A 55,518-nucleotide genomic window follows, 5' to 3' on the forward strand; every position below is an offset into this window, starting at 1 on the left:
CGGAGATCGTCGAGCTTCTCCTTGAGCTCGCCGACGCGGTTGAGGGACTGCTTCTCCTTCTCCCAGCGCGCCGTCAGCCCGCGCAGCTCCTCCTCCTTGTCGGCGAGGTCGCGGCGGAGCTTCTCCAGCCGCTGGACGCTCGCCTCGTCGGTCTCCTTGGAGAGCGCGAGTTCCTCCATGCGCAGCCGGTCGACGGAGCGCTGCAGCTCGTCGATCTCGACCGGGGACGAGTCGATCTCCATCCGCAGCCGGGAGGCGGACTCGTCGACGAGGTCGATGGCCTTGTCGGGCAGGAAGCGGGAGGTGATGTAGCGGTCGGAGAGCGTCGCGGCGGCCACCAGGGCACTGTCCGCGATCTGCACCTTGTGGTGGGCCTCGTAGCGGCCCTTGAGGCCGCGGAGGATGGCGATGGTGTCCTCGACCGTGGGCTCGGCGACCAGCACCTGCTGGAAGCGGCGCTCCAGCGCCGGGTCCTTCTCGATCCGCTCGCGGTACTCGTCGAGGGTCGTGGCACCGACCATGCGCAGCTCGCCGCGGGCGAGCATCGGCTTCAGCATGTTGCCGGCGTCCATGGCGGAGTCGCCGCCGGCACCCGCGCCCACGACGGTGTGCAGCTCGTCGATGAAGGTGATGATCTGGCCCTCGCTCTCCTTGATCTCGGAGAGGACGGTCTTGAGCCGCTCCTCGAACTCGCCGCGGTACTTGGCGCCGGCGACCATGGCGCCGAGGTCGAGGGCGACCAGCCGCTTGTCGCGGAGGGACTCCGGTACGTCGCCCTTCACGATGCGCTGGGCGAGTCCCTCGACGACGGCGGTCTTGCCGACGCCGGGCTCGCCGATCAGCACGGGGTTGTTCTTGGTGCGGCGGGAGAGCACCTGGACGACCCGGCGGATCTCCTGGTCGCGGCCGATGACGGGGTCGAGCTTGCCCTCCCTGGCCGCGGCCGTGAAGTCGGTGCCGAACTTCTCCAGGGCCTTGTACTGACCCTCGGGGTCGGGCGTGGTCACCCGGCGCCCTCCTCGTGCCTTCTCGAACGCTTCCTGCAGCTTCCTCGCGGTGGCGCCCTCCCCGGAGAGCACCTCGGCGGCCCGTCCGCCCTTGGCCGCGACGCCGATGAGGAGGTGCTCGGTGGAGAGGTACTCGTCCCCGAGCTCCTTGGCCCTCCGGTCGGCGTCGGCGATGACCGCGAGCAGCTCGCGGTTGGGCTGCGGCGGCGCGACGGTCGATCCCGTCACGCTGGGCAGGTCCGCGAGGACCCGCTCCGCTCCCGACCGTACCGCGGCCTGGTCGGCGTCGGCGGCCGCCAGCAGGTCGGTGATGTTCTCGTTGTCCTGGCCCGCGAGCAGCGCCAGCAGCAGATGCGCGGGGGTCAGGTCCGCGTGTCCCTCGGACACGGCCCGGGTGGTCGCGGCACTCAGCGCGTCCCGGCTCCTGTTGGTCAGCTCGGCGTCCACGTGCGGCTTCTCCTCCTCGCCTCGACTGCGTATCGCCCTGACTCATCTACGGTACACAAAGTTGAGTCGGTTCCGCTCAAGTATCTCCAGGTCTCCCCTCCTCCCCCGATTCGTCGACGCGCAGTCCCCCGGGTAGGTTCCGGGGCATGGCCATCGACCCCAGCCACCCCCACGAGTCCTTTCTCGGCTTCTGGCGCGAGTACCACATGTGCACGCTCACCACTCCCCGCCCCGACGGCACTCCGCACGTCGTGGCGGTGGGTGTCACGTACGACCCGGGGGGCGGGGGGAAGGGCGTCGCCCGGGTGATCACCAACAAGAACAGCCGCAAGGTCGCCAATGTGCTGGCCGCCGGACCCGAGGGGGCCGCCGTCGCGGTCTGTCAGGTGGACAAGGGCCGCTGGGCCACGCTCGAGGGCCGCGCCACCGTCCGCACGGACCCGGAGGCCGTCGCCGACGCGGTCGCCCGCTACGCGGAGCGCTACGGCCGCACGCCGTCACCGAACCCGGACCGCGTGGTCATCGAGATCGCCCTGACCCGCGCGATGGGCCGGGCCTAGCGGGCGCGCGTCCGCCGCACGCGCACGGCACGGCGGCGCCGCCGCGTTTCCGCGCACAGCACAGCGGCGCCATCGTGTTTCAGGTCCACGATGGCGCCGCTGTGTGGGGGAAGCGCCTGAGCGATCTTGAACGACGGGGGAATCGCTCAGGCACTGCGGGGGGTGGCGGTGGTGGTCTCGCGCTCGACCAGCTGGTGGTCACGCTGGTCGAGATTGACGAAGATCATGCCGTACCGGATGGCACAGCGGACGGGGCGTGGGGCCCCGCGGGGCCGGCGAAGGCACCGGTAGGCGCGGACGTCCTCGTCGTCCTCGCGGGCGACGACGATCGGTTCCCCGAAGAGGGTGACCATCAGCGAGTCGCCACGGTGGGGGATTGCCGTGACGAGATCGATGAAGTGCCACCCGGATCGGTAAGCGGTCGCCATCTCCCGCCGGAAGACACGATCGTCCGGGGGCATGCTCATGCGTCCGCGTCCGCCGGCGCGCTCTCCCAAGTGGGTTCGCCCGGAGACGCGGTCACCGTCGTCGGCGCCGACTCCCACGTCGGCTCACCGCTCGCCGCGAGACCGCCGAGAGCAGCCGCAACGGCTATAGCGCACAGTGCACGAACCATCCTGGTCATGGCCGATCTCCACCTCTATTAATCACTACCTCCCCCCGCGTCTAGAACGATGGCTCACTCCGAACGCCTTCACCAGCGCGGCCAGGCATCATGTTCCTGTAATTCAGGACCCTGAGGGGGGTGCATATGGAGACAAAACAGGGCGATGGGGGAGATAAGCACAGTCACGACGAGCTGTGCGAGGCCGGGAAAAACCTGTATGCGTCCGCTCTGCGCAGTGGCCGCATAGCCCGGTCGGAGGTGACCGACGCCCCGTGCCTCATGGATCTGGGCATGTTGCGCCCCGACCCCGACGACACCGAGTGGCTTCGTCCGGTTCCGCCGTCCGTCGCCCTGCACCAGCTGATGCACCCCATAGAGCGGGAGATCCAGGAGCGGAGACGACTCACCATCTCACTGGCGGAGACGTTCGAGCCATTCATGACGCTGAACGCACACGATCCGTCCACGACACATGCGATCACCGTCCTCGAGGGACTCCACCTCATCAACGCGACGCTGGACCGGGTCATCGCGGAGTGCCGGGAGGAACTGCTGACGGTGCAGCCGGGCAGCGGCCGCCGGCCGGCCACCCTCCAGGAGGGGCTGCGGCGCGTGGGGATGCTCGTCGACCGGGGCGTCTCGATGCGCACGCTGTACCAGCACACGGCCCGTCACCACCCGGCCACCATGGCCTACGTGGAGCGGGTCGCCCCCTACGGCGCTGAGTTCCGCACCCTCGAGGAGATCATCGACCGGCTCATCATCGTCGACCGCAAGGTGGCCTTCATCCCGGCTCGCAGCGACCGCAGGGTCGCCCTGGAGCTGCGCCACGAGGGTCTCGTGCAGTACCTCGTCGGGGTCTTCGAGCAGTTCTGGCTCCACGGCGTCGCCTGGGACGACCAGGTCGTCGCGTACGCCCCCGAGCCGGACGGCGTCAGCGGCGTCCAGCGCTCCATCGCGAAACTCCTCGTCGAGGGCCACGTGGACGAGGCCATCGCCCGCCGTCTCGGGATGAACGTCCGCACGTGCCGCACCCACATCGCCAAGCTCGCCTCCGCCCTCGGCAGCGGCTCGCGGGCCCAACTCGGCTATCTCATCGCCCAGTCCGGCATCCTGGAGCAGGATCACTGAGCACGGACCGGACCGACTCCGGCCCCGCCGTCCGGCTCGACCGCACCGCGGGCGTCGTCGAAGTGGCCGGATCCGGCCTTCCGTCGGTGCGCATCGTCCGCTCCCTCGGCAAGGAAACCGCGGCCGCACATCACGGTGGGCACCCGTGACCCGGCCCTCCCGACGCTCGCCGTGGAGCTCAGCCTGTTGCCGGTGCACGTTGCATCGCGGTCCGGGAACGCCGGTAAGGCGGGGGAACGACCACGGCGGGCCGGCACGGATCGCGCCCGGCGGGGGCCGCTGCCGCGCGGCCCCTCCCGCGTACACGCCTTCGTCGGGGCCACCGCCTGGCGGCCCGCTCACGGGAGTCCGGCTCGACCCGACGGGCGAGCCGACACCTGGACCGGCCCACAGCGGTCCCGGGATCCGGGAGGGCGTACGAGCCTCCGTGCTCCGCCCCCGCCGGGTCCGCGGCCCGGAGCGGACGTGAGGAGGGACCGGGAGGTCCACACCTCCCGGTCCCTCCGCCGACTCCCGTGCGCCACGGCCCGGCGGGAACGCTCAGCCGTCCCGCTTCGGCCGCCACACCACCAACGCGCTCGTGTGCTGCACGTCCTGGTAGGGCACCAGATCGCGCCGGTACGACGCGTGCACCTGGGCCTCCCGCTGCTGCATGGCCAGCGCGGCGCCCTCGACCGCCGCGGACAGCTCCGCGACCTTGGCCTGCAGCGCCGCCACCTGGTTCTCCAGCTCGATGATGCGTTTGATTCCGGCCAGGTTGATGCCCTCGTCCTGGGACAGGGACTGGACCTGGCGGAGCAGTTCGATGTCCCGCGCCGAATAGCGCCTGCCGCGCCCCGCCGTGCGGTCCGGGGAGACCAGACCGAGGCGGTCGTACTGTCGAAGGGTCTGCGGGTGCAGCCCGGACAGCTGAGCCGCCACCGAGATGACGTACACCGGCGTCTCTTCGGTCAGTTCATAGGCCCTGCCACCGAATCCGGGCTGTCGACGTCGGCCGTCCATCGCGTCATGCTCCCTTCGCAGCCTGGAACAGTTCTGCCCGCGGGTCGTGACCCTCAGTCGCCTTGCGGTACGCCTCCAGTGCCTCACGCGCCTCGTCGCCGAGTTCCGTGGGCACCGAGACCTCAACCGTGACCAGCAGATCGCCCCGGGTGCCGTCCTTGCGGACGGCGCCCTTGCCGCGGGCCCGCATCGTACGGCCGTTCGGCGTACCCGCGGGCAGTTTCAGGGTGACCGGAGGCCCGCCGAGGGTCGGGACCTTCACCTCGCCGCCGAGCGCGGCCTCCGTGAAGGAGACCGGCACCGTGACGGTGAGGTTGTCGCCCCTGCGCCCGAAGACCGGGTGCTCCCCGACGTGGACCACCACGTACAGATCGCCGGCCGGTCCGCCGCGCTCGCCCGGTGCGCCCTTGCCTCGCAGCCGGATCCGCTGGCCGTCGCTCACCCCGGCGGGGATGCGGACCTGCATGGTCCGGGACGACTTGGCGCGACCGCTGCCGTGGCAGACCTCGCAGGGGTTCTCGGCGATCAGCCCGCGGCCCTTGCAGTCCACGCACGGGTCGGTCAGCGAGAAGGACCCGCTGCCGCCGCGCGAGACCTGGCCGGTGCCGACGCAGGTCGGGCACACCCGGGGCGTGCCGTTCTTGTCGCCGGTGCCCGAACAGGCCTTGCAGGGCTGCTGGCTGGACATCCGCAACGGGACCGTGGCCCCGTCCACCGCCTCGGTGAAGCTGAGCGTCACCTCGGACTCGATGTCCTGGCCGCGGCGCGGCTGGGTACGGGGCCCCGTACCGGCCCCGCGGTTGAACAGGCCGCCGAAGACGTCCCCGAGTCCACCGCCGAAGCCGCCGGCGCCGGCGCCCCCGGCCTGGGCGCCCCCGAAGAGGTCGCCCAGGTCGAAGTTGAACGTTCCTCCGGCTCCGGGACCGGCCCGGAAACCACCGTTGCCGAAGAGCGCCCGCGCCTCGTCGTACTCCTTGCGCCGCTTGGGGTCGCCGAGCACGTCGTTGGCCTCGGAGATCTCCTTGAAGCGCTCCTCGGCCTTCGCGTCGCCCTTGTTGGCGTCCGGGTGGTTCTCGCGCGCGAGCTTCCGGTACGCCTTCTTGATCTCCGCGTCGGTGGCGTCCTTGGGGACGCCGAGGACCTTGTAGTAGTCCTTCTCGACGAAGTCCTTCGTGCTCATCGACGTCCCTCCTTCCGGTGCCTGCCGTCTGCGTCAGCCCTCGTCCGGGCCACCGCTCTCCTCGTCCGTCGCCTGCTCGGCCGCCTGCTCCTTGGGCTGGGCCCCCGGCTGCGGCTCGGCCACCGCGACCCGCGCCGGCCGGATGGTCCGCTCGCCGATCCGGTAGCCCGGCTGCAGGATCGCCACGCAGGTCGTCTCGGTGACGTCCGGCGCGTAGCTGTGCATCAGGGCCTCGTGGACCGTCGGGTCGAAGGGCTCGCCCTCCTTGCCGAACTGCTGCAGCCCCATCTTGGCGGCGACGGTCTCCAGCGATTCCGCCACCGACTTGAAGCCGCCGACCAGTTCGCCGTGCTCACGGGCCCGGCCGATGTCGTCGAGCACCGGCAGGAGCTCGGTCAGGAGCTGCGCGACCGCGATCTCCTTGACCGTGATCCGGTCCCGCTCCACCCGACGGCGGTAGTTCTGGTACTCGGCCTGCAGCCGCTGCAGGTCCAGCGTGCGCTCGTTGAGCGCGGTCCGGACCTGGTCCAGTTGGGCCGTCAGGCCCGCGTCGGCGGCCGTGCGGGCCGTCTGTGCTGCGTCCCCGGCCTGGGCCGCCCCCTCGTCCGCGGAGGGGGCGGCGGCCTGCGCCGCGTCATCGGGAGTGGCGCCGGAGGGGACGTCGGGCTTCTCCTCGAAACCCGGGGTCTCCTCCGTCATCAGGCAGCGCCACCCTTCTGGTCCTTCTCGTCGTCCACGATCTCGGCGTCGACGACGTCGTCGTCGGCCTTCGCCTGGGAGGCACCGGCATCCGCGCCGCCCGCGGCCTGCTGGCCCTGGGCGTCGGCGTACATGGCCTGGCCGAGCTTCTGGGAGACCGCCGCGACCTTCTCGGTGGCGGTGCGGATCTCCGCCGTGTTGTCGCCCTCGGCGGACTCGCCCTTCAGCTTCTCCTTGAGCTCGTTCACCGCCGTCTCGACCTCGGTCTTGATCTCACCGGGGACCTTGTCCTCGTTGTCCTTGAGGAACTTCTCGGTCTGGTAGACGAGCTGCTCGGCCTGGTTCCGGGTCTCGGCGGCCTCGCGGCGGCGGTGGTCCTCCTCCGCGTACTGCTCGGCCTCCTGGCGCATCCGGTCGACCTCGTCCTTCGGCAGCGAGGAACCGCCGGTGACGGTCATCTTCTGCTCCTTGCCCGTGCCCAGGTCCTTGGCGGTCACGTGCATGATGCCGTTGGCGTCGATGTCGAAGGAGACCTCGATCTGCGGGACGCCGCGCGGGGCCGGCGGGAGGCCGGTCAGCTCGAACATGCCGAGCTTCTTGTTGTACGCCGCGATCTCGCGCTCGCCCTGGTAGACCTGGATCTGCACGGACGGCTGGTTGTCCTCGGCCGTCGTGAAGATCTCCGAGCGCTTCGTCGGAATCGTCGTGTTGCGCTCGATGAGCTTGGTCATGATGCCGCCCTTGGTCTCGATGCCGAGGGACAGCGGGGTCACGTCGAGGAGCAGGACGTCCTTGACCTCACCCTTGAGGACACCGGCCTGGAGGGTGGCGCCGATGGCCACGACCTCGTCCGGGTTCACGCCCTTGTTGGCCTCCTTGCCGCCGGTCAGCTCCTTGACGAGCTCGGCGACGGCCGGCATGCGGGTGGAGCCGCCGACGAGGACCACGTGGTCGATCTCGGACAGCTGGATGCCCGCGTCCTTGATCACGTTGTGGAACGGTGTCTTGCAGCGCTCCAGCAGGTCCGAGGTCAGCTGCTGGAACTGGGCGCGCGTGAGCTTCTCGTCCAGGTGCAGCGGGCCCTCGGCGGACGCCGTGATGTAGGGCAGGTTGATCGTCGTCTCGGTGGAGGACGACAGCTCGATCTTCGCCTTCTCCGCGGCCTCGCGGAGACGCTGGAGAGCCATCTTGTCCTTGGACAGGTCGACGCCGTGACCGCCCGCGAACTGCTTCACCAGGTAGTCGACGACGCGCTGGTCCCAGTCGTCGCCACCGAGGTGGTTGTCGCCGTTGGTGGCCTTCACCTCGACGACGCCGTCGCCGATCTCCAGCAGCGAGACGTCGAAGGTACCGCCACCGAGGTCGAAGACGAGGATCGTCTGGTCGTCCTTGTCGAGGCCGTACGCCAGCGCGGCGGCGGTCGGCTCGTTGACGATGCGCAGGACGTTCAGACCCGCGATCTCACCGGCCTCCTTGGTGGCCTGGCGCTCGGAGTCGTTGAAGTACGCCGGGACGGTGATGACGGCGTCCGTGACCTTCTCGCCCAGGTACGACTCGGCGTCCCGCTTCAGCTTCTGCAGGATGAACGCGGAGATCTGCTGCGGGTTGAAGTTCTTCCCGTCCAGCTCGATCGCCCAGTCGGTGCCCATGTGGCGCTTCACCGAGCGGATCGTCCGGTCCACGTTGGTCACTGCCTGACGCTTCGCGACCTCGCCGACGAGCACCTCACCGTTCTTGGCGAAGGCGACGACGGACGGCGTGGTCCTGGCGCCCTCGGCGTTGGTGATGACGGTGGGCTCACCGCCCTCCAGAACGCTGACGACGGAGTTAGTCGTGCCCAGGTCGATGCCGACCGCACGTGCCATTTCGATTCCTCCAGTGGACTTGAGTGGAACTGGCTCAAGGATGCATCACCCACCCCACGACGTCAACAGACCTGAGTCGAGTCGACTCAACTATGATGCCACCCCCCTTCCCCTGCCCGCCCGGCGCGGCCTGCACACCCCGTCACACCCACCGTGCCATCGTTCTGCAAAGCACGCGAAAGGTTCATAGACGCGTCTGACTGGACAGAAACCACCAGGTATCGACCGAGAAAAGACAGAACGGTCAGGTGAGTGCCTTGCGCCCCGTGCAGTCGGTGCGATCGGCGGGACCGGCGGAACCGGCCGGAGCAACAGGCCCCACGCGTCCGGCCCCATGGGCGCCGACCGTGCGCCCCCCCGACCCCAAACGCCTTCTCGATCTGGCCCTCGGCACACTGCTGCTCGTCCTCGCCGCACCACTGCTGGCCGCCGCGGCCTGCTCCCTCGCCCTGCGCCGCCGGCCCGGCGGCATCGTCGCGCGGGAGCTCAGGACGGGGCTCCACGGGTACCCCTTCACCGTCCGCTCGCTGCGCACCCGCCGCTGGCGGCTGGATCTGCTCTCCCGGCTGCCCCATGTCGTCACCGGCGAGATGTCCCTGGTCGGCCCGGCGGCCCTGGCTCCCGAGGATCCCCGCGCCGCCGCCCCCTGGAGGCAGACCGTCCGCCCCGGCCTCACCGGCCCCGCCCAGTTGCACAGGCGCTCGACGCTACCCTGGGACGAACCGGAGCTGCTCGACCAGCACTACGTGGAGCACCATTGGATCGGGCTGGATCTGGCCGTCCTGGCGCGCACGCCGCGGGCCCTGCTCCCGCCTCGCACTCAGGGTGCCCTGAGCGACGCAGATCACCGCCCACCTGGCTACAGTGCGACGGAATAAGTGGGTACGCTCGGCACGGACTGAATAAGTTACCGCTTAGTAAGTGCCGATCCCCCACCCTCGCAGGCCCGAGGAGCCCCGAAATGCAACTCGCCGCGATCATCGTGTCGCTGGTCCTGACCGTGGTCGGCGTTGCGCTCATCGCCCGAGCCGTCGCGCAGATCTACCGGTTCGTGAGACTCGGTCAGCCCGTGCCTGCGGGCAGCCGCACCGACGATCCCAAGGCCCGCACGGTCACCCTGGTCAAGGAGTTCCTCGGCCATACCCGGATGAACCGCTGGGGGATCGTGGGCTTCGCCCACTGGTTCGTCGCGATCGGCTTCCTGACGCTGCCGCCGACGCTCGCACAGGCGTACGGCCAGCTGTTCGAGGCCGACTGGACCCTGCCGGTCCTGGGCGGATTCCTGCCCTTCGAGATGTACATCGAGTTCATCGGCCTGATGACCGTCGTCGGCATCCTCGTGCTCATCGTGATCCGGCTGCTGAACCTGCCGTCCCGCGCGGGCCGCAAGTCGCGCTTCGCCGGTTCCAAGGCCTGGCAGGCGTACTTCGTCGAGTACGTCATCCTGACCATCGGCCTCGCGATCCTCGCCCTCCGCGGACTGGAGGGCGCGATCCACCACGTGGACCACTACGAGGCCGCGTACTTCGTCTCGTACCCGCTGGTCCTGGCCTTCGACGGGCTGAGCGTCCCCACCCTGCAGGCGCTGATCTACTTCACCGCCATGATCAAGATCGGCACGTCGCTGATCTGGATGATCACGGTGTCGCTGAACACCAACATGGGTGTGGCCTGGCACCGCTTCCTGGGCTTCCCGAACATCTGGTTCAAGCGCAACGCCACCGGCGAGAGCGCGCTGGGCGCCCTGCAGCCGATGGCCTCGGGCGGCAAGCCGATCGACTTCGAGGACCCGGGCGAGGACGACGTCTTCGGCGTCTCCCAGGTCGAGCAGTTCTCCTGGAAGGGCATCCTCGACTTCTCCACCTGCACCGAGTGCGGCCGCTGCCAGTCGCAGTGCCCCGCCTGGAACACGGGCAAGCCGCTCTCCCCGAAGCTGCTGATCATGTCGCTGCGCGACCACGCGCACGCCAAGGCCCCGTACCTGCTGGCCGGCGGCGGCAAGACCATGGAGGGCGAGGAGAAGGCCTCCGAGGAGCAGCTGAAGGACGTCCCGGCCGCCGCGCTGGCCGAGGCCGAGCGTCCCCTGGTCGGCACGCTGGAGGACAACGGCGTCATCGACCCGGACGTGCTGTGGTCCTGCACCACCTGCGGCGCCTGCGTCGAGCAGTGCCCGGTCGACATCGAGCACATCGACCACATCGTCGACATGCGCCGCTACCAGGTGATGATCGAGTCCTCGTTCCCGTCCGAGGCGGGCACGATGCTCAAGAACCTGGAGAAGAAGGGCAACCCCTGGGGCCTGGCCAAGAAGCAGCGCGTCGAGTGGACCAAGGAGGTCGACTTCGAGATCCCGATCGTCGGCAAGGACATCGAGGACCTCACCGAGGTCGACTACCTGTACTGGGTCGGCTGCGCCGGCGCCCTGGAGGACCGCGCCAAGAAGACCACCAAGGCCTTCGCCGAGCTGCTCCACATCGCGGGCGTCAAGTTCGCGATCATGGGCGGGGACGAGAAGTGCACCGGTGACTCCGCCCGGCGCCTGGGCAACGAGCCCCTGTTCCAGCAGCTCGGCCAGGAGAACGTGGCCATGCTGAACATGGCCTTCGGGGAGTCCCTCGACGACGACGGGGAGGTGGACGAGTCCACCAAGAAGCCGAAGGCCGCCAAGAAGATCGTCGCCACCTGCCCGCACTGCTTCAACACCATCGCGAACGAGTACCCGCAGCTCGGCGGCGAGTTCGAGGTCATCCACCACACCCAGCTGCTCCAGCACCTGGTGGACGAGGGCAAGCTGATCCCGGTGACCCCGGTCGAGGGCCTGATCACGTACCACGACCCCTGCTACCTGGGCCGCCACAACAAGGTCTACACGCCCCCGCGCGAGATCATGGACAAGGTGCCCGGCCTGCGCCAGCAGGAGATGCACCGCCACAAGGAGCGCGGCTTCTGCTGCGGCGCCGGCGGCGCCCGCATGTGGATGGAGGAGCGGATCGGCAAGCGCATCAACACCGAGCGCGTCGACGAGGCCCTGTCCCTCAACCCGGACATCGTCTCCACCGCCTGCCCGTTCTGCCTGGTCATGCTCTCCGACTCGGTCAACGGCAAGAAGGGCGAGGGCAAGGCCAAGGAGTCCCTCCAGGTCGTCGACGTGGCCCAGCTGCTGCTCGACTCGGTGAAGACCCCGGCCGACCCGGGCGACGACGGCGACGGCGACGCGGACGACACCGCACCGGCGGACTCGCCGGACCCGGAACCGGAACCCGTGAAGTAGTCGTCTGCAAGGACGAGCGGCAAGCGGCCGGATCTGCCTCGGGGGCAGGACCGGCCGCTTCTGCCTTTTCCGGCACCGCGGCACCGCGCCGCTCCCGGGCCCCGGACAACCGGGCCACCCGACGCCGAGTCCGTGACCTCCCTTGTGCGGACCGCCGTCGGCCCTCGCGGTCCCCTAGGGGATGTCACAGCTCGGCCGCAAAGGTCCCCCGGATACCCGGCCCCGGACACCGGACGCAGCGGGACCGGGTACGTTCGAATGCGTGGCTGGATTCAGGATCGGACGCGGCCGGGACAACAACCGCACCCCGCAACAACAACCGCAGCAGGCGCCCCCGTCGCCGTACGGACAGCAGTACGGCCCCGGAGGAGGCCAGGCGGCGCCCTCGTACCCCCCGCAGCAGCAGTGGCCCCGCAGAGGCGGCGGACACGGCGGACAGGGCTACGCACACGGGCACGGGAACGGGAACGGGCAGCCGTACGGCGAGCCCGAGTACTTCGGCGACCCCTACCAGCAGCACCGGCAGCAGGGCGGTCACCAGGGCGGCGGCCACGGCGCCGACCCGTACGCCGACAACCCCGGCCACACCCGGGCCTTCAGCGTCGGCGAGGACCCGTACGGCGACGGCTCGACGTACCACGCCGGCGCCGCACCCGTCCCGTCCGGCCCGCGCCTGCACTGGAAGGAACTGCTGAGCGGGATCGTGCTGCGCCCCGGCCCGACCTTCCTGCAGATGCGGGACTACCCGGTCTGGGGCCCGGCGCTGAGCGTCACGTTCCTCTACGGCCTGCTCGCGATCTTCGGATTCGACCAGACGCGCGACGAGGCGATCAACGCACCGTTCGCGAGTGCGCTGACCTCCGTGATCATCACGGGTGTGGGCTTCGTGCTCGGCGGTCTGATCCTCGGCGCGGTCACCCACACCCTGGCCCGCCAGCTCGGCGGCGACGGGGCATGGCAGCCGACGGTCGGCCTCTCGATGCTGATCATGTCCCTCACGGACGCCCCGAGGCTTCTCGTCGCCCTCTTCCTCGGCGGTGAGAACTCGCTGGTGCAGGTGGTGGGCTGGGCGACCTGGCTGGCGGCGGCCGCGCTGTTCACCTCCATGGTCAGCAAGTCGCACGACCTGCCGTGGCCGAAGGCGCTCGGCGCCTCGGCACTCCAGCTGATCGCGCTGCTCGCGATCATCAAGCTCGGCACGATCTGACCGGCGTCCCGGTCACGGGACGGACCACGACCGTGGCCCCTGCCTTACGAGGTCGCTGTTGCACCAACAGCGACCTCGTAAGGCAGGGGCCACGTGCGCGACAGGGGCCACGTCGGCGCGCTCGGGGCGCGCTCGGCGGCGGGTGCGCGGCCGCGAGGGCGGTCAGGCGTCCAGGACCTGGCCGCCACGCCGCACGAGGGGCCTCTCGACACTCCACGGGAAGTTGATCCAGTCGTCCGTGCGCTTCCAGACGTACTCGCACTTCACCAGCGACTGCGGCTTCTCGTAGATGACCGCCGACCGCACCTCGGCCACATGGTCGACGCAGAAGTCGTGGACGAGCTTCAGCGTCTTGCCGGTGTCCGCGACGTCGTCGGCGATCAGGACCTTCTTGTCGGAGAAGTCGATCGCGTTCGGGACGGGCGCGAGCATGACCGGCATCTCCAGCGTCGTGCCGACGCCGGTGTAGAACTCCACGTTGACCAGGTGGATGTTCTTGCAGTCCAATGCGTACGCCAGCCCGCCGGCGACGAAGACACCGCCGCGCGCGATCGACAGGACCAGGTCCGGCTCGAAGCCGTCGTCCGCGATCGTCTGCGCGAGCTCACGGACCGCGACACCGAACTTCTCGTACGTCAGGTTCTCGCGTACCCCACTCATTGCGTACCGGCCCTCACACCTGCGTCCGATGGAAGTTCATGAACGACCGCGAGGCCGTCGGCCCCCGCTGCCCCTGGTAGCGGGACCCGTACTTCTCGGAACCGTACGAGTGCTCCGCCGGCGTGCTCAGCCGGAACATGCACAGCTGCCCGATCTTCATCCCCGGCCAGAGCTTGATGGGCAGGGTGGCCAGGTTCGACAGTTCCAGGGTGACGTGCCCGGAGAACCCGGGGTCGATGAAGCCGGCCGTGGAGTGCGTGACCAGACCGAGCCGGCCGAGCGAGCTCTTGCCCTCCAGCCGGGAGGCGATGTCGTCGGGCAGGGTGATGACCTCGTACGTCGACGCCAGCACGAACTCGCCGGGGTGCAGGATGAACGCCTCGTCGCCCTCCGGCTCCACCAGCCGCGTCAGGTCCGCCTGCTCGACGGCGGGGTCGATGTGCGGGTAGCGGTGGTTCTCGAACACCCGGAAGTAGCGGTCGAGCCGCACATCGATGCTCGAGGGCTGCACCATCGAATCGTCGAACGGGTCGATGCGCACCCGTCCCGCGTCGATCTCGGCCCGGATGTCCTTGTCTGAGAGAAGCACGCCCCGAGGATACGCAGAGCGCGCGGGCCCGCCCCAATCGGGCGGAGCCCGCGCGCCCCCACTCGCTCTCGCGCCGCTCCACGCCGGCCGAGTCGGCGTCCCGTCCGGCGGGACCGCCCGGGCGTGCACACCGTCGGCACCACCTCCGGCGTTCCGCCGCTGCGCGCGGGTGGACGCCGCCCCTGACACCGGCCGGGCCCGCACGGGCCCGCCGCGCGCCCGTCAGCGGCTCTGCAGCACCACGGGGACGGCCTGCCGCAACCGTGCGCACCGGGGGCAGCGGATGAGCCGCCCGGGTCCGATCCGGCCGGTACCGAGCTGCTGCATCGGGAACGACGAGGTGGTGAAGACATGCCCCTCGGCACAGCGGACGACGGTGCGCGAGAGTGAATCGCCTCGATCCATCGAGTCCTTCGAGTCCATCGGCTGCATCAAGTCCCTTCCCCGACAAGCTGGATGAGACAGCCACATTAGGGGATCAACAGGACAGCGCTCCACGCGGCACTCCGCCGCCAAAGGTACGCCCCAACGCCTCCACGTCCCAGCCGCATCGGGCACCGCACGAAGGGCCGCGGCCCCCGCGGGCGGACGGCCGTCGACGACCGCCGACCGGCGGTCCGCGGTCGTCGACGGGCACCACGGGCACGACCGGAACGGGACCCGCGGGGGCCGCAGCGGAAGACAGGTGGGCGCGCCCGCCGGCAGTCCGGTCGCCTGCCGAACTGCCGGAAATGCACGGAAGCCCCTCGGGGCAATACACCGAGGGCCTTCGATGGGGTACAGTGTGCAACGCTGCGGCATTGATCAATCAAGCCGCTTCGCGGGTGTAGTTTAATGGTAGAACATGAGCTTCCCAAGCTCAGAGCGCGGGTTCGATTCCCGTCACCCGCTCCAGACAGAAGCCCCAGGCCATCGGCCCGGGGCTTTGTTGTTGTCTAGACCGGATCAGGCGTCGCGTGCCCGTTCCGTGCCCGATGCCTGCTCGTCGGGCACGTCAGCGGCCTTCTCCCGCTCGGCGTGCACACGGGCGTCGATACCGCCGGCTACTTCCCTCTGCCGCTCCAGGTTGGAGTGCTGGTAGATCAGTGCCGCCCGCTCGGAGGACTGCCCGGCGCGGACCATCGTGTCCTTCAGCGTGGCCCCGGACTGGGTCGAGAGCGTATGCCCGGTGTGACGAAGATCGTAGAAGCGGAAGTTCTCCGACAGCCCGACCTTGGCCCGGGCCCTGCGCCACTTCCGCCCGAAGGTCGAGCGCCGGAACGGCTTGCCCTTCTCCCCCACGAACAGCAACCCGTCCTGCGTCTTCTCGGCGTACCAGGCGAGATGCCGCTTGAGGTCCTTCTCCAGAAAGGCCGGCAGGACGAGGAACCTCTTGCCCGCATCGGACTTGGTGTCCCCCGGAGCCCGCCGACCGGTGGTGAGTTCGGGCTCCGCGGTCCGCACCCAGATGCCGACGTTCTCCAGGTCGACGTCCCGACGGCGCATCGCGGCCTGTTCCTCCGGCCGGGCAGGTCCGTAGGTTCCTCTGCGACGAAGCTCCGTTCCTATCTGAAGAAGTCCGCTGTCGAGACCTGGGAGTACGTCAACTGGCTGACTCATGCCAAGAGCGCGATGCGGATGGATGCGGAGATCGGCCTAAAGGCTGTAGAGCACCTGCTGGGCATGTTCACGGCAGCAAGGATGCGGCTCGCGACGGAGGTCAGCCGCTGTGAAGAGTGCGAGTCCTACAGCATCGTCGGGGGAACTTGTTCCCACTGCGGGTGGACGGACGAGTCCTACGAGCCGCCGGTGTACGTTGCCCTGTCAGAGGAGGAAAGAGAGAGGCGTCTTTCGACACCGTGCACACCGAGCTCCGACATCTCTACCTTCATGACTCCTGAGGACCTTCAGCGCTCCGGCAGGAGGGATGCCCGGGCCGTCCCTGGGCCGCCCGAGGGCGCTCAGCAGCGACTAACAGTGACCAACGAGGACCAGTCAGGCACCGAGAATCAGGCCGTTGATCTGTAGAAACCCAGGTCGCCAAGATCCCCGGCAAGACCCAGGGCAAGAAGACAGGTCTTGAGTCATCCATTGAGACGGTCAGCGCGGCAGGCATCGTCAGTGGTGCTGTCTAGAGTGCGCAGCATCAGCGCCGGACCGAACACCCAGGGGTGGGACATGAAGGAGCCTGAGCGGTTCGCACTGCTGCGGATCACCGGGAAGTACGGCGGCAGTGTTGTGGTCGAGTTGAACGACTCCTATGCCCCGGGCATCCCGGACGTGAAGGGGCAACTCCTGGTCCACAACGAGTTCGTGGCCGGTGTCCTCGACACCTATGTGGATCCAAGAGACCTGGCCGGCTGGGCACACGTATTGGACGAGGTCGCCGCGGGGCACGACGCCGTCTGGCGTGAGGCTTCGCGAGTCGCCGAGATCGGCATCCGCCTGAATTGGCGGGAGGACGACCACGATGGGATCACGGTCACCATCGCAGACCAACAGACCACCAGGCTGGCCCTCTCCCTCGAAGTGGACCGCGGCTGGATCGACGAGCAGCGTGCCCTGCTCAAGAGGCTCGGCACCGTCTGGGCGCACCTGATCCCGACGGACTGAGGAGCTTCAGGGGGCAGCCCCAGCCACAGGCGTGGCAGATACAAGGGTCAGCCACAGTCAACGGGCGTGTGTCTTCTTGCGTCAACCCTCACGATGTCAGGAGGCAAGACGCAATCGTCTATCGGGCAATCCAGGCACTGAGCGGGGCAAGCGCCTCAGCCGGGGAAGTCAGCGGACTCGCAGGCGGGGATTTCGCCCTCACCCCGAGCATCCCGTAGCGCGTGCCACAACGTGCCGGTAGCGGCGGTGAACGGCGGTCAACAGGGGCTCCCCGGCGACCCGCCGAACGATTCCCCGCAAGGACGTTCCCACAGGTCAGCGGGTATACAGGCACCCAAGTTCGGAGCGATTCCCAAGCTCAGAGCGCGGGTTCGATTCCCGTCACCCGCTCCAGACAGAAGCCCCAGGCCGAAGGCCCGGGGCTTTTTTGTTGTCTGGACCGCGTCAGGCGTCGCGTGCCCGTTCGGTGCCGATGCCCGATCGTCGGGCACGTCGGCTGCCTTCTCCCGTCGGCGCGAACGCGGGCGTCGACACCGCCGGCACCCTTGTCGTCCTCCCAGAAGGCGGGCCGCACGCTGGGGCGGGCGTCGTGAATCGGATGGCCCGGATTGGCGTCACCGTCAGCCACGCCGATGAACAGCCGGAGGCGCGACAGTCGACCGCCGAGGAGGCATCTCTCCTCGGGTCCGGAAAGCCGCGCTCGTCACGCACATCCGGCGGAGGTACTACAGCGACGAGGGGCGCCCCGTGGCCGGCGGACATCGTCGCACCCGCCGCCCTGGGCGAGATCGTCCAGGAGATTCCCATCAAGCGGTAGAGCCCAGGGCCGGTTTCCTTCACAGGAAACCGGCCCTGATGCGTTGTGCGCCCTCCTCAGCCGGGGAGCTTCGCCAGCTGCGCCTCCAGCAGGGGCCGCGGAAGCGTGTCCGTGATCACCATCATCGTGGTGAGGATGTGGTCGGTGCGGACGACGACGTAGGTCGCGGGACTGCTCACGCCGGAGAGGCTGGTGGTGAACCGGAAGCCGACGGATTCGTCCCCGAGATCCGGGGCCTGGGCCGGTTCGAGGTTCCGGTAGATCATGGGGGCACCGGGAACCTTGAAGCTGCCCGAGCACTCCGTCAGCGCCTTGCGGACATCGTCGAGCGCCGAGCGGGCGTCGTCGCCCTGATGGACAGTCACCCACATCGCCCCGACGGTGGAGCTCAGCTCGCCAGGGCCGCCCGAGAACTCGCGGACGGCCCTGGCGGTCGCGGGGCGCGGCGTATCGGTGAACGCCAGCCGCGCAATGGGGAGGCACTCGTCCTTGTCGGCCCGGTACGCCCCGTCCGGAAGCGAGTCCTCGGTCGGCTCGGTCACCCGGAGGCCGGCAACGGTCCCCATCATGGTGAGCTTCTCAAGGGTGGCATCGGACGGGGAGGGCCTGTCAGCGGGCCTGTCCGCCGTGCCGCTGTACTCGGAGCTGCTGCAGGCAGTAAGGAACAGAGCGGTCGAAAGGGCAGCAGCGATACGGCGAAGGTGCATGAAGAGTGCTCGGTTCTCTGAACGTCGCCTCCGGCGAGAGGCAAGGCAAAGGTGGGCAGGATGTGTTGAGCCTCCGGCGGTGGGGCGCCAGGACGTTCGACAAGCGAAGATCCAAGGCCATAAGTCCCCAGGCGTCAAAGCCCTTGGGGGTGCGGGCCGTCCCCGAGACCTCCGGGACACCGCATTCCTCCGCATCCAGCACCGCCCCGGCCGGTAGCGTCCCTCGGGGGCCTCGAAACGACCGGCATGGCCGTCGCTGACTCCCGATCCGGTTGGAGCTACGGACCGGAAGGTTCGAACCGCCAAGGCCCCGTGCCCGTGGCGCTCGACCGGCTCGGACTCACTCGGCACCATGTCACCAGGCTTCAGGGCCCCGGATCTGCCGATCGATCTCGTCGGCGATCCGGACGTACCGAGACAAGACCCTGCCACGTCCTACGGCGGTTCCCACCGTCCTTCTCTTCCTCCTATGCTCCTGCACATGAGCACGGGTTCCCCGCGGCACAAGTCAACGCCACTGCACTCCGTGTCCGTGGCGGGCGCGGTCATGCGCGAGGACGGCCGGCTCCTCGCGATCCGCCGGGCAGACAACGGGACTTGGGAGCTGCCGGGCGGAGTCCTGGAGCTCTCCGAAACGCCGGAAGACGGTGTGGCCCGCGAGGTCCGGGAAGAGACCGGCATCCGCGTCGAGGTGGACCAGCTCAGCGGCGTCTACAAGAACACGACGCGCGGCATCGTCGCCCTGGTCTTCCGCTGCAAGCCCTCCGGGGGCACCGAGCGCACCTCCGACGAGTCGATGGCGGTCGCATGGCTCACGCCGGAAGAAGTCGCCGGGCGGATGTCCGCGGTCTACGCGATCCGACTGCTCGACGCCCTGGACGACGCACGACCTCACGTCAGGAGCCACGACGGCCGGCAGCTGCTGGAGGCATCGGCATGACCAGCAATACCGGACTCCCCAGGCCCAGACCACTGCGCGAACTGAAAGACGTGCACGACTACCTCGACGATGTTCGCCTCCGGCCAGGGATCTACGTGCGAGGCCGTTCCCTCCTGCACCTCCAGTCGATCCTCTACGGGTACAGCGTCGCCTGCGAGATCCACGGGGTTCCTGTGGTGAACGACTTCGGTCACTGCGGGCCGTTCAGCGAGTGGCTCTGGCCCCGGCTCGGCATGGAGTACTCCAGCGCGCTCGGCTGGGCCGTCGAGATCGAACGGGCGAGTGAAGCAGCGGGCGTTGAGCCCCTGGACATGTTCTTCGGCCTCTTGGACGAGTTCCGCGCTGCCCGAGCCACAACCGCCAACCACACCGCGCGGTAGGAGTTTCCCCACTCGATCACGGCCCGCGCACGGCGCGGGCGCCCGCCGCCTCTGCGGCGCGCTTCCAGCTGCGGGGATGACCAAGCCCTGCGCCACCGCTGTACCGACCGGATGCTGACCCGCAGGTCGTGAGCAATGAGCGCAGTCTCCGTCGCACAGGACGAACCGCCCGGCCGCCTCCATCGGCAACTTCTCGCGGAAGTCCCGCCGTTCGTCGGTCACCCCGCGCCCTTGCGCATACCTCATGCAGTCGGCACAGCGCAGGGATCATGAGGCGTCAGCCTCTACGACACCACGCTTTGAAGGTCGGTAAGCGGCTGTGACCTGCTCCACGACCGCATCGAAGTACGGCCATCCGTCCACTTCGATCACATCCCTGGATTCGAAGAGGTCCAAGGTCGGCGCAGCCGCATCCAGCAGGCGCCGGACTGTTCCGGGTTCATAGAGATTGAGGTGGCTGCGATCCGGGAGACGCACCAGGGCCCCGGAGTCGAAGTAACAGTTCGAGATGATCCGGGCTGAGTCCGGACGAAAGACCAGAGCCAGTCGGCGCCGCGTGCCCTCGGGGTAGAGGGACAGCGTAAGGCGGCAGTCCTCGTAGGCAGACTTCACCCGCTGCTGCACCGTCCAGCGCCAGGTGGTGTCGTCCACGACAAGGCGGCGGAGGCGGCGGTCGTTCTTCATCAGAACAACTTAAGGGAGCGACCCGGTATGGGTATCAGTGTTTACACCTCGCCCCCGGTCAAAGCGAAGTACAGCAATCACCGCACCCCCAACTGACCGCCAGTGGTCCTCAATACCGAATCGGACGCCCCCAGTGCTGAAGCGTCAGCGTCTGCATCCATTCCGCTGCCCGCAACACATCGCCGAGCAGCGCGAGTCCGGCCACTGCGGCGATCACGCTCCACACCATCGCGGCGACCTCCTCCCGCGTCGGCCGCCGACCCCTCCGAGGGCATCGGCCAGCCGCTCCCTGGCCCGGGGCGACAGGCCGGCGACCCCGCACACGAGGGAAACGGCACCGACCACCCCCGTGATCCCCGAAATCATCACGACCTCACCGAAACCGTGCTGCTGGTACCCGCCGAGGACGACCGTACGGACTTCCGTCTCACGGCCGGCCCGCCCACCGGGCCAGGACAGGCGGGCGTCCAGATCCGTCAACGACCCGTCGTGCGCGAGGAACACACCCGAGCAGGAGGTGCTCTCGCCTCCCCTGCCGCTCGGTTCCAGGTGACACTCGCGGGCCGTGAACACACCTGAGACACCGGTCAGGCCCGCGGCGGAGGCCCCGACCACGCCCATCACCCCGACGACCATCAGCAAGAAGACCGCCGCACAGCACGACAGGAAGCGCACGAACGGATGGAGGCGGGTTCCCCTCCCGCGGATCGCCTCCCTCAGCCACGCCCCCCGCCGATCGGGACTGCGCTCCCGTGACGCTCCCCGGACAGGCGCTCTGTACGAGGAACTCCCACCACGAGCGGCCTCCCTGCGCCGCCGGGCCTCACGCCTGCGGACCGCCTTGCTCCGCGACCTCGCCACAGCCGATCCCCTCCGCCCCCATGGTCCGTACCGGAGCAACCATGGCATCCACGTTCCGTAGGAACATTGCCCGCCTCCGGCAAACCTGAAGTCCGAAAGCCGACTCCAGGGCCCCGGCTCCCGTCGGGCGGCCCGGCCGGCCTCGTGCCGAGTTCGGGGTGTCGTAGCCGGGCAGGACGAGACCATGCGTCGCGCACGCCGAGCGCGGCGGCTCGGTGTGCTGCACTGTGGTGGCGGCAACCCGCCTCATAGCAGATGCGGCGGCGGTACGAACAGGACCGCGGCCAGGAGACGTGGCCTCATCCGCGGAAGCGCCCAGGTCAACCGGCCGCCGAAGGGGAGCATCTGACGGCGAGCCGTACCGGGGGCGGCGTGCCACCCTGCACCACCCGGTCCCGAACCCGGCCGAGCGAAGCGCTTCCCATCATCGGTCCCGGAGCGCCGGGGCGGCATGTCGGCCCCGGCCCCGAAGCTCGCGTCGGCGCACGAACCACCAGACCACGGGCAGCAGAACGAGCCAGACGGCCGTCTGAAGCGGGACGCCGGTGAGGCCCCCCACGATCATGGCCGGTACAGCGCAGAGCATCGCGCCGAACGCCGCCTTGCCGTGCACCACCAGGAGCCGGGGCAGCCCTCGTTCCCCGTAGCGGCGCGCCCGGGTGAGCACCCGGCCTCCGGCGTAGGCGGTGAAGACGCCGGCCGACAGCAGGGCCGACCCCACCGCGGTGGCGAGTTGCGGCTCGCCCACCGGGGTGTCGGCCGTCTGCTGGGACCGGCCGTCCTTGGCCACCGCGACCGAGTAGTCCCGCCACCGCGTGACGGTCACGACATCACCCGGCCGCAGGTCCTCGAGGAGGGGACCAGGGGCGCCCATGTCGACGTCGCCCGAGACCTCGCGCGGGCCCCTGAGGGTCACCGAGAACTCGTCGTACCTGGCTGCTTCCTTGATCACTGTGCTCACGACCGTCGCCGTCACGTCACGGAGACAGCCCTCGACCACGCCTGCGGCAGCGGGACACGGAGACGCGGCGGCAAACGCCCGCTCGTCGTCGAGCAGCTCGGGCACCACTCCCAGGAGGACCGCTCCCGCCAGCAGGGTCACCCCGAAGCCGAGAAGAGCCGTGCACGCACCCCATGCCCGGTGCCAGACCGTACGCCGACGTACGGAGGCCGGAGCCGTCGGCGGCTCGAGGCGCGGCGGACCGTCACACATTCCGCCTCCCCGCTCGAACCGCCCTGGTCCCTGTGATCGCCGTGAAGACGACGGCCACCGAAGCCCCCAGCCCGATGGCGAGCGGGTCCGCCACGCCTCGGCCCACCACCGGCCGCGGGAGCGCCACAGCGCCGAGGACGACGACGGTACCGGCGAAGACACCAGCGACCCGGTCCTGACGCCGCCGGAACCAGTGCACGAGCACCGTCATCACCGCGACGGCGACAGGCGGCGAGGGCTCGCCGCCGATGGACAGCAGTACCCCACCCAGGCCGCACACCGCCCAACAGCCCGCGAGCGCCCACACCGCCTCAGGCGAGGTGACCCTTCGACGCCCCGTCATCGTCCCGGCCCCCTTCCGTCGCCCCGCCGGCCGCGCCGGAAACCGTCGGCCGCCTCTCACCACGCCGTCGCGTCCCATGGACGGAGGGGCGCCAGAAGAGGAGGAGGCAGAGCATCGGGCCGGCGACGCGGCAGAAGCCGGCTGCCCAGGGCTCCGGCGTTCCGGTCAGGCCGTACACACCGCTGCTTCCCATGCCGATTCCCAGGAGAACGAAACAGGCTGTCCTGCAGCGCACCGCCCACCGCGGGCCACGAGCCACCCACGCGGGAGCCCGATCGGGGTGACGCCACCACTCCCGGGCGGCCCACGCCACCAGCGGCCCGAAGAGCAGCATGAGGACATCGCCGAACATGTCCCACAGCCGGTCCATGTCCCCCTCCTTCGGTCACGCCTGTCTCCGAGCCGCGATGCCACCGGGGAACGCACTGACCACATCGTCCAGCGCCCGAGAAGAGGCCCGCCGCCCCAGCAGTGAAGCCGCAGCCGGGATGAGTGCTGCGAGTCGGCGAACCGGGAGTGCAAGGCTGCCCTGCCCCGCGACCTCGCCGCAGCGCTTCCCTCTCCGCTCGCTGCTGGGCGGGAAGAGCATCCCATCCCGCACCGCGGAACACACTGCCGGGTTCCGGCAGCATTGGCGCACGCAGGCGCACGGCGCGGCCCGCTGATGCGGCCCCCTGCGGCCTCGCTTCACCGAGTCGACCGACACGAGGCGGCCAAATGACCGTTCTCGCGGGTCGGGCGAGCGGCGGCGCCCTTGCGGATGCGGCAGCAGCTGGCGTCGCGCCGGCGCAGGTCGATGCCGCTCATCCGGGTCTGTGCGCCGGACTCGACGGAGCGGGGGGCGGCCGGTTCGCCCTCGGCAGGGGCGGTCAGGCCGCACTGCCGCTGGGCGAGGGTGTCGACGGAGCGGCCTTCGGGGTCTCGTCGGCGAGGACGGCGAGCGCGCCCGCCTCGGCGAGGACGACGTCGAACTGCTTGAGGTCGGTCGCGGCAGCGGCCTCGGTCGCCTCCCGGTCGACGTGCTTCCCGTACCGCCGGCGCGCAGGCGCAGCTCGGCGGTGTCGCACCGCGCCTGGCGCAGCGTCTCGGCCTGGGCCGGCCTCGGCCCTCGGCGAGCCCTGGCGCGGCCCGCGGCGAGATCGGCGCGGCACTGAGCCCGAGAGAGGGAGCCCAGGGGCTTCCCGGCGTGTCGTCCGCCTTTCGCGTACCGCTTTGACGGTGCTCTGGCCGGATCGTGCCGAACCGCGCCAAAGCGGCGTCAGAATCGTTTGCGCTGACGGAAGAAGGACGTCGACGCTCCCCGTGTGCGGGTGGCACGGGCGGTTTCCTGAGGCGGTCGGATTCGCGGGGCAGCCCGCAGCACAAGGGAGTTGATCGCTCGTGAGCGAGGAGAACTGGGTCGGCCTCGTGGTGGCCCTGTCACTGGTCGGCTATCTGGCGGCGGCCGTGGTGCGTCCGGGGAAGTTCTGAGTGCCTCTCCGAGGGACGCCTCATGCCGCCCGCCGTCCGGCCCGGAGTGTCCGGGTAGGGTGACCGCCGCCGGTTCGTTGACGGGTTCGACACGCCCCCGGCCATGGAGCGGTGAACCGAGGGAGGCCGGCGGGTGGCTGGGCAGCTGACGAGAGTGCGGCGGTCGCTGTTCGCCGTGCACCCCGCCCGGACCCTGGTCATGGCCTTCGGTGCGGTGATCCTCCTGGGTACGTCTCTGCTCATGCTGCCGGTGTCCTCCCAGGAGGGCGGGGCCACCGGGTTCGTGACGGCCCTGTTCACGTCCACCTCGGCGGTGTGTGTGACCGGTCTGGTCGTGGTGGACACCGGCACGTACTGGAGCGGGTTCGGCGAGGGCGTGATCCTCGCGCTGATCCAGGTCGGCGGCTTCGGCATCATGACGATGGCCTCGCTCCTCGCGCTGCTCGTCTCGGGCAAGCTTCGGCTGCGGTTGCAGCTGACGGCTCAGGCGGAGACGAAGAGCCTGGGGATCGGCGACGTGCGTCGTGTCCTGCTCGGCGTCGCCGGGACCACGCTCGCCGTGGAGCTCGCGGTGGGGGGCCTGGCTCGCGCTGCGCTTCCGGTTCGGCTACGACCGGTCCATCGCCGAGTCCGCGTACTCGGGGCTCTTCCACGCGGTGTCGGCGTTCAACAACGCGGGCTTCGGCCTCCACGTCGACAGCATCACCCCGTACGCGCAGGACCCCTGGGTCACCCTGCCGATCGCCTTGGCGGTCATTCTCGGCGGGCTCGGCTTCCCCGTCCTCCTCGAGCTGATGCGGCACCGGACCCGCCGCAGACTGACCGGGCGGCGCACCTGGACCCTGCACACCCGGATGACCCTGCTGACCACGGCGGCCCTGCTGCTGACCGGCACGGTGTTCACCTGCCTGCTGGAGTGGACCAACGCCGGCACGCTCGGACCGTTCGACTGGGACGAGAAGCTCCTGAACGGCTTCTTCCACTCCGCGATGAGCCGCACCGCCGGGTTCAACGCCGTCGACATCGGCGCCATGCACGCCTCGACCCTCCTGATGACCTGCACATTGATGTTCATCGGCGGCGGCAGCGCGGGTACGGCCGGCGGCATCAAGGTCACCACCTTCGCGGTGCTGGCCGCCGCGATCTGGGCGGAGGTGCGCGGCGAGCCGAACTCCACCGTCATGGGCCGGCGCCTGGCCCCGCACGTGCTGCGCCAGGCGCTGACCGTCGCCCTGCTGGCGGTGGGACTGGTGATCGCGGCCACCCTGGCCCTGCTGACCGTCTCCTCGGCCCCGATGGAGGCGGTCCTGTTCGAGGCGGTGTCCGCGTTCGGCACGGTCGGGCTGTCCACCGGCATCACTGCGGACTTCCCGGACAGCGGCAGGCTCGTGCTGATCCTGCTCATGTTCGTCGGCCGACTCGGTCCCGTCACCCTGGTCTCCGCGCTCGCCCTGCGCGAGCGGACCCGCCGCTACCAGCTACCCGAGGAGCGACCCGTCATTGGGTAACTACTTGCACAACCTGCGCCGCCGTCGCCGCAAGCGGCTCGCCCAGCAGTACCCCGAGATGGGCGACCAGCGGGTCGCCGTCATCGGCCTGGGGCGTTTCGGCAGCTCCCTGGCCCTGGAGCTCACCCGGCGTGGCTGGGACGTGCTCGGGATCGACACCGACCAGCAGCTCGTCCAGCGCCACAGCGACACCCTCACGCACTCCGCGGTCGCCGACTGCACCGACCCGGAGGTCCTGCGCCAGCTCGGGGTGCACGAGTTCACCAGCGCGGTCGTCGGCATCGGCACGGACATAGAGGCCAGCATCCTGATCGCCTCCAACCTCCTGGAGGAGAACGTCCCCAACATCTGGGCGAAGGCGATCAGCCGTCAGCACGGTCAGATCCTGGAGCGGCTCGGGGTCCACCACGTCGTGCTGCCGGAGCACGAGATGGGCGAGCGGGTGGCCCACCTCGTGACGGGCCGGATGCTCGACTTCATCGAGTTCGACGACGACTACGCCCTGGTGAAGACCGTCACGCCGGACAGCGTCACGAACACTCCGCTGGGCAGGAGCGGGGTGCGGACGAAGTACGGGGTGACCGTCGTCGGGATCAAGCGCCCCGGCGAGGACTTCACCCACGCGACCGCCGAGACCGTGGTGATGAAGGGGGACGTCATCATCGTCACCGGCAAGACGCGCGCTGTGGAGGCGTTCGCCGAAATGAGCTGACTCGGCTCGGGCGGCCGGCACGGCTCGGGTGGTCGCCTCCGCCGGCGGCTTCGGACGGACCGGCTGGTGGGACGGTGTCCTGGGCAGTGCGATCACCGTGATCAGCCCGCCCGCCGGGGGGCGTCATCGGCCGTGACGGTGCCGCTCATGGCCTCGACGAGTCCGCCGGCGACGGCGAGGCGAGCCCTGCACCGGCGCCGCGCGGCGCGTCGCCGTACCGCTGGAACGGCTCGAAGACCCCGTCCGGCCTCGTCGGGGACGCCGGGGCCGCGGTCGACGACACGCGGTTCCGCGCGGTCGCCGATCGCTCCGCCCGACACCAGGTCCGGGGGAGTCCCGGCCCGACGGTGCCCAGCGGTCTGCCGACGGGACCTCAGTGTGCTGCCAGGTCCCTCAGCGCGAGATTGAGCCTGAGGACGTTGACGTGCGGCTCGCCGAGGAAGCCGGCTGTGCGGCCCTCGGTGTGATCGTCGACCAGCTTCGTGACCTGCTGCTCGGACAGGCCGTTGGCCCTGGCCACCCGCTTGGTCTGGATCGCCGCGTACTCCGGGGAGATGTGCGGGTCGATAGCGGAGGCCGAGCCGGTGACCGCGTCCTTGGGGACCTCGGACTCCGTTACGCCGTTGAAGGCGGCCACGGCCTTCCTGGTGTCGCCGACCAGCTCGGTCAGCGTCGGATCGGACGCGCCGAGCTGGCTGGAGCCGGTGGACAGCGGGTCGTAACCACTGTTCGACGGGCGCGGCTGGAACCACTTCGGGTCCGGCCGCGCGACCTCGTCCTCGTCGTCCCCCGTCGTTGAATCAGATGCTGCCCTCTTCGGCAGGTCCCAGGTCTGGCCGATGAGCTCGGAGCCGACCTCCTTGCCGTCGACCTTCACGATCGAGCCGTTGGCCTTGTCGGGGAAGAGACCCTGGGCGATGCCCGTGACCGCGAGGGGGTAGAGGACGCCGGTCACGACCGTGAGGACGAGCAGCATGCGCAGCGCGGCCCAGGCCAGGCGTCCCGTGTTCGCTACGGAGTTGTTCATAGCCGATCAGCACGCTTTCTGAGTTATCGCAGCCCGGGAACGAGGGAGAGGAGCAGGTCGATGAGCTTGATGCCGACGAACGGGGCGACCAGGCCGCCCAGGCCGTAGAGGGCGAGGTTGCGGCGGAGCATCCTGTCGGCACTGGACGGCCGGTAGCGGACGCCCTTCAGAGCGAGCGGGACCAGCGCGACGATGACCAGCGCGTTGAAGACGACGGCGGAGAGGATCGCGGACTCCGGCGAGGCCAGGCCCATGATGTTGAGCTCGTCCAGGCTCGGGTAGGCCACCGCGAACATCGCGGGGACGATCGCGAAGTACTTCGCGACGTCGTTGGCGATGGAGAAGGTGGTGAGCGCGCCACGGGTGATGAGGAGTTGCTTGCCGATCTCGACGATCTCGATGAGCTTGGTCGGGTTGGAGTCGAGGTCGACCATGTTGCCGGCCTCCTTCGCGGCCGAGGTGCCCGTGTTCATGGCCACGCCGACGTCCGCCTGGGCCAGCGCGGGGGCGTCGTTCGTGCCGTCGCCGGTCATGGCGACCAGCTTGCCGCCGGCCTGCTCCCGCTTGATGAGCGCCATCTTGTCCTCGGGGGTGGCTTCGGCGAGGAAGTCGTCGACGCCCGCCTCCTCGGCTATGGCCTTGGCGGTCAGCGGGTTGTCGCCCGTGATCATGATGGTCTTGATGCCCATGCGGCGCAGCTCGTCGAACCGCTCGCGCATGCCGTGCTTGACGACGTCCTTGAGGTGGACGACACCGAGGACGCGGGCGCCCTCGGCGTCCTTGACCGCGACGAGCAGCGGGGTGCCACCGGCCTGGGAGATGCGGTCGGTCAGGTCGTGGGCGTCGGTGGCGACGGTGCCGCCCTGCTCCTCGACCCAGGCGATGACCGAGCCGGTCGCGCCCTTGCGGATCCTCCGGCCGTCGACGTCCACGCCGGACATACGCGTCTGGGCGGTGAACTCGATCCAGTGGGCGTGGGCCAGTTCGCCCTGGTGACGTTCGCGCAGCCCGTACCTCTTCTTGGCGAGGACCACGACTGAGCGGCCCTCGGGCGTCTCGTCGGCGAGCGAGGAGAGCTGTGCGGCGTCGGCGACCTCTGCCTCCGTCGCCCCGCGTACGGGGACGAACTCGGCGGCTTGGCGGTTGCCGAGCGTGATGGTGCCGGTCTTGTCGAGCAGCAGCGTGGACACGTCACCCGCGGCCTCGACGGCCCGGCCGGACATCGCGAGGACGTTCCGCTGGACCAGGCGGTCCATGCCGGCGATGCCGATCGCGGAGAGCAGCGCGCCGATGGTGGTGGGGATGAGGCAGACGAGCAGCGCGGTGAGCACGATCACCGACGTCTGCCCGTCGGCCCCGGCGTAGATCGCGAAGGGCTTCAACGTCACCACGGCGAGCAGGAAGACGATCGTCAGTGAGGCCAGGAGGATGTTGAGGGCGATCTCGTTGGGGGTCTTCTGCCGGGCGGCGCCTTCGACGAGGTTGATCATCCGGTCGATGAAGGTCTCGCCCGGCTTCGTCGTGATCTTGATGACGATCCGGTCCGAGAGGACCTTCGTGCCGCCGGTGACCGCGGACCGGTCACCTCCGGACTCGCGGATGACCGGGGCCGACTCGCCGGTGATGGCTGACTCGTCCACGGACGCGACACCTTCGACCACGTCGCCGTCGCCTGGGATGATGTCGCCCGTCTCGCAGACCACCAGGTCGCCGATCCGCAGCTCCGTACCCGGAATCCACTCCTCGTTCTCGTCGACTATGCGACGGGCGACGGTGTCGGTCCTGGCCTTGCGCAGGGTGTCGGCCTGTGCCTTGCCGCGGCCTTCGGCCACCGCCTCGGCCAGGTTGGCGAAGATCGTGGTCAGCCACAGCCAGGCGGCGATCGCCCAGCCGAACCGGTCTCCCGGGTCCCTGACCGCGAGCCCGGTGGTGACCACCGAGCCGACCAGCACCACGAACATGACCGGCGACTTGACCATCACGCGAGGGTCGAGCTTGCGCAGAGCGTCCGGGATGGACCTCAGGAGCTGCTTCGGGTCGAACAGACCCCCGCCGACCCGCCCGCGCCCGGGCTTGTGCCCGGTGGGCACGTCCGAGTGCGGCGCCGGGGTCGTCGTCGTGGTGGACATGGCGTCCTCGTGCTTCGCTACGTCGATGGTCATGCCGCGAGCCCTTCGGCGAGCGGGCCCAGCGCGAGGGCCGGGAAGAACGTCAGACCGGTGATGATCGTGATGGTGCCTACCAGAAGCCCGGTGAACAGCGGCTTCTCGGTCCGCAGGGTGCCCGCGGTCTCGGGGACGGGCTTCTGCTCGGCGAGCGAACCGGCCAGCGCGAGCACGAACACCATCGGCAGGAAACGGCCGAGCAGCATGCACAGGCCCAGCGCCGTGTTGTGGAACTCGGTGTTCGCGCCGAAACCGGCGAAGGCCGAGCCGTTGTTGTTCGATGCGGAGGTGTAGGCGTACAGCACCTCGGAGAAGCCGTGCGCGCCCGTGTTGGTCATGGACGACTCGCCGTTGCCGGTGGCCATCGCGATCGCCGTGCCGATCAGGACGAGTGCCGGGGTGATCAAGATGTAGCAGGCCGCGTACTTCATCTCGCGGGTGCTGATCTTCTTGCCCAGGTACTCGGGCGTGCGGCCGACCATCAGACCGGCGATGAACACCGCCACGACCGCCATGATCAGCATGCCGTAGAGGCCGGAGCCGACACCGCCGGGCGCGATCTCGCCCAGCATCATGCCGAGCAGCAGCACACCGCCGGACAGACCGCTGAAGGAGTCGTGGAAGGAGTTGACCGACCCGGTCGACGTCATGGTCGTGGAGACCGCGAACAGGGCGGAGGCCCCCTCGCCGAACCGCTGCTCCTTGCCCTCCATCGCACCGCCCGCGAGCTGCGAGGCGGTGCCCGGGTGGGCGTACTCGATCCAGGTCACCAGGACCACGCCGACGAACCAGATCGTGGCCATCGCGCCGACGATCGCATAGCCCTGCCGCACGCTGCCGGCCATCTTGCCGAAGGTGCGCGGCAGCGAGAACGGGATGACCAGGAGCAGGAAGATCGTCAGCAGGTTCGAGAAACCGTTGGGGTTCTCGAAGGGGTGGGACGAGTTGGCGTTGAAGTAGCCGCCGCCGTTCGTGCCCAGGTCCTTGATGGCCTCCTGGGAGGCGACCGCGCCGGGGCTGATGGACTGCGTCTGCCCGGTGAGGGTGGTGATCTCGTGGATGCCGGCGAAGTTCTGGACGGCGCCGGCGGCGACCAGCAGGATCGCGGCGATCACCGAGATCGGGACGAGGATGCGGACGACACCGCGGACCAGGTCGGCCCAGAAGTTGCCCAGCTCACCGGTGCGGGACCGGGCGAAGCCGCGGACCAGCGCCACGGCCACGGCGATGCCGACGGCGGCCGAGACGAAGTTCTGCACGGCGAGACCGGCGGTCTGGGCGACGTGGCCCATGGACGACTCGCCGGAGTACGACTGCCAGTTCGTGTTGGACACGAACGAGGCGGCCGTGTTGAACGCCTGGTCCGGCGTGATCGCCGCGAAGCCCAGCGACCCCGGCAGATCGTCCTGCATCCGCAGGACCAGGTGGAGGAACAGCACGCTCACCGCGGAGAACGCCAGGACACCGCGCAGATACCCGGGCCAGCGCATCTCCGCGTCGGGGTTCGCTCCGACGGCGCGGTAGATCCACTTCTCCACCCGCAGATACTTGCCGGAGGAGAAGACGGCGGCCATGTGGTCGCCGAGGGGGCGGTGCACAAGGGCGAGCGCGCCGACCAGCGCGGTCACCTGGAGCACGTCAGCAAGGACGGGGCTCATCCGTACTCAGAACCTCTCCGGCTTGACGAGGGCGAGGACGAGATAGCCCAGCAGGGCGACGGCCACGACGAGGCCGATGACGTTCTCGGCGGTCACAGCTTCGCCACCCCCCTGGCGATGAGGACCACCAGCGCGAACACCGCGATCGTGGTGACGACGAAGGCCACGTCGGCCATCGCATGCTCCTAGGAAAGGGTCGGAGAGGAACGGACACCACGAGAGAAGCGCACCCTGGCGCGAAACCGACCCCTGTTGACGACGCCCTTACGCCGCCGGCGACCGCCTTGACGGCATCCATACGCCTCGGTGCCCTGCGTCACGCCCGCGGCACCCGGCTTGACGCCCTCCTCACGGCGTCGGCCACCGCGGAGCACCGCACGACAACGCCTGCCGTCCCGAGCGCGGCCGGGTTCGCGAACACCGGTTGATCGTGCCGGGCAACAGCGGGCTATCGCTTGCTGCGGCGCTGAGCACATCCCGCAAACGATCTCCAGCGGGCCGGGGCCCGGTATCGGTGACCGAGGCCCCGGCAGGCGGCTGAGACGGGGAGCGACGTGCTCGGCTGACGGCTGCGGCTACCCTCCGGGCATGGAGCAGGACCACCCCCTCGTCCGCGATGTCTTCCCGGAGTTCGTCGCAGAGCTGATCACTCTTCTGGAGAACGAAGGAGAGCGTGAGCTGGCCATCCGTGCGTGGGATCTTCGTCTGGTCGACGAGTGCCGCTGCGACGACGGCTTCTGTCAGAGCTTCCTGACCGAGGCTCGTCCGCGGGGGCAGCCGTACGGTGCCGGCCATCGGTGCGTGCCGCTCATGCCGTCGCGAGGCATGCTGTGCCTTGACGTCGTGGATGGCCGGATCCTGTACGTCGAAGTACTCGACCGGCCCCCGATGCAACGCCGGGCCGGCCCGTGAAGCCAGGCGCGCCGGATCGTCGGTGCCGGGCGCGCCTGGTTGCGTCAGGGCCGGGTGGGCTTCCTACGCTCCGGCCTGGGCCGCCGCGTCGGCGACGGCGATCTCGATGCTGAGCGCCTCGGCGATGTTGCCGGCCGCGGTCATGACGCGCGCCGTGCCGACGATGGGGGCGATGGCGACCAGGACGTCCTGCAACTGGTCGGCGGTCAGGCCGGCCTGGAGGGCGGGGTCGATGTGGGCGACGTAGGAGATCGGCGGAGCGTCCGAGGCGGCGAGAGCGGCGATACGGGTGAGCATGAACATGTCCGGGGCCAGTCCGCACCGCTCGATCGAGTCGACCGTCATCGCGGCGAGGGTGTCCAGTACCGGGGTTTCGGATGCTGTGGCCATGGCAGGTCGTCTCCTGACGGTTCGTGACGAGGATCGGCCGGGCGGAGGCGCGGCAAGGCTCCGCATCTCGGTGCAGCGTCCTCCTGCTCGACCGTAAGTCGGTTTGCCGCCGATCGCCCGTCGAGGCGGCTCCTCGGGGCAGGACGGACCGGGGAAGGCGGTCACGACGGCGGGCCGGGGCAGGGTCGGCAGGCACGCGGCCGGGGGGAGCGCGCGGCGGTCACGACGGCGAGCCGGGGCGAAGGAGCGGCGGTCACCCGCAAGGGCGGCCGGGCTCGTGCTCTCGGCGGCACCCCGCCCTACGGCCGGGCCCCGCCGCCCCACCTGCTCCGGCTCCCGCAGAGGGGGCCGTACGCCGATTGGCCGGCCCGGCGGGCACGGCGCGTTGGGGGCTTGTAGCGTCAGCGCACGAGCAGCGATCAATCGGATCTTCCCACCTTTGTCGCCGGGTGCCCGGAGAGGGCCGGCCGGTGAGGGCTCGGCGCGTCTCCACACCTGTGGAGCGGTGCGGAGAGGAGGCGAGTTGGCACGCCACAAGGTCACATCGATGGCCGCGTTCGGGGTTGTTGTCCTTGCGATGGCCGTCAACCCCGTGATCCCCCTCGTCCCGAACGCCGGCCCCCAGCACGCCCCCAGGACGGAGCACGCGACCCAGCGGTTCAAGGGGCGGGCCGTCGAATGCTCGTCCGGGAAGCCCAAGCTGGCGGAGACGCTCGTCCGGCACATGGTGAACTCGCTGGAGCGGCGGTCCAGTCGGGTCTCGATCGCTCTCTACGACCGTACGTCCCGGACCTCGTGCACCTACCGCGCCGACGTGCACTACGACTCCGCCAGCACGGTCAAGCCGATCGTGCTGGGCGCGTTGCTGCTGGCCAAGGGCACCGACCTGTCCAGGAAGGAGAGGTCCCTGGCCAGGGAGATGATCGTGAACTCGGACAACGACGCGACGTACGCGCTGTGGGACCTGCTGGGCGAGGCGAAGATCCAGGACTTCCTGGACGAGGCCGGGCTGGAGGACACCGACCTGAACGACGCCGGCTTCATGGGGCTGACCCAGATCACCGCGCGTGAACAGGTGAAGCTGCTCCAACTGCTCACGGGGGAGGACGAGTCCGTACTGAGCTCCCGGGAACGCGCCTACGTCCTCCGGCTGATGCGGGAGGTACAGGAGGACCAGCGCTGGGGGACGCCGGCGGGCGCTCCGTCGGACGCCGTCGTCCAGGTCAAGAACGGATGGCTGCAGCGTTCCGAGGACGGGGTCAGGAGCTCGTGGGACCGCGGGGACTGGAAGGTCCACAGCATGAGCGCCATCACCGGCAGCTCCTACGACTACGGCCTCGTGATCCTGACCGAGAACAACCGCGTCCCCGAGGGTGCGTCACCCGAAGTGGGCTGCGACTACGGCATGGAGACGATCGAGAGGCTGGCCAGGGCGATCCACCGCGACCTGTACCCGGAGGAGACGCCCGAGGTCCACCGGGCGTCCCGACCGCTGGTGAGTGCCGCGGGATAGGACAGCGGATCGGGATGTGCCGGGGGCCGGGACCGTGGGCCGGGACCACCCCGCGTCCCCTTCGGCCGTCGGCTCACCCGGCCGCGTTCACGTCGTTCCGGTCCACGCCCGCCCGCGCCCCGGAGACGATCCTGCGTCGTGCGGCGCTCCTCACCCCCGTGGCCCGCGCGGCGCCGACGTGCTGGACCACGGCGGAGACGTCCGCCACGCCGGAGACGCCCCAGCCCCCCGGGCCGGGGCGGCAGTGGACGGGGAGGCGGCCGGGCCGGACGGCCCGGCGGCCGTCGCGCGCCGGGAACGAGATGGTGCAGAGCGCCGGTGCGTCGAGGCGCCAGAAGGCACGCGCCGGTGCCGACAGGGCGTGGACGAGCAGGGCCTTGACGGTCGCGGGTTCGGCGATCACCAGGGCGCGGCCGGTGTCCGGCGGGAGGCCGTCCAGCCAGTCGGCGGTACGGCGGCACAGCCGGCGTACGGACTCGCCGCCGTGGGGCGTGGCGTCCGGGTCCCTCAGCCAGGCCGTGAAGCCGTCGGGGTCGGCCGCCGCGACCTCCTCGAACGTACGGCCCCGCCAGGCGCCGTAGTCGAGGTCGCGGAGCACGGACTCGACCGCGGGTTCCAGTCCGAGGGCGGCGGCCACGGTCGCACAGCGCGCCGAAGGCGCCCGGAGGGAGGGCAGGTACGAGGGGAGGGCCGCCCTGACCGCACCCGCGTCCCGCAGGACGCGCTCGCTCGGGGGCCCGTCACCGAAGACCCTGCTCCGGGTGCCTCGGGTGCCGTCCCCCACGGCCGCGCAGAGAAACGTCAGGCGGATCGTCATGACGACCGACCTCCTTCCCCGTCCGGCGAGTACGCCGGACTCCTGCCGCCGGTCAACTGATCAGCGGACGGGTGTGTGGCCGCGTACAACAGGTACGCCAGCGGCCCGGGCGGGGCCGGACTGGGACGCGGACATGCCGAGGATCGCCGGGTCGCGAACACGTCCCGGCCGGGCGAGGGCGCCCCCGGCGGCCGGACCGTCGGCGGTCCCGGCGAACGGTCGGCGTCCGCCGGAATCGTTGCTGCCGCCGGAGCTGCCGTGGGCGACACGGCCTGCTGTACGTCGGGCCTCATGTGCTCCAGAGTCGGCCACGGCCGCCGGGGCGGACCATCCGGCAGGTGTCCGGAACGCCCCCGCCGACCGGCCGGTGGGAGCGGCGGGGTGGTGGTGGAACCAACGGGGCGGGCACCCACGGGACGGGGCAGCCACAGGGCGTACCGTGCCCGTGCGTGGTGGGGCCGTGCACGGCCGTACCGTGCCCTTGCCCGCTGCCTCTGCCGCACCGTGGACGGCCGTACCGTGCTCGTGCCTGCCGTACCCCGTGCACGGCCGTGCACGGGGTACGTCCGAAGCCGCGTACCGGCCGAGGAGGGGGCGGTCGTGATGTCGGCGCCCGGCGGGCACCGGCGCTTGAACCGAATCCGGCGGCGGACCGTACAGGTAGTCGCGGGCGTGGCGGCCCCTGTCGTCATGCCGATCACCGGCCCTGCGCGGAAGGACCTACGGGTGGCGTTCTGGACACGCTCAAGCCGGCTGCCGGCCCAGGCCGCGGCTCCGGCCGTGGAAACCGGCACGGACGCCGGCACGGACCTCGTCACGGACGCCGGTGAACGGCCTGTGCCCGACGGCCCCCAGGACCGCCCGGACCTCGGCACCGTGACGGAGGGGGGTGCCCACCGGGCGGGCGAGCGTCAGGACGGCCTCGTGACGGACGCCGCCGATGCCTCCGCCGACGACGACGCGAACGCCCGTACCGCCTCCGACACCGGAACCGAAAGCGACGCCCGTACCGCCTCCGACAACGACACCTGTACCGGAACCGACACCCCCTCCGGATCCGACACCCCCTCCGGCACCGCCACCGACGACGCCGCCACCGCCACCACCTCCGACACCGGCCACGGCCCCGACCCCGACACCCGTGGCGACGGCGACATGGACCGCCCGGTGGCGCCCGGCACCGGCGGCCGTCGTGGCCTTCGCCCGGCCGCGGCGCGAGCGGTCCACCACGGCGCCACCGCCGTGGCCGCCCTGGTCGTCCTCACCGCGCTCCTCCTGCCCAGCAAGCTCGGGCATCTCACGGCGCCCATGTTCCTCCGCATACCGGTGGAGGGGGTCTTCGGCGTCGCCGCGCTGCTGCTCCTCGGACCTGGTCGAGGCGGCCGGGTGAGGCGCCTCGTACCGGCGTTCACCGGCGCGGCGCTCGGCCTGATGGTCGTGCTCAAGCTGCTCGACATCGGTTTCGACGCCGTCTACAAGCGGCCGTTCGACCTCGTGCTCGACTGGATCCTCCTCGACGACGGCCAGTCGTTCCTCCGCGACTCCATGGGCCCGGCGGGCGCGATCGGCGTCGTGATCGGGGTCCTCGTCCTCGTACTCCTGCTGCTCGTCCTCCTGACGTGGGCCGCCGTACGGCTGAACCGGGTCCTGGCCCGTCACGGCGCCGCGGCTGCGGGAGGCACGCTCGTGTTCGGGACCGTGTGGGTCGTGTGCGCGGCGCTGGGTGTGCGCAACACGGCGGTGCCCGTCGCGGCGGGCGGTTCGGCCGAGTTCCTCCAGGACCGGGTGCAGCAGGTGCGTGCCGGGCTGCGGGACAAGGAGGAGTTCGCCCGTGAGTCCGCCGACGACGACTTCGCCGGCGTACCCGCCGACCGGTTGCTCACCGGACTGCGCGGCAAGGACGTCATCTTCGCCTTCATCGAGAGCTACGGGCGCAGCGCGGTCGAGGACCCGGAGATGGGGCCGCGGGTCTCGGCCTTCCTCGCGGACACGGACCGCCGGCTGGGCGCGGCCGGCTGGTCCTCCAGGAGCGCGTTCCTCACCTCCCCGACGTACGGCGGCGGGAGCTGGCTGGCGCACTCCACCTTCAACTCGGGCCTGTGGATCAAGAACCAGCAGCGGTACCGCACCCTCACCTCCAGCGACCGTATGACGCTCACCAGTGCGTTCCGGAAGACGGGGGCCTGGCGGACGGTCGGCATCATGCCCGGCGTCACACGGTCCTGGCCGGAAGGGAAGTTCTACGGCCTCGACCACGTCTACGACTCGCGCAACATGGGCTACAAGGGCCCGAAGTTCAGCTGGACGCCGGTGCCCGACCAGTACAGCCTCTCCGCGTTCGAGCGCCTGGAGCACGGAAAGCCGGGCCGGGGGCCGATGATGGCGGAGATCATGCTCGCGTCGAGCCACAACCCGTGGGCGCCGATACCGCGAACACTCGGCTGGGACGAGATCGGCGACGGCTCCGTCTACCACGCCGTCGAGGAGGAGGGCAAGGACCCCGAGGAGGTCTGGAAGGACCCGGCGCGGGTCCGGACCGAGTACCGGCGCGCGATCGAGTACTCGCTGACGAGCCTCATCGCATACGTGGAGAAGTACGGCGACGAGAACACCGTGCTCGTGTTCCTCGGCGACCACCAGCCCGTGTCCACGGTCACCGAGGACAAGCTCGGCCGGGACGTGCCGGTCACGATCCTCGCCCGCGATCCGGCCGTGCTGGACCGGGTCTCCGGCTGGGGCTGGCAGCCGGGCCTCAAGCCCGGTCCGGACGCCCCGGTCTGGCGCATGGACGCCTTCCGCGACCGGTTCCTCTCCGCGTACGGGGACCGGCCGGGGGCGGCGCCGGCGACGGGGCGCTGAGCGGACCCGCACGTACGGGCGGGGCCCTCCCCGCGGGCGTCGGCACCCACCGGGCTGCGGTGCCCGTCCGTCCGGAAGCTCGTACACCACCTGCCCGGGAGGACGTCGGCACCGCGGCACTTCGAACCCCCGCCCGGCCGGAAGCACATACGTCACCTGCCCGGGAGGACGTCGGCCGTGCCCGCGCGGGCACCTTCGGCGCGCTCCCGTAGGGGCGTCGGCACCGCCCACCGGATACGCCGGCTCCGTCGCCCCACGTCCGTCGACCCCGCACGAGCCGTCGGGCAGCCGCCTTCCCCGCCGGCCCCGCCCGCCGAACGGCCGCGCGGACCACGCGACCACACACACGTTTCCCGGACCACCGCCCCGCCGGATCCGCGCCCGCCGGACGTTCCGTCCACAGCCGCCCGAACCCCCCGGCCCACCCGCCCACCCACGCAACGACACGAACCCCCACCCCGGAAACACGACGACGGCCTGCACGACCCCAACGGGGTCGCACAGGCCGTCCTCACGCAGGCCCCGGAACTACCGACAGCGGCCGGGGCCCGCCGCACCGGCCGGGACGGTGGCGGGCCCCCCGTGCCCGCCTCCCGTCGCCCGGCCGGCGGGTCTCAGACCCGCTCGCGCGCCCGCGCCCGTACCACCGCCGCGCGGGGCCGGGACGTACGCGCGACCGGAACGCCGTCGCGGGCCCTGACGCACCAGAGGCCCCTGATGTCACGGCCGAAGGACCAGACGAGGGACGCCAGTGCGCCGAGGACGAGCAACCAGGCGGCCACGAACGGCAGAAGACCGGCCGCGGCGAGGAGCAGGACGACGCCCTGGAGCGCGGCCACGGTCTTGCGGGCCATGCTCGGCGGCAGCGGGCCGTTCAGCCACGGCAGTATCCGCGCGGCGGCGACGAACGCGTACCGCATCGCACCGATCAGCAGTACCCATGCGCCCAGCGAGGCGGCCACATGGACGCTGAGCACCAGGATGAGGAACGCGTCGGCCTCCATGTCGAAACGCGCGCCCAGTGCGGACTCCGTCCCGGTGCGCCGGGCGACCTGGCCGTCGACCGCGTCGAGTACCAGCGCCACCGTGGTCAGCGCGACCAGGGCGGTGATGCGGGGTCCGCTCGCGAAGGACTCGGCGACCAGCGCGGTCACCCCGCCGACGAGCGTCGTGCGGACCAGTGTGACGGCGTTCGCGGGCCCGAACGGCCTCGGCGGCCACGACCGGTGCAGGGCGCGTGTGAGCAGCGCCCACGTCGCGACCGTGAATGCCGCGCCCGTCAGCCAGCCGGCGGCGCCGAGTCCGGTCGCCGCGTCCAGGAGGACCAGCAGGACCGTCTGCGCGCCTGCCCCTGCCACCGTCTCCGGGCGCAGCAGCCGAGTCTCGTAGGTGCCGATCATGGCCACCGCGGTACCACCCTCCGGATGTGTGACAGAGTCGACGAGTGCCGCGTACGGTGTGCGCGGTCTCATGATTTTCAGAACGTAATCCGTCGCGGGAGTGTTCAGCGGGAGGTCGTGGATGGAGCGCGTCGCACGCGCCTTCTGGCTCAATTCCCCAGGTCAGGGCGAGATTCGGGATGTTCGTCTGGAGGAGCCCGACAAGGGTGACGTGGTCGTGCGCAGCCTCTGCTCAGGGGTGAGCCGCGGCACGGAGAGCCTCGTCTTCCGGGGTGGGGTGCCGGAGAGCCAGTACGCGGCGATGCGGGCGCCGTTCCAGGAGGGCGAGTTCCCCGGCCCGGTGAAGTACGGCTATCTCAGCGTCGGCGTCGTCGAGGAGGGCCCGTCGCACCTCGTCGGCCGCACGGTGTTCTGCCTCCACCCGCACCAGAGCCGTTACGTCGTTCCGGCGAGTGCGGTCACCCCGGTGCCGGACACGGTGCCCGCCGGACGGGCGGTGCTGGCAGGGACGGTGGAGACCGCGGTGAACGCCCTGTGGGACGCCGCGCCCCTGGTGGGCGACCGGATCGCGGTCGTCGGCGCCGGGATGATCGGCGGCTCGGTCGCCGCGCTGCTGGCCGGGTTCCCAGGTGTCCGGGTGCAGTTGGTCGACGCGAACCCGGAGCGTGCCGCCCTGGCCGAGGCGCTGGGCGTCGACTTCGCCCTCCCGGAGGAGGCCCTCGGCGACTGCGACCTCGCCGTCCACGCCAGCGCCACCGAGGCCGGCCTGACCCGCTCGCTGGAACTCCTCGCGCCGGAGGGCACGGTGCTGGAGCTGAGCTGGTACGGCGACCGGCGGATCAGCGTGCCGCTGGGCGAGGCGTTCCACTCCGGCCGGCTGGTCCTGCGCGGCAGCCAGGTGGGGCGGGTGGCGGAGGCCCGGCGTTCGCGCCGCAGCTACGCCGACCGTCTCGCGCTCTCCCTGGAGCTGCTCGCCGACCCGGCGTTCGACGCGCTGATCACCGGCGAGTGCGCCTTCGACGAGCTGCCGTCGGTGATGCCGCGGATCGCCGCGGGTGAACTCCCGGGCCTGTGCCACCGGGTGGTGTACGACGCTTCGTAGCCGGCGCCGAGTCGCCGCCTCCGCGGCCCCGCTTCGCGTCCCCGCCGCGCGGAGGTCCTCCGGTCCGGCACGTCCCGCGGCCGTCGGACACCGCTCCGACGTGCCCGATCCCCGCGGAAATCCGAACGACCTGCGCCTTTGAACACGCAGTACTCTCCGGCCGTACTGATGGACACGGCCGCCCGCCGGCGGCCGAGCCGTACGACCGGGAGGTCACAGCCGTTGTTCAGCGTCACCGTCCGTGAGCACCTCATGATCGCTCACAGCTTCCACGGCGAGGTCTTCGGGCCCGCGCAACGTCTGCACGGAGCGACGTACCTCGTGGACGCCACCTTCCGCCGTGCCGAGCTGGACGCCGACGGTCTCGTCGTCGACATCGGCCTCGCCACCACCGAACTGGGCAAGGTGGTCGGCGAGTTCAACTACCGCAATCTCGACGAGGTGCCCGAGTTCGCCGGGACCAACACCTCCACGGAGTTCCTGGCCAAGGTCATCGCCGACCGGCTCGCGGACCGGGTCCACTCCGGCGCGCTCGGCGAGGGGGCGCGCGGACTGTCCGGCGTCTCCGTCACGCTGCACGAGTCGCACATCGCGTGGGCGAGCTACGAGCGGGATCTGTGAGAGCGGGCTCCGTGAGCACGCGTCCCGAGGAGTGCGATGCCGCAGCCGCGCCCGAGCGCACCGTCCGGTTCGTCATGCCGGGGGGCGTGGACGACCCGGCCGCGCCGAGCGGCGGAAACGTCTACGACCGCCGGGTGTGCCGGGAACTGCCCAGGATCGGCTGGCAGGTCCACGAGCACGCCGTCGCCGGCGAGTGGCCGCGGCCCGGTGCCGGGCCGCGGTCCGAACTGGCGCGGGTGCTGCGCGAGTCGCCCGACGGCAGCCTGGTCCTCCTCGACGGACTCGTCGCGTGCGGGGTCCCCGACCTCGTCGTGCCCGAGGCGCAACGGCTGCGGCTGGCGGTGCTGGTGCACCTGCCGCTGGGCGACGAGACCGGGCTCGCCCCGGCGGTCGCCGCGGAACTGGACGCCGCGGAGCGCATGACGCTGCGGTCCGCGGCGGCGGTCGTGGCGCCCAGCGAGTGGGCGGCGGGACGGCTCGTGGAGCACCACGGCCTCGACCCCGACCGGGTCCGTGCCGCCGCCCCCGGCGCGGACGTCGCACCGCTCGCGCCCGGCACCGCGACGGGGACTCCCGCCCTCCCCGGACGGGGTGCCGCGCCGGACGCCGTGGGTCCCCGGCTGCTGTGCGTGGCCTCCGTGACCCCGCGCAAGGGGCAGCACCTCCTGGTCGAGGCCCTGGCGTCCGTCGCCGGACTGCCGTGGACCTGTGAGCTCGTGGGCGGAATCGGCCATGACCCCGGCTATGTGGCCCGGCTCCGGGAGCTGATCGCGGAGCACGGCCTGGACGGCCGGGTGCGCCTAGCCGGGCCCCGGTCCGGTCCCGACCTGAACGCGAGCTACGCGGCCGCCGACCTGCTGCTGCTCGCCTCGCACACCGAGACGTACGGGATGGTCGTCACCGAGGCGCTCGCACGCGGTGTCCCCGTCCTGGCGACGGCCGCCGGCGGGCTCCCGGAGGCGGTCGGGCGGGCGCCCGACGGCAGTGTGCCCGGCACGCTCGTGCCGCCGGGGGACCCGGTGGCACTCGCCGCGGCACTGCGCCGCTGGCTCTCCGAGCCCGGCGAGCGGCACCGCTCGAAGACGGCCGCGCGACGGCGGCGCACCGCACTGGCCGGCTGGGAGACGACCTCCCGGAGCCTGGCCAAGGCGCTGGAAGAACTCCGGCAGAATCCCCTGGAGGCCGTGTGAGTACGACCGATGTCACGCGTTACGCACCGGAGTGGCTGGCGCTGCGGGAGGCCGCCGACGCGGCGGCCCGCGCGCCCGAACTCCTGGAACCGCTGCGGCTCCGGCTGCCCGGTTCCGGCACGGCTCCGACGGACCGGCACGGCCGGGCCGCCCCGATGGTGATCCGGGACCTCGGGTGCGGCACCGGTTCGATGGGGCGCTGGCTGGCGCCCCGGCTGAGCGGCCGCCAGCACTGGATCCTGCACGACCACGACCCGCGGTTGCTCGAACTGGCCGCCACCCGACTGCCCCGTACGGCAGCCGACGGCAGCCCCGTCACGGTCGCGACGGAACGCGGTGACGTCTCCCGGCTGACGGCGGATCGCCTCAAGGGCACCTCGCTGGTGACGGCGTCCGCGCTGCTGGACCTTTTCACCCGGGAGGAGTTGGACGGGCTGGTCGCGGCCTGCGCCGGGGCAGACTGCCCGGCGCTGCTGGCGCTGTCGGTGGTGGGGCGGGTGGACCTCTCCCCCGCGGACCCGATGGACGCCGAGATCACCGATGCCTTCAACGCCCACCAGCGGCGTGAGGAGCACGGCCGCCGGCTGCTCGGGCCCGACGCGGTCGCGGCGGCCTCCGTCGCCTTCGCCCGCCGGGGCATGACCGTGCGGGTGCAGACCAGCCCGTGGCGGCTCGGCGCCGGAACGGGGGACTTCCCGGACACCGCGGCGGGCCCGGCCACCGTCGGCGGCGACGGCCGCACGCCGGACGGGCGGTTGTCGCGGCAGCTGGCGGCGGAGTGGCTGCGGGGCTGGGTCGGCGCGGCGCGGGAGCAGCGGCCGGACCTCGCCTCGCGCGCCGAGGCGTATCTGCGGCGCCGCCTGGAGGCCTGTGAGGCGGGCGAGTTGAGCGTGGTGGTCCATCACAGCGATGTGCTGGCGCTGCCCGGTCGGACGGGCGGCGCCTCGTGATCAAGGTGGTCCGGGGGCGTCTCCGCCTGCTCGCCGGGACGGCACGCCGGGTGGTCCGGGGACGTCTCGGCCTGATCGCCGGGGCGGCGCTGGTCGCGGCGACGCTGTGGTGGCAGGGCACCGGGGCGTTCGTGGACGGGCTGCGCGGTGTCGACGCGCCCACACTCCTGGCCGCCCTGGGCATCGGCCTGTTCACGACGGTGCTGAGCGCGTGGCGCTGGTGCCTGGTCGCACGGTCTCTGGACATCCCGCTGGCACTCGGCCCGGCCGTCGCCGACTACTACCGCTCCCTGTTCCTGAACGCCGCGCTGCCCGGCGGGGTGGCCGGGGATGTGCACCGCGCGGTGCGGCACGGGCGGAGCGAAGGCGCCGTGGGCCGGGGGGTGCGCGCGGTCGTCCTCGAACGCATGGCGGGACAGGCGGTCCTGGTGGCCGTCGGTGCCGTTCTGCTGATGGCGCACCCGTCGCGCCCGCTGGAGCGGGCCGGCGGCGCGCTCCGGGAGTTCGTGCTGACGCCCGGCGCGGCCGTGGCCATCGCCGTGGCGGCCGGGCTCGTGGCCGCCGTGCGGCGGCCGGGCGGGCCGGGCGGCTCGCGGTGGGGCCGCGCGGTCCGCGGCACGCTGGCCGAGGCGAGGGTGGCGTTCCTCGGCCGGCGCCACGGTCCCGGGGTGCTGGTCTCGTCCGTCGCGGTGCTGGCCGGTCATCTCGCGATGTTCCTCCTTGCCGCCCGGGCCGCCGGATCGACGGCCGCCGCCGTGGAGTTGCTGCCCCTGATGGTGCTGGCGCTGCTCGCGATGGCGCTGCCGCTGAACGTGGGCGGTTGGGGTCCCCGGGAGGGTGTCACCGCCTGGGCCTTCGGAGCCGCGGGCCTGGGCAGTGCCCAGGGACTGAGCACTGCCGTGGCCTACGGGCTACTGGCCTTCGCCGCCGCCCTCCCCGGTGCCGCCGTGCTCGCCGTCCAGTGGTTCACCGGACCGCGGCGCTCGCAGGTCGAGTTCGAAGAGGGTGTCCTCGCCGAGGAAGGCGCGGCGCACGGGGGGCCGGAGCGCGTCCCGCATCACGTCGGGGCCGGGGAAGGCGAGACCCGGCACGCCGTCACCGATCAGCACCGGCGCCACGGTGACGTACAGCCGGTCCAGGGCGCCCTCCTGCAGGAAGCGGGACACGGTGACGCCGCCGCCCTCGACGAGCACCCGGCCGAGTCCCCGGCGCGCGAGCTCGTGCACCAGGCGGCGGGGGGCGAACGCGGCGGTGTCGGGGAGGACCAGTACGTCCGCTCCGGTGCCTGTCGTGCCGTCCGCTGCGGCCCGCCCCTGCTCGCTGCCGGCACCGACCACCCACAGGGTGGGGGCCGCGCCGTCGGTGAACACCTGCCGGGTCAGCGGGACCCGGCCGTGCGGGTCGAGGACGACGCGCACCGGGTGCGGGCCGGGGCAGGCGCGAACCGTCAGCCGGGGGTCGTCCGCGACGGCGGTCCCGGCGCCGACGACCACCGCGTCGGAGAGCGCGCGCAGCCGGTGCAGGTGTTCGCGGTCCTCGGGACCGGTGACGTAGTCGGCGTCGCCCTTGCGGGTCGCGATGAAACCGTCGAGGCTCTGGCCGAGCTGGGCGAAGGTGAAGCGGGGGCCGGCCAGGCAGAGCGGCAGATAGCGCTCGGCGAGGAGCTCCGCCCCGGCGGAGGCGTCGTCCGTCCACCGGTACCGTCCGTGCGCGTCGCGGCGCAGTCCGGCGGCCTCGGCGTCGGCTTCGGTCCGTACGTCGAGCAGGCGCTTCCAGGCGCTGGGCACGTCGAGCACCCCGGCCGGCCGCTCGGGGGGAAGTCCGTTCACCGGGCTCCCTCCCCGGACGGGCCGGCGGAACGTTCCGCCACCAGCAACGAGAAATACGCGTCGAAGGAGTCGACGAGAGCGGCCAGCAATTCCTTACCCTTCTCCGCCGATGCCAGGGAAGGCCGGCCGACCACACCGGTCTCCGTGTAAGGGCGCAGACCCAGGGTGAGCAAATGCTCCCGGTCGTCGGCGAGGAAATCGGAGGTCATATGGCCGGGGCGTACGAGTTCGGGATGGTCATGCAGCAGAATCGAAGTCTCCACTTCACCAGCGTGCATATCGCTGTGGGACGGGGTCTCCACACCCGCGCGTTCGCGTGCCGCACTCCAGTCGGCCGATCCGGGGAAAAGCGCCATGCGGGTGCCGGTGCCCACGGACTCCTGAACCACGTTGCGCAGCACATAGTTTCCGCCGTGCCCATTGACGAGCACGAGATTCCGGACGCCGGAGCGCCGGAGCGATTCGGCGATGTCCCGCACCACGGCCACGAGCGTCGTGGCGGAAATGCTGACGGTGCCCGGCCAGGCCGAGTGCTCGTGCGAACAGGAGAACGTCAGCGGCGGCAGCCGGTGGACCGGGTACGCGGCGGCGACCTCCCGCGCGACGGCACTTGCGATCAACGTGTCGGTGACCAGGGGGAGATACGGGCCGTGCTGCTCGAAGCTGCCGATCGGCAGGACCGCGACGTCCGCCCGTCCGGCACCCGCGTCCCGGGTCGTGTCCCACGGCAACAGGCCGAGTTCCGGCGGCCGTACCTGCGGGTCGGTCATCTTCCCGCCCCTTTCCTTACGCGCAATTTCTGCGTTCCATGAGATGCGGCCGATCGGAACCGGTGCAATAGCCCGGTCAGTCGAGATCTCCACACCGAAGACAACTCCCGCCAGAGGCTACCCGATAGGATCCGGCCATGACAGACAGCGATGGCACTCTCCGCATGGACGCTCGCGCCAAGAACACCGAGCGCATGGCAACTGTCCAACTGTCCACCAAATACGGTGTTTTCCGCGCCATCGGCTACCTGGATCGTATTCGTGGTGACGAACAAATCGCGCTGGTATACGGCGACATCACGGGAGAGGACGTTCTCGCCCGGCTGCATTCGGAGTGCCTGACCGGTGACGCATTCGGTTCACGCCACTGCGAGTGCGGCGACCAACTGTCCGCCGCACTGCGGGCGATCGCCAACGAGGGCCGCGGAGTCCTCGTGTACCTCCAGGGGCACGAGGGACGCGGTATCGGCCTGCTCGCCAAACTCCAGGCGATGCAGCTCCAGGCGGAGGGCATGGACACGGTCGAGGCCAATCTCGCCCTCGGCCTCCCCGTGGACTCCCGCGACTACGGTGTAGCGGCGGACATGCTGCACGACCTCGGCGTCCGGTCGGTGCGGCTGATGTCGAACAACCCGCTCAAGCGGCAGGCGTTGCTGCGGCACGGCATCGAGGTCAGCGAGCAGGTGCCGCTGCTCACGCAGCCCCGCGAGGAGAACATCTTCTATCTGCGGGCCAAGCGGGAGCGCATGGGCCATCTGCTCCCCCATCTGGACCGCCCCCCGCTGGACCGCACGGCGGACCAGCCCTGAGCACGCGCCGCACGACCGTCCGGCCCTGCAGGCGGACGGCACGGCGAACCGGCTCTCAGCGCCGACGGCGCGGCGATCCGCGTCCCGCACCCACGAGGCCCCTCACCGACCGGCCGGTGAGGGGCCTCGCGCACGCCCCGACCCCGAGACGGTCCCTGAGATCTCCCCCCTTCGACCCTGAGATGCGTCAGCTCCCTTTGACAGGCAATCCCGAGGGTGTCAGCTTTGACTGACAGGTAACCGTGAAAGGTACGTGATGACCGGAGGCCCGGCCCCGCACCCGACCGGGGACGAGCTGCTGAGGATCCTCGCGGCGCTCGGCAATCCGCACCGGCTGCGGATCGTCGCCGCGCTCGCCGGGGGCGGCCGCAACTACGTCAGCAGGCTCGCCCGTGAGCTGGGCATCGGACGGCCCCTGCTGCACATGCACCTGCAGCGGCTCGAGGCGGCCGGACTCGTCACGGGCTCCCTGGAACAGACGGCGGACGGAAAGGCCGTGAGGTTCTTCGAGGTCGTCCCGTTCGCCGTCGCCCTGACCCCGGAAGCGGTCGCCCGAGCGGCCCTGACGATCACCCAGGAGGAGAAGGCGAAATGAACTCAACGGACTGGGCCGGAGCGGTCGGTGCCGGCGGTGTCTTCCTCTTCCTGATGGTCGTCGTGTGGCAGGTCGCCGCGACCTGGCGGGCCAGGATGCTCGCGGCACGCGAGGAGCAGTACAAGCGGCTCGCGGCCAGGTACGCGGAACTGCTGGAGGACAACGTCGAGCTGCACCGGCGCACGCTGGAGGAGCTGACGCAGGCCCGCGCCTCGATCACCTCGATGGAGAAGATGATGCGCTCCGTCGAGTAGCGCCGCCGAGTGGCGCCGCCGAGCCGCCGAGCCGCCGAGTGGCGCCGCCGAGCAGCGCGGACCCGCCGGCACCGGCGCGCCCACGGCGACCTGCACGGCACACGACGAACCGCACGGCCGGGAGCGACGGCTCCCGGCCGCGCCCGTGGGGCGCACCGGGCGACGACTGCGAGGCCCTGATGGCCGTGGACCCCCTCTTGACCGAGGATGCCGGGCCCGCCCCGCACCATCGGCACGATGCGCCGGATCACCGGCGAGGCCTCCGGTTCCGGTGGTCCGGCCGCCCCTTCCGGGGGCCGACTCCTCTCCCCCGGGCCCGGCCGCCCCTTCCGGGCGCCCGCTGGGGCGGCCGGGCCGCTCCGGCCGAGCGGGGACCGGGAGCACGCCCCCGTCCGAGGGCCGCCCGGCCGGGCCGGACCGCCACGGAGCTCTTCCGTGGCGCCCCTGGGGGGTGCCGCTCACCCGTCCGGATCCCTCCCGTCCGACCTCCGCCCACCGGGCCGGACTCCGGTGGGGCGACCGCGGTCCTCGGCCGTCCCGGGGGCCGTGGTCACCCTCGTCGGTCGCGCGCACCTCTAGTCGTTCGTAACCTTATGGGGTACTTTGTCGCTTCTGGCGACCGACGGGCGTGCTCCGGCACCGACGACCGGCGAGTGCGCAGACGAGGATCGAGAGCCGATGTGAACACCCCCCGTTCCCCTCGCCGGGCCACGGCGCGCCTGGCCCTGGCCGCCGCCGTCGTCGTGGCCGCGGGCGCCTGCGGCGGTGCCGACGCCGGCTCCGGAGACGGCGGGGGCGACGGACTCTCCGGCACGATCCGGGTGGACGGCTCCAGCACGGTGGCCCCGCTCTCCACGGCAGCGGCCCAGCTCTTCCAGCAGCGAAACCCCGGTGTACGGATCACGGTCGGCACCTCCGGCACCGGAGGCGGGTTCGAGAAGTTCTGCAACGGCGAGACGGACATCGCCGACGCCTCGCGGCGGATCACCGCCGAGGAGCGGGCCCGGTGCGCGGAGAAGGGCGTGGAGTACGAGGAGTTGCGGATCGCCAACGACGGCATGTCCGTCGTGGTGGACAAGGACAACGACTTCGCCGACTGCCTCACCGTCGAGCAGCTGAGGAGGATCTGGGAGCCCGGCTCCCGGATCGACAACTGGAACCAGGTCGACCCGGACTTCCCGGACGTCGAACTGGAACTGTTCGGCCCCGGCACCGACTCCGGCACCTTCGACTACTTCACCCAGGCCGTCAACGGTGAGGAGGGCCGGTCCCGCACCGACTACTCCCCCAGCGAGGACGACAACGTCACCGTGCAGGGCGTCTCCGGCTCCCGGGGCGGCCTGGGCTACTTCGGGCTGTCGTACTACGAGGAGAACAAGGACAAACTGAAGGTCCTCGAGATCGACGGGGGGAACGGCTGTGTCGCGCCGACGCAGACCACCGTCCAGAACGGCACCTACCAGCCCCTGTCCCGCCCCCTGCTCATCTATCCGAGCGCCGCCGCCCTCGACCGGAAGGAAGTCGAGGCGTTCGTCGAGTACTACGTCGAGAACAGCGCCGACATCGCCAGGGCCGCCCAGTTCGTCCCGCTCAGCCCCAGCCAGGAGGACGAGCTGCGGCAGGACCTGACGAGGCTGCGCGAACGGAACGCGCCATGACGCCGCGGGCAGTGCGCCGACGGGCCGCTCCGGGAAGCCCCGGCTTCCTGAAGCGGTCGCAGCCGCGCTGGACCGAGCGGTCGGTCAAGGTCCTGCTCGTGGCCGCCGCACTGGTCTCGGTGCTGACCACGGTCGGCATCGTCGTCGCCCTGATCCCGCCGGTCGTGGAGTTCTTCGGCAAGGTGGACTTCGGGGAGTTCATCACCGGCACCGACTGGTCGCCTCTGTTCGAACCGCCGCGCTTCGGTGTCCTGCCGCTGGTGACGGCCACCCTGGTGGTCATGGTCATCGCGCTGTTCGTGGCCGTCCCGCTCGGCCTCGGCGCGGCCGTCTATCTGAGCGAGTACGCGAGCCACCGCGTCCGCGGGATCTTCAAGCCGGTGCTGGAGGTCCTCGCCGGCATCCCGACCGTGGTCTACGGATTCTTCGCACTCAAGGCGATCACCCCGTTCCTCCAGCGGTACTGGCCCGGGGACGACCCTCCGGAGGTCTTCAACGCCCTCTCGGCGGGGTTCGTCATGGGCATCATGATCATCCCGACGATCGCGTCGCTGGCCGAGGACTCCATGGCCGCCGTGCCCCGCTCGCTGCGCGACGGCGCCTACGCCCTCGGCTCTTCGCGGATGCAGGTCTCCACCAGGGTCGTGTTCCCGGCGGCCCTGTCCGGCATCGTCGCCGCCGTCGTCCTCGGGGTCTCCCGCGCCATCGGGGAGACGATGATCGTGGCCATCGCGGCCGGCGGCCGTCCGAACCTCACCTTCAACCCGCTCGAGGGCATGCAGACGATGACCGCGTTCATCGCCGCGGCCGGCATCGGCGACCTGCCCACCGGGTCCACCGGCTACCAGACGATCTTCGCCGTGGGCCTGCTGCTCTTCGCCATCACGCTGGTGATGAACCTGATCAGCATCCGCCTGGTGCGCCGTTACCGCGAGGTGTACGAATGATCCCCACCGCGGTCACCTCCGACCCGCCCGAGGTCCCCCGCCTCAAGGGGCGGGGCACGCCCCTGCGCGAGCAGTTCTTCCGGCTCAGTCTGTGGGCCTCGCTGGCCATCGGAGTGGTCTTCCTGGCCGGCCTGCTCGCGTACGTGGTCATCGAGGGCTGGCCCCGGCTGAACTCGAAGCTGTGGACCAACTTCCCGGACATCATCGACCCGTCGAACGCCGGCGCCCAGTCGGCGATCACGGGCACGATCTGGGTCATCTCCTTCACGGCCCTGTACTGCCTGCCGACCGGCGTGCTCACCGCCATCTACCTGGAGGAGTACGCCGACCGCGACCGGTGGTGGAACCGGGCGGTCGAGATCAACATCCAGAACCTGGCGGCCGTCCCCTCCATCGTCTACGGCATCCTCGGCCTGGGCGTGATCTCCCGCGGGCTGGGCTTCGGCCAGACCGTGCTCACCGCCGCGCTCACCCTGTCCCTGCTGGTACTGCCCATCGTGATCATCTCGTCCCGGGAGGCGATCCGGGCGGTGCCCCAGTCCATCCGCCAGGCCTCACTCTCGCTGGGCGCCACCCAGTGGCAGACCATCTGGCGCCAGGTGCTGCCCGCCGCCGTGCCCGGCATGGCGACCGGCTCGATCCTCGCGCTGTCCCGCGCCATCGGGGAGGCCGCGCCGCTGCTGCTGCTCGGCGGGCTGACGTTCATCACGTTCAACCCGACCGGTGTGCACAGCCAGTTCACGGTGCTGCCGATCCAGATCTTCAACTGGATCAGCCAGTCCCGCGCCGAGTTCACCGCGCTCGCCTCCGCCGCGATCGTCGTCCTGCTGGTGATCCTGCTGGTCATGAACTCGCTGGCGATCTGGCTGCGCAACCACTTCACCCGCCGATGGTGACTGCCGTGCCACCGAAGACCCCGTGTGAGGAAGCACCATGACCACCCCTCCCGGCCACGGACCCGGCGGCACCAGGCCGCCCCAGCCGGCCCACAGCGTCACCCCGCAGCCGTCCGAGACGGTCTTCGAGGTCGGCGGACTGTCCGTGTTCTACGGCGACCACGAGGCCGTACGCGACGTCAACATGACCATCGGAGCCCGCCAGATCACGGCGATGATCGGCCCGTCGGGCTGTGGCAAGTCGACCGTGCTGCGCTGCTTCAACCGGATGAACGACCTGCTGCCGGACGCCCGGGTGGTCGGCAAGATCCGCTACCACAACGAGGACCTCTACAGCCGCGAGGTCGACCCCATCGAGGTCCGCCGCCGCATCGGCATGGTCTTCCAGAAGCCCAATCCGTTTCCCAAGTCCATCTACGACAACATCGCCTACGGCCCCCGGGTCGGCGGCTTCAAGGGCAACCTGGACGACCTCGTCGAGGAGACCCTGACCCACGCGGCGCTGTGGGACGAGGTCAAGGACAAACTCAAGACCTCGGCGCTGGCGCTCTCCGGCGGACAGCAGCAGCGGCTGTGCATCGCCCGGACCATCGCGGTCGAGCCGGAGGTGATCCTGATGGACGAGCCGTGCTCCTCCCTGGACCCGATCGCCACGGCGAAGATCGAGGACCTCATGGAGCACCTGGCCCAGGAGTTCACCATCATCGTCGTCACGCACAACATGCAGCAGGCCGCCCGGGTGTCGGAGCGGACGGCGTTCTTCAGTTCGGAGATCGACCGGAACGGCGTGCGCCACGGCCGGCTGATCGAGTTCGACGAGACGGGCACGCTCTTCAGCAATCCGTCCGACCAGCGCACGGAGGACTACATCTCCGGCCGCTTCGGCTGAGCTCGGCACGGTGGCGGCGGGGCCTGCGGTACCCGAAGTCATACGGCGTCAGGCGTCAGGCGTCAGGCGAGCGTGGCGATGATCTTCCGGACCCGGTTGACCACGCTGTCCGGCAGGGGCGCGGATCCCCCGCCACGGGGTCCGGGCGTTCCGGCCCGCTCCCCGCCGGGGCCTCGCCCCGGGAACCGGCGCTCGCCGTCCGGGGAACGGCGGCTGCGCGCTCCCCGGCCTCACCCCCCTCCCGAGCCGCCGGGTCCGCGTACGGGTGCCCGTCGTGCGCGGGCGGTACGCCCGGCCGCGGGCCGGGCACGGATTGCTCCATGCCCATGCTCGTCGGAACCTCCGGGTGGCAGTACAAGGACTGGCGCGGCGGCCTCTACCCGCCCGGGGTGCCGCAGCGGCTCTGGCTGGAGGAGTACTCCCGCCGGTTCGCCACGGTGGAGAACAACAACGCCTTCTACCGTCTCCCGGCCCGGGAGGTCTTCGCCTCCTGGCGGGAACGCACGCCCGGGGACTTCGTCATGGCGGTGAAGGCGAGCCGCTATCTGACGCATCTGAAGCGGCTGCACGACCCCGGCGAGCCGGTGGCGCGGCTGATGGACCGGGCCGAGGCGCTCGGCGGCCGGCTGGGACCGGTCCTGCTGCAACTGCCGCCGAACTTCCGTGAGGACACCGCGGCGCTGGACGCCTGTCTGCGCTGCTTCCCCCGTCGCGTCCGGGTCGCCGTCGAGCTGCGCCATCGCTCGTGGTGGGACGCCGAGCGGGAACTCCGGAAGGTACTGGAGCGGCACGGGAGCGCGCTGTGCTGGGCGGACCGGGGGTCCCGCCCCGTCACCCCGCTCTGGCGCACGGCCGACTGGGGCTATCTCCGGCTCCACGGCGGGCTCGCCCAGCCCCCGCCGCGCTACGGCCGCCAGGCGACGACGGCCTGGGTGCGGCGTCTGGCCGGCTGCTGGCCCGACGAGGACGACGTGTACGTGTACTTCAACAACGACACGGGAGGCGCTGCCGTCGTGGACGCCGCGCGGTTCGCCCGGTCCGCCGCGGCGTCGGGCCGGACCGTGACCCGTACGCCCGACGTCACGGGCTGACCCCCGACCGTCCCGCACCAGCCGGATCCTTCCCGAACGTCCGCTGTACAGTGCGAAGGTCGTGCCACTTCGATGACGCGACGACTTCGACGAGTGGGGGGCCTCTCATGGCGCTGTTCGGAAACGCGCACACGGTCGATCCGGCCAAGGCGCAGCAGGACTACGCGCGGCTGCTGGGGCAGGGGGAGCAGGTGCACGCCGCGTTCCTGCTGATCCGCGACACCATCCTGTTCACCGACCGCCGGCTGCTGCTGGTCGACAAGCAGGGCATCACCGGCAAGAAGGTGGAGTACCACTCCGTCCCCTACCGCAGCATCACGCACTTCGCGGTGGAGACGGCCGGCACGTTCGACCTGGACGCCGAGCTGAAGATCTGGATATCGGGGAGCGCCGCGCCGATCCAGAAGACGTTCACCAAGGGCGTCGACATCTACGAGGTTCAGGCGATCCTCACGCAGTTCGTCGCCCGGTAGGCCGGGCCACCTGGGCGCCCCGGCCGGTCCTGATGCCGTTGGTCGATTCGGGGCCTTCGCCCCGCCGCAAGCGGCGGGGCGAAGTGCTGCGAAGTGGCTGGTGCGGGCGGCCGTTCCGTCAGCGGTCGACACGCTCCATGACGGTGCCGAGGTCCACGAACTTGAAGCCGGTGGCCTCGCGGTCGCCGTCGCCCGGGGTGTCGCGCCCGTCCTGCACGACGAGCAGGCCCTCGGGGTACCTGGCGCCGAGCGGCGCGTTCAGCACGGCCGCGCCGTCGCACTCCTCGGAGCCGTCGAGGGCGGAGGAGGCCGCGGTGACGCGGAAGCCGCCCTCGTACTCGTTGCGGTCGCGCACCTCACGGTCGTACAGGGCGAAGGTGTCGTCGCCCTGGCTCGACGCCAGGACGTATCCGTCGCCGTCCGGCTCGGTGAGCAGGGTCAGCCCCTCGACGTCGGCGGACAGGTGCTCGCCGCCGAAGCCGGGGTCCGCGCCCGCGACGCACTCCTCGGTCCCCTCGTCGTAGGCGGCGGGGACGCCGAACTCCCGGACCTTGTCGACGAGCCGGGGCGTGCCGGTGAGATCGGCCCGGACGCGCCAGATGCCGACGTCCTCCTGGCCCGCGTAGAGCATCCCGTTCGCCGGGTCGACGACCATGCCCTCGACCTGAGGCGCGTCCCCGGGCTCACCGCACGGCGTCCAGGCGGTGCCGTCGGGCAGCCGGAAGGAGGACGGCAGTTCCAGGGTGCGCACCGTGCGGTAGGTGACCGTCCCCGAGGAGGTCGGGCGCAGCTCCAGCAGCGCGACCTCGGTGCTCGCACGCCGGCTGACCAGGGCGTACGAGCGGCCGGCCCGGTCGGTCCAGGTGGCGAGGCCGTAGGCGGTCCGCTGGCCGTTGATCTCGTCCTGGTTCCGGGAGAAGACCGGCGGCGCGGCGGGGTCGGTGACGTCGGCGAGTGGGCCGCCGGGGCGTGCCCGGTCGATGCGGTGGATGCGCAGCCGGTCGTGGCCCCGGTCGGTGGTCACGGCGAGGTCGGCGCGTCCGGACGGCAGCCGCATCCCGTGCACGAGGTCCACGTTGTTGAAGCGCCCGGGCGCGTCGCCCGGGCGGGCGGGGCCGGGCGCCGCGATCGACTGCACCGGCCGGGCGTCGAGGTCGTACACCCGCAGTCCGCCCTCCTTGGCGGTCGCCATCACCAGGCTGCGGCCGGGGTCGACGGTGTTGCGCCAGATCGCGGGGTCGTCCGCGTTCGCGTTGCCGCCCGCCTCGTCGTCGTACAGCGTGGGCGCCTCTGCCGCGGGGGTGACGGCAGGCAGGGCGGAGGCGGTGGGTCCGGCGGGGTCCGGGGACGCCGCGGCGGCCGGGAGGGCGGCGGACGCCACGAGGACCAGGCCCAGTACGGCGGTGGCCGTCCGGAAGGACCGGAAGGGACAGAACGGAAGGGATCCGTTCACGAAGCACTCCTACATGTCGGGAACATGACGACTTCCCGTTCGAGGGTGGAAGCGGCGGATGACGGCCCGGCGTCCGGGACACGGTGCCCGGGTGTGCACGCCGTGAACTTGGCCGACCCACGCCGGGAAGCGCAGTATCGAATGGTGGGGCGCGATCCACCGGCCGGTGCCCCCACAACCACTTCTCCGCCTGACCGCGCCGACGCCCCGCCCCGGACACCGCACTCCGGTGGCCCCGGGGACCTGCGGCATCGGCGCAGGAGGTGACACCACCATGAAACTCCCGACCGAGCGCGCCCGACACTCCGCGGGCCCCGTCGCGGTCGGCGCGGCCGACGCGGGCGTGTTGCTGCTCCGGCTGGCCGTCGGACTGGTCCTGGCGGGGCACGGGGCCCAGAAGCTGTTCGGCTGGTTCGGCGGCCCCGGCCTGGAGGCCACGGGCAAGGGCTTCTCGCAGCTCGGCTGGGACCCGGGCGTCTTCTACGCCGGACTGGCCGGGGTCTCCGAGTTCCTGGGCGGTCTGGGCCTGGCCCTCGGCATGCTCACGCCCCTCTCCGCGGCGGCCTGCATCGGGGTCATGGTCAACGCCATGGCGATCGCCCCCGAGATCGACCTGTGGTCCGCCGCCGGCACCGCCTTCGTCTACCCGATGATCCTCGCCGTCGGCGCGCTCACCGTCGCCGCGGTGGGACCGCTCAGGCTCTCCCTCGACGCGCGTTTCCCGTGGCGGGACGGCGGCTGGCTCCCGGCGGGGTTCGCGCTGGTCCTGGGTGTCGTCGGGGCGTTCGTCATCCTGGC

54 protein-coding genes, 1 tRNA gene and 4 pseudogenes (2 of these 59 only partly in view) are annotated in these 55,518 nt (G+C 71.0%); 32 read left to right on the forward strand and 27 right to left on the reverse strand.

The features are described from left to right. Positions 1-1,454, reverse strand: the 5' portion of a protein-coding gene (gene clpB / locus O7595_RS15420) for an ATP-dependent chaperone ClpB (RefSeq protein ID WP_269729265.1). The gene continues 1,138 nt to the left of window position 1, outside the view; 1,454 of the gene's 2,592 nt are visible here — the first part of the coding sequence; its start codon is at positions 1,452-1,454; its stop codon lies beyond the left edge, outside the window. 146 nt (positions 1,455-1,600) lie between these two features. Here clpB and O7595_RS15425 point away from each other — a divergent pair, with 146 nt between their 5' ends. Beyond that, the gene (locus O7595_RS15425) at positions 1,601-2,014 is read left to right on the forward strand and encodes a pyridoxamine 5'-phosphate oxidase family protein (RefSeq protein ID WP_269729266.1); all 414 of its coding nucleotides are present in this window, start codon (positions 1,601-1,603) and stop codon (positions 2,012-2,014) included. Between the two features lie 146 nt (positions 2,015-2,160). Here the strand turns inward: O7595_RS15425 and O7595_RS15430 are convergent, their stop codons facing one another. After that, positions 2,161-2,481 carry a (2Fe-2S)-binding protein gene (locus O7595_RS15430; RefSeq protein WP_138054021.1) on the reverse strand — a complete coding sequence of 107 codons (321 nt, stop codon included), beginning with the start codon at positions 2,479-2,481 and terminating at the stop codon, positions 2,161-2,163. A gap of 419 nt (positions 2,482-2,900) precedes the next feature. Here O7595_RS15430 and O7595_RS15435 point away from each other — a divergent pair, with 419 nt between their 5' ends. Beyond that, the gene (locus O7595_RS15435) at positions 2,901-3,752 is read left to right on the forward strand and encodes a helix-turn-helix transcriptional regulator (RefSeq protein ID WP_269732499.1); all 852 of its coding nucleotides are present in this window, start codon (positions 2,901-2,903) and stop codon (positions 3,750-3,752) included. 540 nt (positions 3,753-4,292) lie between these two features. Here O7595_RS15435 and O7595_RS15440 read toward each other — a convergent pair. The 4 genes from O7595_RS15440 to dnaK are packed head-to-tail and all read right to left on the reverse strand — an operon-like array spanning position 4,293 to position 8,498. Beyond that, the gene (locus O7595_RS15440) at positions 4,293-4,754 is read right to left on the reverse strand and encodes a heat shock protein transcriptional repressor HspR (protein ID WP_269729267.1); all 462 of its coding nucleotides are present in this window, start codon (positions 4,752-4,754) and stop codon (positions 4,293-4,295) included. A gap of 4 nt (positions 4,755-4,758) precedes the next feature. Beyond that, positions 4,759-5,934 carry a molecular chaperone DnaJ gene (gene dnaJ / locus O7595_RS15445; RefSeq protein ID WP_269729268.1) on the reverse strand — a complete coding sequence of 392 codons (1,176 nt, stop codon included), beginning with the start codon at positions 5,932-5,934 and terminating at the stop codon, positions 4,759-4,761. Between the two features lie 33 nt (positions 5,935-5,967). Next, positions 5,968-6,633 (reverse strand): nucleotide exchange factor GrpE, encoded by a 666-nt coding sequence (gene grpE, locus O7595_RS15450; RefSeq protein ID WP_269729269.1) that lies wholly within the window; start codon positions 6,631-6,633, stop codon positions 5,968-5,970. Continuing rightward, positions 6,633-8,498 carry a molecular chaperone DnaK gene (dnaK, locus tag O7595_RS15455; protein WP_269729270.1) on the reverse strand — a complete coding sequence of 622 codons (1,866 nt, stop codon included), beginning with the start codon at positions 8,496-8,498 and terminating at the stop codon, positions 6,633-6,635. The genes grpE and dnaK overlap by 1 nt, the downstream gene beginning before the upstream one ends. A 347-nt stretch (positions 8,499-8,845) precedes the next feature. Here dnaK and O7595_RS15460 point away from each other — a divergent pair, with 347 nt between their 5' ends. The 3 genes from O7595_RS15460 to O7595_RS15470 all read left to right on the forward strand — a co-directional run bounded on the left by O7595_RS15460 (position 8,846) and on the right by O7595_RS15470 (position 12,976). Next, on the forward strand, positions 8,846-9,376 hold the full coding sequence (locus tag O7595_RS15460; RefSeq protein WP_269729271.1) for a sugar transferase: 531 nt from the start codon (positions 8,846-8,848) through the stop codon (positions 9,374-9,376). 83 nt (positions 9,377-9,459) lie between these two features. Then, the gene (locus tag O7595_RS15465; protein WP_269729272.1) at positions 9,460-11,769 is read left to right on the forward strand and encodes a (Fe-S)-binding protein; all 2,310 of its coding nucleotides are present in this window, start codon (positions 9,460-9,462) and stop codon (positions 11,767-11,769) included. Positions 11,770-12,031: 262 nt separating this feature from the next. Continuing rightward, positions 12,032-12,976: a Yip1 family protein gene (locus O7595_RS15470; RefSeq protein WP_269729273.1), complete on the forward strand. Its 945-nt coding sequence runs from the start codon at positions 12,032-12,034 to the stop codon at positions 12,974-12,976. 162 nt (positions 12,977-13,138) lie between these two features. Here O7595_RS15470 and O7595_RS15475 read toward each other — a convergent pair whose 3' ends face one another. From O7595_RS15475 to O7595_RS15485, 3 genes are all read right to left on the reverse strand, one after another. Further along, positions 13,139-13,636: a phosphoribosyltransferase gene (locus O7595_RS15475; RefSeq protein ID WP_269729274.1), complete on the reverse strand. Its 498-nt coding sequence runs from the start codon at positions 13,634-13,636 to the stop codon at positions 13,139-13,141. A gap of 13 nt (positions 13,637-13,649) precedes the next feature. Next, positions 13,650-14,225, reverse strand: coding sequence for a dCTP deaminase (gene dcd, locus O7595_RS15480; protein ID WP_093653801.1), 576 nt, complete (start codon positions 14,223-14,225; stop codon positions 13,650-13,652). 222 nt (positions 14,226-14,447) lie between these two features. Then, the gene (locus O7595_RS15485) at positions 14,448-14,657 is read right to left on the reverse strand and encodes a hypothetical protein (protein ID WP_269729275.1); all 210 of its coding nucleotides are present in this window, start codon (positions 14,655-14,657) and stop codon (positions 14,448-14,450) included. A 388-nt stretch (positions 14,658-15,045) separates the two neighbouring features. On the opposite strand from O7595_RS15485, the gene O7595_RS15490 reads away from it, so the two are divergent. Continuing rightward, positions 15,046-15,119, forward strand: a tRNA-Gly gene (locus O7595_RS15490). 51 nt (positions 15,120-15,170) lie between these two features. Here the strand turns inward: O7595_RS15490 and O7595_RS15495 are convergent. Further along, positions 15,171-15,749, reverse strand: a pseudogene (locus O7595_RS15495) (tyrosine-type recombinase/integrase); the annotation flags it as partial. A 93-nt stretch (positions 15,750-15,842) separates the two neighbouring features. Between O7595_RS15495 and O7595_RS15500 the strand changes: the two are divergent. From O7595_RS15500 to O7595_RS15510, 3 genes and pseudogenes are all read left to right on the forward strand, one after another. Further along, a complete protein-coding gene (locus O7595_RS15500) occupies positions 15,843-16,232 on the forward strand; it encodes a hypothetical protein (RefSeq protein ID WP_269729276.1) in 390 nt (129 codons plus the stop codon). A gap of 150 nt (positions 16,233-16,382) precedes the next feature. Beyond that, on the forward strand, positions 16,383-16,817 hold the full coding sequence (locus O7595_RS15505) for a DUF5959 family protein (RefSeq protein ID WP_269729277.1): 435 nt from the start codon (positions 16,383-16,385) through the stop codon (positions 16,815-16,817). A gap of 532 nt (positions 16,818-17,349) precedes the next feature. Continuing rightward, a pseudogene (locus O7595_RS15510) lies at positions 17,350-17,634 on the forward strand (UTRA domain-containing protein); the annotation flags it as partial. A gap of 56 nt (positions 17,635-17,690) precedes the next feature. Here the strand turns inward: O7595_RS15510 and O7595_RS15515 are convergent. Further along, positions 17,691-18,203 carry a hypothetical protein gene (locus O7595_RS15515; protein ID WP_269729278.1) on the reverse strand — a complete coding sequence of 171 codons (513 nt, stop codon included), beginning with the start codon at positions 18,201-18,203 and terminating at the stop codon, positions 17,691-17,693. Between the two features lie 607 nt (positions 18,204-18,810). On the opposite strand from O7595_RS15515, the gene O7595_RS15520 reads away from it, so the two are divergent. Then, positions 18,811-19,281 carry an NUDIX hydrolase gene (locus O7595_RS15520; RefSeq protein WP_269729279.1) on the forward strand — a complete coding sequence of 157 codons (471 nt, stop codon included), beginning with the start codon at positions 18,811-18,813 and terminating at the stop codon, positions 19,279-19,281. Then, positions 19,278-19,661, forward strand: coding sequence for a hypothetical protein (locus O7595_RS15525; protein WP_269729280.1), 384 nt, complete (start codon positions 19,278-19,280; stop codon positions 19,659-19,661). The genes O7595_RS15520 and O7595_RS15525 overlap by 4 nt, the downstream gene beginning before the upstream one ends. 267 nt (positions 19,662-19,928) lie before the next feature. Here O7595_RS15525 and O7595_RS15530 read toward each other — a convergent pair whose 3' ends face one another. The 5 genes from O7595_RS15530 to O7595_RS15550 form a co-directional block, all read right to left on the reverse strand. Beyond that, complete coding sequence (locus tag O7595_RS15530; RefSeq protein ID WP_269729281.1) at positions 19,929-20,345, reverse strand: hypothetical protein; 417 nt, start codon at positions 20,343-20,345, stop codon at positions 19,929-19,931. 213 nt (positions 20,346-20,558) lie between these two features. After that, the gene (locus O7595_RS15535; RefSeq protein WP_269729282.1) at positions 20,559-21,020 is read right to left on the reverse strand and encodes a hypothetical protein; all 462 of its coding nucleotides are present in this window, start codon (positions 21,018-21,020) and stop codon (positions 20,559-20,561) included. 610 nt (positions 21,021-21,630) lie between these two features. Next, positions 21,631-22,419, reverse strand: coding sequence for a hypothetical protein (locus O7595_RS15540; protein WP_269729283.1), 789 nt, complete (start codon positions 22,417-22,419; stop codon positions 21,631-21,633). Further along, positions 22,412-22,762: a hypothetical protein gene (locus tag O7595_RS15545; RefSeq protein WP_269729284.1), complete on the reverse strand. Its 351-nt coding sequence runs from the start codon at positions 22,760-22,762 to the stop codon at positions 22,412-22,414. The genes O7595_RS15540 and O7595_RS15545 overlap by 8 nt, the downstream gene beginning before the upstream one ends. A gap of 869 nt (positions 22,763-23,631) precedes the next feature. Then, a complete protein-coding gene (locus tag O7595_RS15550) occupies positions 23,632-23,829 on the reverse strand; it encodes a hypothetical protein (RefSeq protein ID WP_269729285.1) in 198 nt (65 codons plus the stop codon). Between the two features lie 313 nt (positions 23,830-24,142). Between O7595_RS15550 and O7595_RS15555 the strand changes: the two genes are divergently transcribed. From O7595_RS15555 to O7595_RS15570, 3 genes are all read left to right on the forward strand, one after another. Then, a complete protein-coding gene (locus O7595_RS15555) occupies positions 24,143-24,232 on the forward strand; it encodes a potassium-transporting ATPase subunit F (RefSeq protein WP_269729286.1) in 90 nt (29 codons plus the stop codon). Positions 24,233-24,756: 524 nt separating this feature from the next. Beyond that, positions 24,757-25,740: a TrkH family potassium uptake protein gene (locus O7595_RS15565; protein WP_269729287.1), complete on the forward strand. Its 984-nt coding sequence runs from the start codon at positions 24,757-24,759 to the stop codon at positions 25,738-25,740. Continuing rightward, positions 25,733-26,452, forward strand: a complete 720-nt coding sequence (locus tag O7595_RS15570) for a potassium channel family protein (RefSeq protein ID WP_269729288.1) — start codon at positions 25,733-25,735, stop codon at positions 26,450-26,452. Before O7595_RS15565 ends, O7595_RS15570 begins: the two co-directional genes overlap by 8 nt. Positions 26,453-26,479: 27 nt before the next feature. On the opposite strand, the pseudogene O7595_RS15575 reads toward O7595_RS15570, so the two are convergent. The 5 genes and pseudogenes from O7595_RS15575 to kdpF all read right to left on the reverse strand — a co-directional run. After that, positions 26,480-26,781: pseudogene (locus tag O7595_RS15575) on the reverse strand (sensor histidine kinase); the annotation flags it as partial. A 44-nt stretch (positions 26,782-26,825) separates the two neighbouring features. Further along, complete coding sequence (gene kdpC, locus O7595_RS15580) at positions 26,826-27,479, reverse strand: K(+)-transporting ATPase subunit C (RefSeq protein WP_269729289.1); 654 nt, start codon at positions 27,477-27,479, stop codon at positions 26,826-26,828. 23 nt (positions 27,480-27,502) lie between these two features. Next, on the reverse strand, positions 27,503-29,641 hold the full coding sequence (gene kdpB, locus O7595_RS15585) for a potassium-transporting ATPase subunit KdpB (RefSeq protein ID WP_269729290.1): 2,139 nt from the start codon (positions 29,639-29,641) through the stop codon (positions 27,503-27,505). Next, complete coding sequence (kdpA, locus tag O7595_RS15590) at positions 29,638-31,302, reverse strand: potassium-transporting ATPase subunit KdpA (protein WP_269729291.1); 1,665 nt, start codon at positions 31,300-31,302, stop codon at positions 29,638-29,640. Before kdpA ends, kdpB begins: the two co-directional genes overlap by 4 nt. 6 nt (positions 31,303-31,308) lie before the next feature. After that, on the reverse strand, positions 31,309-31,398 hold the full coding sequence (gene kdpF / locus O7595_RS15595; RefSeq protein ID WP_269729292.1) for a K(+)-transporting ATPase subunit F: 90 nt from the start codon (positions 31,396-31,398) through the stop codon (positions 31,309-31,311). Positions 31,399-31,890: 492 nt separating this feature from the next. On the opposite strand from kdpF, the gene O7595_RS15600 reads away from it, so the two are divergent. Continuing rightward, a complete protein-coding gene (locus O7595_RS15600) occupies positions 31,891-32,214 on the forward strand; it encodes a hypothetical protein (protein WP_269729293.1) in 324 nt (107 codons plus the stop codon). Positions 32,215-32,277: 63 nt separating this feature from the next. Here the strand turns inward: O7595_RS15600 and O7595_RS15605 are convergent, their stop codons facing one another. After that, positions 32,278-32,604 (reverse strand): carboxymuconolactone decarboxylase family protein, encoded by a 327-nt coding sequence (locus O7595_RS15605; protein WP_269729294.1) that lies wholly within the window; start codon positions 32,602-32,604, stop codon positions 32,278-32,280. 523 nt (positions 32,605-33,127) lie between these two features. Between O7595_RS15605 and O7595_RS15610 the strand changes: the two genes are divergently transcribed. After that, the gene (locus O7595_RS15610) at positions 33,128-34,117 is read left to right on the forward strand and encodes a serine hydrolase (protein ID WP_269729295.1); all 990 of its coding nucleotides are present in this window, start codon (positions 33,128-33,130) and stop codon (positions 34,115-34,117) included. 73 nt (positions 34,118-34,190) lie between these two features. Here O7595_RS15610 and O7595_RS15615 read toward each other — a convergent pair whose 3' ends face one another. Beyond that, on the reverse strand, positions 34,191-34,934 hold the full coding sequence (locus O7595_RS15615; protein WP_269729296.1) for a histidine phosphatase family protein: 744 nt from the start codon (positions 34,932-34,934) through the stop codon (positions 34,191-34,193). Positions 34,935-35,624: 690 nt separating this feature from the next. Between O7595_RS15615 and O7595_RS15620 the strand changes: the two genes are divergently transcribed. Further along, positions 35,625-37,793 (forward strand): sulfatase, encoded by a 2,169-nt coding sequence (locus tag O7595_RS15620; RefSeq protein WP_269732500.1) that lies wholly within the window; start codon positions 35,625-35,627, stop codon positions 37,791-37,793. Positions 37,794-38,407: 614 nt separating this feature from the next. Here O7595_RS15620 and O7595_RS15625 read toward each other — a convergent pair. Further along, complete coding sequence (locus tag O7595_RS15625) at positions 38,408-39,199, reverse strand: CDP-alcohol phosphatidyltransferase family protein (RefSeq protein ID WP_269732501.1); 792 nt, start codon at positions 39,197-39,199, stop codon at positions 38,408-38,410. Positions 39,200-39,314: 115 nt separating this feature from the next. Between O7595_RS15625 and O7595_RS15630 the strand changes: the two genes are divergently transcribed. The 5 genes and pseudogenes from O7595_RS15630 to O7595_RS15650 all read left to right on the forward strand — a co-directional run. Continuing rightward, entirely contained in the window at positions 39,315-40,295 is a 981-nt protein-coding gene (locus O7595_RS15630) for a zinc-dependent alcohol dehydrogenase (protein ID WP_269729297.1), read from the forward strand. Positions 40,296-40,517: 222 nt separating this feature from the next. After that, a complete protein-coding gene (locus O7595_RS15635; protein ID WP_269732502.1) occupies positions 40,518-40,916 on the forward strand; it encodes a 6-pyruvoyl trahydropterin synthase family protein in 399 nt (132 codons plus the stop codon). Then, positions 40,913-42,106, forward strand: a complete 1,194-nt coding sequence (locus tag O7595_RS15640) for a glycosyltransferase family 4 protein (RefSeq protein WP_269729298.1) — start codon at positions 40,913-40,915, stop codon at positions 42,104-42,106. The genes O7595_RS15635 and O7595_RS15640 overlap by 4 nt, the downstream gene beginning before the upstream one ends. After that, positions 42,103-43,056: a methyltransferase domain-containing protein gene (locus O7595_RS15645; RefSeq protein WP_269729299.1), complete on the forward strand. Its 954-nt coding sequence runs from the start codon at positions 42,103-42,105 to the stop codon at positions 43,054-43,056. Before O7595_RS15640 ends, O7595_RS15645 begins: the two co-directional genes overlap by 4 nt. Positions 43,057-43,187: 131 nt before the next feature. Beyond that, positions 43,188-43,931: pseudogene (locus O7595_RS15650) on the forward strand (lysylphosphatidylglycerol synthase domain-containing protein); the annotation flags it as partial. 36 nt (positions 43,932-43,967) lie between these two features. Here O7595_RS15650 and O7595_RS15655 read toward each other — a convergent pair. Beyond that, positions 43,968-44,885, reverse strand: coding sequence for a RibD family protein (locus O7595_RS15655; RefSeq protein ID WP_269729300.1), 918 nt, complete (start codon positions 44,883-44,885; stop codon positions 43,968-43,970). After that, positions 44,882-45,655 (reverse strand): creatininase family protein, encoded by a 774-nt coding sequence (locus O7595_RS15660; protein WP_269732503.1) that lies wholly within the window; start codon positions 45,653-45,655, stop codon positions 44,882-44,884. The genes O7595_RS15655 and O7595_RS15660 overlap by 4 nt, the downstream gene beginning before the upstream one ends. A 137-nt stretch (positions 45,656-45,792) precedes the next feature. On the opposite strand from O7595_RS15660, the gene ribA reads away from it, so the two are divergent. The 9 genes from ribA to O7595_RS15705 all read left to right on the forward strand — a co-directional run bounded on the left by ribA (position 45,793) and on the right by O7595_RS15705 (position 53,267). Beyond that, the gene (gene ribA / locus O7595_RS15665; protein ID WP_269729301.1) at positions 45,793-46,464 is read left to right on the forward strand and encodes a GTP cyclohydrolase II; all 672 of its coding nucleotides are present in this window, start codon (positions 45,793-45,795) and stop codon (positions 46,462-46,464) included. 256 nt (positions 46,465-46,720) lie between these two features. After that, on the forward strand, positions 46,721-47,059 hold the full coding sequence (locus O7595_RS15670) for an ArsR/SmtB family transcription factor (protein WP_269729302.1): 339 nt from the start codon (positions 46,721-46,723) through the stop codon (positions 47,057-47,059). Beyond that, positions 47,056-47,313, forward strand: a complete 258-nt coding sequence (locus O7595_RS15675; protein ID WP_269729303.1) for a hypothetical protein — start codon at positions 47,056-47,058, stop codon at positions 47,311-47,313. Before O7595_RS15670 ends, O7595_RS15675 begins: the two co-directional genes overlap by 4 nt. 680 nt (positions 47,314-47,993) lie before the next feature. Further along, positions 47,994-48,971, forward strand: a complete 978-nt coding sequence (locus tag O7595_RS15680) for a PstS family phosphate ABC transporter substrate-binding protein (RefSeq protein WP_269729304.1) — start codon at positions 47,994-47,996, stop codon at positions 48,969-48,971. Continuing rightward, on the forward strand, positions 48,968-49,918 hold the full coding sequence (gene pstC, locus O7595_RS15685) for a phosphate ABC transporter permease subunit PstC (RefSeq protein ID WP_269729305.1): 951 nt from the start codon (positions 48,968-48,970) through the stop codon (positions 49,916-49,918). The genes O7595_RS15680 and pstC overlap by 4 nt, the downstream gene beginning before the upstream one ends. Continuing rightward, the gene (gene pstA / locus O7595_RS15690; protein ID WP_269729306.1) at positions 49,915-50,814 is read left to right on the forward strand and encodes a phosphate ABC transporter permease PstA; all 900 of its coding nucleotides are present in this window, start codon (positions 49,915-49,917) and stop codon (positions 50,812-50,814) included. Before pstC ends, pstA begins: the two co-directional genes overlap by 4 nt. A 37-nt stretch (positions 50,815-50,851) precedes the next feature. After that, positions 50,852-51,703, forward strand: coding sequence for a phosphate ABC transporter ATP-binding protein PstB (gene pstB / locus O7595_RS15695; protein WP_269729307.1), 852 nt, complete (start codon positions 50,852-50,854; stop codon positions 51,701-51,703). Between the two features lie 320 nt (positions 51,704-52,023). Beyond that, a complete protein-coding gene (locus O7595_RS15700) occupies positions 52,024-52,794 on the forward strand; it encodes a DUF72 domain-containing protein (RefSeq protein ID WP_269729308.1) in 771 nt (256 codons plus the stop codon). A 107-nt stretch (positions 52,795-52,901) separates the two neighbouring features. After that, positions 52,902-53,267 carry a PH domain-containing protein gene (locus O7595_RS15705; protein ID WP_269729309.1) on the forward strand — a complete coding sequence of 122 codons (366 nt, stop codon included), beginning with the start codon at positions 52,902-52,904 and terminating at the stop codon, positions 53,265-53,267. Positions 53,268-53,385: 118 nt separating this feature from the next. Here the strand turns inward: O7595_RS15705 and O7595_RS15710 are convergent, their stop codons facing one another. Then, a complete protein-coding gene (locus O7595_RS15710; protein WP_443071630.1) occupies positions 53,386-54,720 on the reverse strand; it encodes a phytase in 1,335 nt (444 codons plus the stop codon). 274 nt (positions 54,721-54,994) lie between these two features. On the opposite strand from O7595_RS15710, the gene O7595_RS15715 reads away from it, so the two are divergent. Then, positions 54,995-55,518, forward strand: partial view of a DoxX family protein gene (locus O7595_RS15715; RefSeq protein ID WP_269729310.1) — the 5' portion only. The gene runs 10 nt beyond the window's last position; only the first 524 of its 534 coding nucleotides appear in the window; the start codon lies at positions 54,995-54,997; its stop codon lies off the right edge, out of view.

Origin of the sequence: Streptomyces sp. WMMC940, assembly GCF_027460265.1 — a bacterium.
Taxonomy (GTDB): Bacteria; Actinomycetota; Actinomycetes; order Streptomycetales; family Streptomycetaceae; genus Streptomyces.

What these genes read in the sequence shown, in the direction of transcription:
- O7595_RS15485 (WP_269729275.1), bottom strand. Translation starts at nt 14,657, where the DNA reads ATGCAGCCGATGGACTCGAAGGACTCGATGGATCGAGGCGATTCACTC.
- O7595_RS15430 (WP_138054021.1), bottom strand. Translation starts at nt 2,481, where the DNA reads ATGAGCATGCCCCCGGACGATCGTGTCTTCCGGCGGGAGATGGCGACC.
- O7595_RS15500 (WP_269729276.1), top strand. Translation starts at nt 15,843, where the DNA reads ATGGATGCGGAGATCGGCCTAAAGGCTGTAGAGCACCTGCTGGGCATG.
- O7595_RS15660 (WP_269732503.1), bottom strand. Translation starts at nt 45,655, where the DNA reads ATGACCGACCCGCAGGTACGGCCGCCGGAACTCGGCCTGTTGCCGTGG.
- kdpB (WP_269729290.1), bottom strand. Translation starts at nt 29,641, where the DNA reads ATGACCATCGACGTAGCGAAGCACGAGGACGCCATGTCCACCACGACG.
- O7595_RS15630 (WP_269729297.1), top strand. Translation starts at nt 39,315, where the DNA reads ATGGAGCGCGTCGCACGCGCCTTCTGGCTCAATTCCCCAGGTCAGGGC.
- O7595_RS15520 (WP_269729279.1), top strand. Translation starts at nt 18,811, where the DNA reads ATGCTCCTGCACATGAGCACGGGTTCCCCGCGGCACAAGTCAACGCCA.
- pstA (WP_269729306.1), top strand. Translation starts at nt 49,915, where the DNA reads ATGATCCCCACCGCGGTCACCTCCGACCCGCCCGAGGTCCCCCGCCTC.
- O7595_RS15545 (WP_269729284.1), bottom strand. Translation starts at nt 22,762, where the DNA reads ATGACGGGGCGTCGAAGGGTCACCTCGCCTGAGGCGGTGTGGGCGCTC.
- O7595_RS15600 (WP_269729293.1), top strand. Translation starts at nt 31,891, where the DNA reads ATGGAGCAGGACCACCCCCTCGTCCGCGATGTCTTCCCGGAGTTCGTC.
- O7595_RS15425 (WP_269729266.1), top strand. Translation starts at nt 1,601, where the DNA reads ATGGCCATCGACCCCAGCCACCCCCACGAGTCCTTTCTCGGCTTCTGG.
- O7595_RS15515 (WP_269729278.1), bottom strand. Translation starts at nt 18,203, where the DNA reads ATGATGGGGACCGTTGCCGGCCTCCGGGTGACCGAGCCGACCGAGGAC.
- O7595_RS15530 (WP_269729281.1), bottom strand. Translation starts at nt 20,345, where the DNA reads ATGAAGAACGACCGCCGCCTCCGCCGCCTTGTCGTGGACGACACCACC.
- O7595_RS15705 (WP_269729309.1), top strand. Translation starts at nt 52,902, where the DNA reads ATGGCGCTGTTCGGAAACGCGCACACGGTCGATCCGGCCAAGGCGCAG.
- O7595_RS15675 (WP_269729303.1), top strand. Translation starts at nt 47,056, where the DNA reads ATGAACTCAACGGACTGGGCCGGAGCGGTCGGTGCCGGCGGTGTCTTC.
- ribA (WP_269729301.1), top strand. Translation starts at nt 45,793, where the DNA reads ATGACAGACAGCGATGGCACTCTCCGCATGGACGCTCGCGCCAAGAAC.
- O7595_RS15505 (WP_269729277.1), top strand. Translation starts at nt 16,383, where the DNA reads ATGAAGGAGCCTGAGCGGTTCGCACTGCTGCGGATCACCGGGAAGTAC.
- O7595_RS15435 (WP_269732499.1), top strand. Translation starts at nt 2,901, where the DNA reads ATGGATCTGGGCATGTTGCGCCCCGACCCCGACGACACCGAGTGGCTT.
- grpE (WP_269729269.1), bottom strand. Translation starts at nt 6,633, where the DNA reads ATGACGGAGGAGACCCCGGGTTTCGAGGAGAAGCCCGACGTCCCCTCC.
- O7595_RS15605 (WP_269729294.1), bottom strand. Translation starts at nt 32,604, where the DNA reads ATGGCCACAGCATCCGAAACCCCGGTACTGGACACCCTCGCCGCGATG.
- O7595_RS15700 (WP_269729308.1), top strand. Translation starts at nt 52,024, where the DNA reads ATGCCCATGCTCGTCGGAACCTCCGGGTGGCAGTACAAGGACTGGCGC.
- pstC (WP_269729305.1), top strand. Translation starts at nt 48,968, where the DNA reads ATGACGCCGCGGGCAGTGCGCCGACGGGCCGCTCCGGGAAGCCCCGGC.
- O7595_RS15615 (WP_269729296.1), bottom strand. Translation starts at nt 34,934, where the DNA reads ATGACGATCCGCCTGACGTTTCTCTGCGCGGCCGTGGGGGACGGCACC.
- dnaJ (WP_269729268.1), bottom strand. Translation starts at nt 5,934, where the DNA reads ATGAGCACGAAGGACTTCGTCGAGAAGGACTACTACAAGGTCCTCGGC.
- O7595_RS15525 (WP_269729280.1), top strand. Translation starts at nt 19,278, where the DNA reads ATGACCAGCAATACCGGACTCCCCAGGCCCAGACCACTGCGCGAACTG.
- O7595_RS15540 (WP_269729283.1), bottom strand. Translation starts at nt 22,419, where the DNA reads ATGTGTGACGGTCCGCCGCGCCTCGAGCCGCCGACGGCTCCGGCCTCC.
- O7595_RS15465 (WP_269729272.1), top strand. Translation starts at nt 9,460, where the DNA reads ATGCAACTCGCCGCGATCATCGTGTCGCTGGTCCTGACCGTGGTCGGC.
- O7595_RS15670 (WP_269729302.1), top strand. Translation starts at nt 46,721, where the DNA reads ATGACCGGAGGCCCGGCCCCGCACCCGACCGGGGACGAGCTGCTGAGG.
- kdpC (WP_269729289.1), bottom strand. Translation starts at nt 27,479, where the DNA reads ATGAACAACTCCGTAGCGAACACGGGACGCCTGGCCTGGGCCGCGCTG.
- kdpA (WP_269729291.1), bottom strand. Translation starts at nt 31,302, where the DNA reads ATGAGCCCCGTCCTTGCTGACGTGCTCCAGGTGACCGCGCTGGTCGGC.
- O7595_RS15475 (WP_269729274.1), bottom strand. Translation starts at nt 13,636, where the DNA reads ATGAGTGGGGTACGCGAGAACCTGACGTACGAGAAGTTCGGTGTCGCG.
- dnaK (WP_269729270.1), bottom strand. Translation starts at nt 8,498, where the DNA reads ATGGCACGTGCGGTCGGCATCGACCTGGGCACGACTAACTCCGTCGTC.
- O7595_RS15440 (WP_269729267.1), bottom strand. Translation starts at nt 4,754, where the DNA reads ATGGACGGCCGACGTCGACAGCCCGGATTCGGTGGCAGGGCCTATGAA.
- O7595_RS15620 (WP_269732500.1), top strand. Translation starts at nt 35,625, where the DNA reads ATGCCGATCACCGGCCCTGCGCGGAAGGACCTACGGGTGGCGTTCTGG.
- pstB (WP_269729307.1), top strand. Translation starts at nt 50,852, where the DNA reads ATGACCACCCCTCCCGGCCACGGACCCGGCGGCACCAGGCCGCCCCAG.